Here is a 57,671-nt window from a genome sequence, read left to right on the forward strand (position 1 = left end):
CTGGAGGAGATGATGGGTCTGGGGGAGATAATGGATTAGGAGAAGACAATGGATCTGGAAGTGGCGGAAGTTCCGGAAGCCATGGTAGCTCTGGATGCAGCATCTCTCCTGAATCTACAAAAAACATCGATTCAAAAGAGCTCTGCCAGAAATCTATTTCAAGCGGCAACAGGATAAGATTTGAGTTCACAAAAAGAGCTACCTGTGTCGGATATATAGAATTTATGGCCAAGAAAACTGTTGGAAAGACAACAGCAATCGTTGAGGAACTAAAAGGAAAGTCTAGCCTGACTCCCAATGAGCCAGAAGGAGAAATTTACAAATACGTAAATATCTGGATCGGAAACAGCGGCTTTGCAAATTCAAAAAATATTGATAACGCTGTTGTGGGCTTTAAGGTTAGTAAAGAGTGGATTAATAAAAATAATATTAATATAGATTCATTTACTCTTCAACATTTCAGCGACAAAAAGTGGAACTCGCTTCCAACCACAAAAATAAACGAAGATAAAGAATATACTTACTTCGAAGCTAAATGTCCCAGTTTTTCTCCGTTTGCAATTACAGCCCAAAAAAAATCATTGACATTAGAGGAGAAAGTAGGAGATAATCAGCTACCTAATGGGGAGATAGCACAAAACGAAAAAAAGACAAATACTGAGATATCTACTTCTAAGGAAAACAAAAACCAGCTGATTCTGAAAATTGCCAGTTTATTTTTAGGGCTACTTGTAATTTTCATAATTGGTATGATTGTAATTCGAAAAAGAGGGCCTCAGCAATAAGCATTCTAAAAGATTAAAGCAGGAGATAGAAAATCTTCTGTTTTAATTATTTTTTAAAAGCATTTTGTTTAAAAATGAGATGAAAAACTGCCTCTTAAATCTACATAACAAGTGACCGTAGCTAAAAAGCAGCCTTCTTCACTCCAACACAAAAGCCTTTAAGTGGCATAAATCAGCCTTAAATCAGGCTTTTTAACCCTTCCTGCAGCTCGATCTCTCCTTTCCACCAGCCGGAGATTTTTGAGACATCAGCTTTTGAGTCCCGAACATCGCCTGCCCTTGAAGCAGCATGTACAATCCTGCTAGAGGAGCCAGTCGACTTAATAATATTCTCGGCAAGTCCCAGAACTGTCACGCTTTTACCCATAGCTACGTTAAAGACCTGACCATCCCCATGCTCAAGAGCCTTGACGTTTGCCCTGACTACATCTTTAACATGAACAAAATCTCGGCTCTGAAGACCATCACCATAAATGACAAGATCCTTTCCCAATTTCGCCCTCTCAAGGAAAATTGGAATAACGGCTGCATATGGGGACTTTGGATCCTGGCGAGGCCCGTAAACATTGAAATAACGCAGGCAAGTAGTACGAAGTCCATAACTCTCATAAAACATCCTTGCAAGGTACTCTCCATCAAGTTTAGAAATAGCATAAGGAGAGGCTGGTTCAGGATACATATTCTCTCGTTTTGGAAGTATAGGATTATTTCCGTAGATCGCAGCTGAAGAAGCTGTCACAAATTTCTCGACCCCGGCTTTAACGCAGGCCTGCAGTACATTAAGGGTTCCAAGCGTGTTAATCTGGAAAGCTTCAGAAGGTTTTTCGCAGCTTAAAGGTACAGATACAAGGGCAGCTTCATTAAAGACATAATCCATGCCAGAAACCGCCTTTTCGACTGAGGGAAAATCACAGATATCTCCCTGAATGAACTCGATGTTTTTATACTGCGGAATATTTCTGAGAAAACCAGTGGCAAGATTATCCAGAATCCTGACAGTGTGTCCTGCTTCTGCAAAATATTCAGCTATATGGGAGCCTATGAAACCTGCTCCTCCAGTAATCAATACTTTCATGCCTGCAGAAAGGGAAAAGTACAAAATAAAATTTTCTATGCACGCCTGGGAGTTTATAACATGAGATTGAAATATTCCTGATATGTGCAAAATATGGCGCAGGCTGGATAAGATATCTTTTAAAAAAGTACAAAGGTCCTTCAAAAGAGGGAAAATTTTTCATACAAAGAGATCTTATCAGTAAGGGGGAGTCTAAAAATTTGGAGATAGAAGGTATTTTTCAGAAAAATTGAGCCTGAAAAAGAAATAGATTATCTTTGAAAATAAATTTTTGAGATAGAGAATATTACAAGCAAAAATTAGATTCAAGCATAAAGGTATGTTCTACTTATTTTCCTGTAAAGAACCACCTGAAAGGATAAGCCTGACTTAAAAAGATAATATACGCAGAGCAGGTTGATGGAAGGCTTACATAGATATAAATTCAAAGAGGAGAGATTATAAAATAATTTAATCAGTGATAAAATGGCCAGAAATAGACATCTTTCCGTGGACCTGCTGCTTGTTGCAGGTTTTGTGCTCATTACTAATATCTTCATACTCATACCTGTACTTAGCGACAGTTTCCTACGCACCTGTCTGGGCATTATTCTGGTGCTTTTCTTACCAGGCTACTCCCTCACTGGAGCTCTCTTCCCGGCAAAAAAAGATCTTGAAGGAATTGAGAGAGCTGCAATCTCATTCGGATTGAGTATTGCAATAGCCCCGATAATGGGACTTGGACTGAACTATTCCACCTGGGGAATCAGGGAAATTCCTTTACTGACAGAATTTTCAATTTTTACTCTCCTGATGTGCGCAATTGCATACTACAGAAGAAGACTGCTGCCTGAGACTGAAGCCTTTGGAGTTTCACTTAAAGCATGTTACCTTAGCATGAAAGCCGAAATTCTTGAAAATCCAGAGTCGAAAACTGATAAGATTATCGCGTTTATCTTGGTCCTTTCTATTCTAGCCTCTATGGGGAGCCTCGCTTACATTATAGGAAACCCTAAAGAAGGAGAACATTTCACTGAATTTTATATTCTTGGGAATAACAGTACGATAGGAGACTATCCTACAGAGTTTGTACAGGGGGAAAAAGGAACAGTCACTGTGGGGATCATGAACCACGAGTACAGGCCAGTGGATTATACAATAGATGTAAGACTCGAAAACAAATCTCTACCGGAAAGCCAGAAAAAGATAAGCCTTGGGCATAATATGTCCTGGGAAGAACCAATTACTTTTACGCCGTCTCTTGAAGGGAAGAACATGAAGCTAGAGTTTCTACTTTTTAATGAAACTGAAAAAACAATACCTTACAGGAACCTGCATCTCTGGATTAATGTTACTGAGGAGGCCTGAAGATGGCAATTTTGGGCTTTACATCTTCAGAGCTAGAAGCGGGAAAGGCATCTCTGCCGGGGCTCGGGAAAATGCTTAAAATTCAAACTGAAGAAAAAACCGGATTCCTGAAAAAGATATTATATGTAGGAATCCCGATAACTGCTATTACTCTTACCGAATTATTGATTTTTGGAGGAAGGTTGAGAGAAGCCTCAATAGCTTATACTTTGCTTTTGTTGTTGTTTTCGTATTCAATAGCAGTTATTACAAAACCTGAGATAAGGAAAATCTACCAAGCCTTCTTGCTTCTGACAATTTTTAGATTGGTAAATTTTTCGATGCCGGTTTTCTTAGAAAAAAATCTTTATTCTTTCGTATTTATTTATGCTCCTCTGGCAATTCCAATAACTCTTGCTACCACTCATCAGAAAGTGAGATATGAGAGAAAAAGAGACACTCTGAAGAGAATATGGATCTATCTCCCCCTATCTGTTCTTGCAGGACTGGCTTTCGGTCAGGTAGAATATACACTCATAGGGACTAGAGAATTTATTCCAGATCTCTCAGCAACAAATTTGCTGATACTTATAATCATAATGGTTTTCATTGTGGGATTGATAGAAGAACTCATCTTCAGGTCAATTCTCCAGACGAGCCTAGAAGAGTTCTTGGGACCAACTGGGGGAATTTTCTTTTCAAGCCTCCTTTTTGGAATAATGCATTCTGCATATGGCATGCCCTACGAAATGGCATATACCTTCCTTGTAGGAGGTTTTTTAGGATACTTATTTTATAGAACCCGAAGTCTTCCCCTTGTGGTAATGATTCACGGATCAATAAATGTATTCTTGTTTGGGATAATTCCACATACAGGACCTTTACTCGGATTGATATAAAACGCTGTAAAAATTGATTTGAAAAAGTCTGTAAAAGGTAGGTATTTGATCTTAAAATAGAAGTGAGGTAAAACCTCATTTCTGAACACTTCTGTATTCCTTTCTTTCAGGGATTATTTACTCCTGCTGCGAGAAAAACCATGTTGCAGATCAAGATTGCTGATTGGAATTTTGGTTGAGTACGGACTACAATTATTACTTTTGAAGGAAGAATAAGATATATAAAGAATAAAAAACCTGCTTTTCTCCTGCTAGAAGAACCACAAACTATAAGTATATATTTAAAAGAAAACTGTCATTCTTTGTGAACAGAACTTGATAGGCTCTGGAGAAAAACTTATGGCCAGATATGCAGACCGTTTCTGGGAGATTGACTGTCTGCGAGGATTTGCCGTCCTTTTGATGCTCCTGTACCATTTTCTTTATGACTTGGACTTTTTTGAACTTGCGGAGATTCAGCTAAGATCAGGCCTTATCCTATATGCAGGCAGATTTTCAGCTTTCCTTTTTATCCTTATCTCAGGAACCGCCCTTTCTATAAGCCATTCAAGAGCCCTTAATAAAGAGTTTTGTAGAAGGAGAACCGAAAACTTCTGTAAATACCTGAGGAGAGGAATCAAACTATATTTAATGGGGCTTTTGCTCACAGTTATAACCTGGATCTTTTTACCTGAAGAGTATATTGTCTTTGGGATCCTGCAATTTTTTGGGGTTTCGGCCGTGCTTGTCTATCCCTTCCTGAGATATGGGAGAGAAAACCTCTATTTCAGCCTGTTTTTCATCCTTTCAGGGCTTTACCTTAGGACTATAACTTTCGGGTTTTCCAGCCTTCTCTGGCTGGGTTTCACTCCCGAAAATTTCAGAACCCTTGACTACTTTCCCATCTTTCCTTGGTTTGGGGTGTTGCTTGCAGGAGTTTTCCTGGGGAATTTCCTGTACGCAGGCGGGAAAAGGCAGTTTGAAATTCCATATACCGGAAAAAATCTTCTTTCCAGATTATTTTCCAGAGTTGGGCAACATTCTCTGGTCATATATTTCATTCATCAGCCAGTCTTTCTCGGATTCTTATTCCTGAGTGGGCTAATCAATCTGAATATATTACTATAAAACGTATACAAAGTCTATTTAAAAGAAACCCTAAGAAGTATATTTTTCTAGTTTTCTTTACGACTCAAAATTACCAGTAGACCTAAACCTGATGGTTTTATATTATCTAACAGACGTAATTGTATATCTGTTTACTTGCACTCATATACTGATCAATCTTCGCCTGCTCTCTGAAAAAATATAATGATGTAAAGTATAGCCAGGATATAAGGTCAAAAACAAATCAGATTCATATTTTCAGTCCGATAAAGGAGCAGAAGGTGCAAAATCAAAAACAGAAGATGGAGAAAAGAATGTATCTTGAAATTGCGATGTTTGCCTATTTTGTAGTTCTCTTCTTGACTCTTCGAGATGTTCGGATTTTTAAAAGAACCGGTTATCGTTCTTACAGGAGAGGAGCCATGAAGGGACTTGCAGCTTCTTCCCTAGTTTTGATAGGAGCAGTTGTTGTTGAGGTAAACCCGGAGCTTGGATTGCTTTTCGTATTAATAGGACTCTTTATCAATCGTAAAGGAATAAGAGAGCGTGTTTTTACTAGTGCAGGAACTCTTGACCGCTTTCTCGGAAAAACAGATTATGTAAAGAGAAAATGAGAAGGATAATACATAAGAATGCAGAATATATTTTAATACAGGATTATCCAAATGCCGTATGATGAATAAAGAGATTAGATCAAAAATCTAACCATTGTTGCTATACTCATCTTGCAAAATTAATATTATCTTAGGGAAAAATTGTCAGTGTCTATTACATGTAGAACTAATTGAGAAAAAGAATGATAAGCCTCACAGCTTTAGACTGGAGTATTGACCCCAAAACTTATAAATCTCAAGTGACCTATTAGTCGACGAATTCATAATCAATCAAATTTTTCAATCCAGTTTTCACTAAACCTATCAATTCGAAAGAAGAAAATAGACGTCAAATAACCATATTTTCTATCTTCGACTTCACGTTAACCAGAATTCACAGGAAAACATGTGATATAAACTAGAAGTAGAATTGAATAACTGGACTAAAAAACAGCAAAAACATCTAAGAGGAGATACGATGGGAAATATAAGACAGACAAACATAAAAAAAATTGCATTCGGACTGATTGAAAACCACGGGGATGTCTTCACAAAAGATTTTGAAACTAACAAGACTCTTGTGACAAAGTATACAACCATTGAAAGCAAAGTTATAAGAAACAGGGTTGCAGGTTACGTCACAAGAAAAGTTGCACGCATGAAAGTATACTAAGCAGAAGATTTACTTCTGAATATAGGTAGGGATATCTGAAATGTTTGAAGGAGCAATACCTGCCCTGATAACTCCTTTTACTAAGAACGACAGGATTGACAGGGAAGGTCTACAAAGGAATATTGCATTTGTTGAAGAAGGAGGAGTTGCAGGGATTGTGCCCTGTGGCACTACAGGAGAATCCGCGACTCTTTCTGCACTTGAGCACGAAGAAGTAATAGATATTGCAGTAGAATGTTCAAAGGTTCCTGTGATCGCAGGAACAGGTTCAAATAATACAGGAGAAGCTCTCCAGTTTACAAAACACGCTGCAGATGCGGGTGTAGATGGAGTTCTTCTAATTTCTCCCTATTATAACAAGCCAAATCCTGCAGGCCTGATTGCGCACTTCAAGAAAATTGCCGAGGCAATCGATATTCCTATGATTCTGTACAATGTCCCTTCCCGCACAGGACAGGACATGCCAGTAGAAGTTATTACCGAGCTTGCAAAAGTCGAGAATATTGTGGGAATTAAGGAAGCTAGCGGAAGTGTCGGGAAAGTTTCCCAAATCCTGGAAAATACTGCAGATGATGACTTCGTGGTTCTTTCAGGTGAGGATGGTTTGACTCTTCCGATTCTTTCTGTAGGAGGGAAAGGAGTCATTTCTGTTGCTGCAAATATAGTACCTGATAGGATGTCCAAGATGGTAAATGCAGCTCTTGTCGGAGACTATGAAACCGCAAGAAAGATTCATTTTGAGATTGCCCCTCTGATTCGTGCCCTCTTCCTCGAAACAAACCCGATCCCGGTCAAGAAAGCTGCAGAGCTTGCAGGCCTAGCAAGCGGGCATCTGAGACTTCCACTCGCACCCCTTAGCGATACAAACATTGAAAAGGTTGCAGATGAACTCAGGAAATTGGGGGTTATTGAATGATTAACACGGCAGTACTCGGAGCCTGCGGCAGAATGGGCTCTTTAATTGTGGAGAATATTACCAGCTCTACGGACATGCAGCTTGTTGCTGCTTTTGACATCAATAATTTCGGAAGAGATGCAGGGGAATTTGCCCATGTCGGGAACCTGGGAGTTCAGATCTCGAATGTAAAAGACCTTGAAACTGTTCTGAAAGAAAGCAAGGCTGATGTCCTTATCGACTTTACCGCAGCTGGTGCAACTGTAGTTAACGCTCCAATAGCAGCTAGAGCTGGAGTAAATCTTATTATAGGAACTACAGGTCTGACTCCGGAGCAGCGAGCAGTAATTGACGAGGCTATCAAGGAAGGTCAGGTAAGTGCCGTAATCTCCCCTAACTACTCGGTAGGCGTTAATGTCTTTTTCAAGATAATCAAGGAAGCTGCAAAATACCTTGCAGATTATGATATAGAGATTATAGAAGCTCATCATAACCAGAAAAAAGATGCTCCGAGCGGAACCGCCCTTAGGGCAGCCGACGTCATCAGTGAGGCTCTCGGCGGAAAGGAGTATGTCTACGGCAGAGAAGGTATTGCCCCACGCGGAAAAGAAATCGGAATTCACGGAGTCCGCGCCGGAGATATCACAGGTGATCACACCGTTCTCTTTGCAGGCAATTCTGAAAGGATCGAAATAAAGCATATGGCTCACTCCCGCCAGATCTTTGCCAAAGGCGCAGTGCGTGCAGCCGAATGGATCTGCAAGCAGAAACCTGGAATTTATTCCATGGACGATGTGCTCGGATTATAAAGCAATATATTAGATCACAATTTTACATCAGCTAAACATCAGCTAATAAAAACATTAGAATTATGTGTCTGGTCTATGAGTTTACTTATTAGGCCCAACCATATTTTTATCGCAAAACAGAATCATTTGATTTCTTATTTTTTTGATCTGACTCAACTTGACTAAAATCTTATTTCAAATATATTAGTTTTGAATTATTAATAATATATACAACATGTAATTTGAATTTGAGCTATAGTTAATATCTAACCATATAGCCCAAGCAAGATCATTTCTTGCTGAAGACAAGTTCGGAACTCAAGTCTTCAACTCTATCCGCTACAACGATATTTCCCTGTATCCCCAGCTTTTTTCCACTATACCATTTTCCTTGAATAAGAAGTCTATCCCCCGCTGAAACTAGGCATAAGCCATGATAGAGTACAAGTACGTTTTTTCCTTCATATTCGATGGAAAATACACTTTCATATTTGCTTCCAATGCTTCCAAATATAATAATAAAAAGGGCACCGAGAAAGAAAGATGGACGTTCATAGATTCTGGAATCAACAGTTGCTTTAGTTTCAACTCCAAGTTCCTCAGTTTCATTCTTAGTTCTTTCGTCTTCATTTTTGGCTTTTAAGTCATCAGAAAGATATAAAACATCTGAATCTACCTCAAAGTTGTCCTTCTTTTGCATAAAAGAGCCTCGTTGGACCTACAGTTTTACGTTATATAATTATCAAATTTAATTTAATGTTCAGGTTACAGAAAAAATTCACAAATGAGATAAATTTTAACCATCTTTCATATATTTTTTATGGCCAGATCATCAAAATGTTCTTGAGAAAACGTCAAAACTTGTTCTAGAGAAAAGAAATTTTTAATTAGAAAGTTTCAAAAATTTTCAGAGTAGAAAGATATAAATAGTCAACATACATATGTTTACATATGTTCCTTCCGGCAGGTGAAAAACAGTTTGAGTTCTGGATCTTGCGCCGAAACGGGCTTCCGAATATCAGTATTGCGAAGCATTTCGGAGTCTCAAGACAGGCAGTCTCGCGAGCCCTTCTTAGTATGGATAAGCGTATTGAAGAAACCCTGCTTGAAATGGCCAGGGCAAACAGGATTGAAGTCCAAAAACTGGACTCAAAGAAAGGGATACTCTTCGGGAGATCGGTTCCTTTCAAAGCCAACGCAATAATTTTTGTCTCGGCAAAACATGGAATGCAAGTTTGGTACGAGCACGAGGGAGAATGCGGATCTTGCGAAAGATACAGGGAATGTATTGAACTTCTCTGGGACTTTGCAGAAGAGATGCAGCTCAAACTCCAGAGTACAGAAGATCCCACAAAGATAGCTGATGAATTATTTGAGAAATTAAAAGAATCGATTGAACAAGCCTACTAAAGCCAGATAAAACTGAGGAAAAGATGGCAATGAATGTATTCACAAAAAGCATAAAGAGATTAATCGGATGGTGCCCGAACGCAAAAGCACTTGAAATCGGATCTCAAATTACTCCTGCAAATTTTGAAATATATGATAAATCTGGAGGAGAAAAAGCCGGAAACAATCTCAGCCGTATGAAAAGAATTGGACTGCTACTTGCCAGTGTAGGTGCTTTGATTTCAATGTTGTCACTTACTTTGGATTTAAAGGATAACCTATTATCGCTTACGGTCGGAGTAGGAACTCTCTTATTTTTAATTGGTGCTACTCTCTATATTAAAGGATGATAGCGACTCCATGCATCGAAGTCATGATAGAATGAGGTTTCTTGATAGAAAGGGTGATTGTTCACGATTCCAGTGGGAATAAGCTGAGAATGGGGGAAACATAGACTATGAACGTGTTAATTAAGAATATAAGGAAACTGATGGGATGGTGCCCAAATGCAAAAATGCTTGAAACTCAGCGTTCTATCCATTCTGAATATTTTAAAACGAATGACCAGGCTAAAGGAAGAGATGCTGGAAATCCTCCGGTTTTACCCACTGATTGGTGGAACAAACGCCATAATAGAGCACTAATAATATCCTCAGCGTTGACTCTTTTTTCTATACTGGGAATTGGATTTCTGGAAGTTCATCCCATGGATAAAGGTTTCATATTTGGGTTAATTATCGGAACCATTTTTAATCTATACATTTGCATCTGGAACTGGCATTACCTGAATAATATAAAAAACACAGGCAAGAAAATAAAGAAGAATATTAGATCTCCAAAATGGAGAGTTATAAATATAATACTTTCCTTGGTATTACTGTATCTCTTTTTTTCACAGTCTAATTGGGGACTCGTTTTATTTTTTATTTCTGCCTTTTGTTTGATAGCTTTGTTTTATTATTTTAACTTTGATTCAACCGGCCTAGTACTGCTTCTTGTCTTTGGTTCATCGCTTGGTTGGAGACACACTATAGGCTTTATATCTGGCTTTTGTTTGACGGCTTTTCTCTATTACCTTACAGATATATTCTGGGAAAAGAGAAACGGGAAAATATTGCTTGTGTATGGGCACAAAATGCCAGAGATCTACATTGTAAATGCATGAATGGAGGGATATTATGACTCTGGAACACATCAAGAGACTCATGGGATGGTGCCCGAATGCAAAAACACTTGAAAATGGATTCCAGATAAGTCCTGCTAATTTTGAAGCATATAATCAATCGGGAGGAGAAAAGGCCAGGAATACAGGGATTTCGAGTCATATTTCCAGGTTTTTTTCCAGATTTGATGTCCGGATTCTCCTACCAACACTATTCTTGACTCCTATTTACATAAACTTGCTATTTCAAAGAGGTATAAATGCAGAGGCCTTCTTTTTAGGCTTTTCACTTTCTCTACTGATTTATATGCTCGGCTGGAAAAAGCAGATGCATTATTACGATTCCCTGGCAAAAACCCCCATTTTTGGCTCTTCCTCAAAGAAAATACTCTTATGGGTTTTCTTAACCCTAATTTTGTTTTTAATTTTGCCTATGGTTTTCTTATCTCAGATACCTTCTTTTCTTAACGCACGGTCACTGTATTCCTTAGTTGCTGGAGCTGGGACCCTTATGTGGGGAAGTTATCTTCAGTTAATTTACTGGGAGAGGAAAAACCATATGAAAATTTATATAAAAAGTGAAAAGGGGTTCCAAAAAATGTATGCTATTGGGAAAAAGGATGGAGAGTTATGAATTGGGGAGCAAAATACATTAGAAAACCAATGGGATGGTGTCCTAATGCCAGAGCATCTGAAACCAGGCAGCACATTAACTTTGAAAATTTCGAATCTGGTATCCCAGATAGAGAAAAAGGAGATAACGGGGATCAAAAAAATCCCAGATGGCTCCGAAAACTGAGTAATTATACTCTCTTTATTAACACTTTGTTTACACTCGTGTACATCCTAGCGATTAATCATCTGGGCCTAAATCTAGCCTTTTTACTCGCCGGATTTTTCATTTCTGTAGCTCTTATTGTCCTTGACTGGAAGAAGCAGATGAGAAGATACGATATCCTGGCACAGAAACTCATTTGCGAGAATCCCGGCATGAAAAAAGTGTCTCAAATAATGAACCTAATTTTCTATACAGTTCTTTTTTATTGGATTTTTTCTGGAGATGTGGCAAGGAATCATTCTATGCAAGTAATCATTTCGTTTATGGGTGGTTTCCTGGTCGGAATGTGGCTTAGTTATTTCCAGCTAATATATTGGCAGAAAGAGAATCACAAGATAATTTATTTAGACAAAAGTTACGGAAAGTGGAAAAAGTCATACATAATTCGGGAGAATAAATAAATGCCAGCTAAGGTTTTTGGTTTTGATCAGATCAAAAAGTTTATGGGTTGGTGCCCGAATGTAAAAGCACTTGAAACCGGACCCAGGATTAGTTCTGCTAATTTTGAAGCAAACGATCAATCGGAAGGAGAAAAAACAAGAAGTCCGAAGGTTTCTAGCCAGCATTCAAGGCTTGATACCCAACTCTTCCTGCTACCAATTTTCTTTACTCCTGTTTACATAAAACTATTTCAAAAAGGTATAAACACAGAGGCTTTCCTTCTAGGCATTTTACTTTCTTTGCCAATAAATTTGCTTGGCTGGAAAAAGCAAATGCATCAATACTATGCCGTGAAAAAAAATCCTGTCGTTTCTCCTTCCTTTAGAAAAACACTTGCCTGTGTAATATTATTCCTATTTTTGGGTTTCACTTTGCTCATGGCTTTCTTGCCCTATATCTTATCTCATGCAGCTTATATTTTTAACGATCAGGCATTGTATTCTTTCACTTCAGGAACTCTGATATTGATGTGGGGCTTCTATTTCCAGCTAATTTACTGGGAAAGGAAAAACCATATGAAAATGTATACGGAAAGAGAAAAGGGACAGCAAAAGCTGTATGTCCTTGGATAAAAAGGGAAAGAACTATTAACTGGGAGTCCAGATGCATAAAAAAGTTGATGGGATGGTGCCCAAATGCAAAAGCACATGAGGCAAGACAACCCATTAACTTTGAAAGTTTTGAATCTGGTATTTCGAGTAGAATAAGTGGAGATAACGAGGATCAAAAAAATCCCGGATGGCTCCGAAAACTGAGTAATTATACTCTCTTAATTAACACTTTATTTACACTCGCATATCTCCTAATAATTAAGCAGTTAGGTGTAAACCTGATCTTTCTACTTGCCGGATTTTTAGTTCCTTTATTTTTCGTTATATTTGACTGGAAAGCTCAAATGCAAAGATATGATGCTCTAGTAAAACATCCGGTAATCGACTATTCAGATAAGAAAAAACTCTATTTTATACTCGCATATGCGCTTATAATTGTGATTTTCTACCTATATATTAAAGGCCAAGAACTTGCTATGCAAGCAATATTTTCATTATTGGGAGGTCTCCTAGTTGGGATGTGGCTTAGTTATTTCCAGCTAAAATATTGGGAGAAAAAGAACCACAAAACTATTTATTTCGGCAAAAAGCACGGGACCTGGAAAACTTCGTATATTATCAGGGAGAAAAAATAAATGTCTGCTAAAGCTATTGCTTTTGAGCAGATCAAAAATTAATGGGATGGTGCCCAGCCTGCAAGAAAACGGCTCACTAAACAAAACAGTCCTGTTACTTTATAAACACAGCCATAATTTCCGGAAAAACAGAAAACACTACTGAATTCCGAACAGCAAATGTGATCTTCCCTGCAAATACAGCTCTGTTTACTTTTCTTTTTGTAATATCTTTCAACCTGCTCATGACGCATACAGAAAATATTTCTCTCTTCTTAGTCGGTCTCTTCCTGCTGAACATTCCTTGTTACTTGCTAATTCTCAAAACCTTCGAGGCAGCAGTTCTGATAGATAAATCAGGAGTACACCTTCAGGCATTCAGATTGAAGAAATTTGACATCCCTTATGAAGAGATCGAAAACATAACGTCACACAGGCTTGAAAAGCGTTCAAAGGAAATGTCCCTTCTCCTTGTAATTGGAGAAATTGCTTTCTGTGGATTCGTGGTCTACATGACTGTAATAAAAGGGGAATGGAAAATACCTCTGCTATTGGTCTCACTGCTTCCCCTTATTCTGTTTGCTACGAGAAAGCAAAAAACCCACTTACGGAACCTGAACACGCAACTGTATATCAAGACTAAACACAAAAAATGGTACGAACTGAATTCTTATCATTCCCTAATCACGGACGAAGTCTCGGCTGCAAAGATTAAATCATCTATTGAAAGGCATTTGTGAAGGTTTATAAAATGACTTTAGTAAAATATTTTAGAAAATTGATGGGATGGTGCCCGATGAAAAAAATCATTACTTTAAACTTTTAATAAGCTCCTGAAAGCGCTTTTCGTCCACTATCTTCTGGATATTGAGCATCCGCTTAAACTCATCGACGCTTTTTTCCCCGCCTTTCCCCTCAAGTTTGTCTTTTAATTCCATTGAGGCCCGCAGAAGCCCAGTTGCCTCCTCATAGAGGGCTTTAGCCTCTGTTTTTGTAAGTTCTTCAGTCTCCAGTAGTTCTTCGTCTGCTTTTGACTTTTCTTCCAATTTTGGAATTAAAGCCTTTATTTCGGCAGCTTTATCCGTATCCAGTGATTCTTTCTCGCTCAGCCCTATAACCATGTCCCTGAGTTTGTACTCGCACCCATCGATCTCTACGCTTTCAGGGATTTTCTTTCCTGCCCAGGCAAAATCACTCCTTAGGCTCCAGAGGAGCTTATTGCGCTCTTCGTAACCCAGATATTCTTCGTCTGCTTCTTCCGTGTCATTATCGCTTTTTACCATGAACAACTTCCCCTGAAAATAAGTAGCAATTAAAACTGCAAGATCAGACTCACTATTAAGATCAGATTCACTGTTATACTGAAACAATATTTCTCTGAACACTTAAGTTCTGAGAGCTTAAGTTCTGAGAGAACTCCAAGATAAAAGAAAAAAATTGATTTTAGCTTCACTGAAAGTCATCTTTACAACAAGTTTTCGGCTATATTTTCAGAAATTACGTGCTCACAGTAAAGGCAGCGTAGAGTTACACCTTCCTCTTCTGACTGGAGCACGAAAAATTTGGATTTTATAGGTTCGCTGCTGTTAGAAATACAGTTAGAATTGATACAACGTACAACGCCTTCAACATAAGAAGGGAGTACAACATTATTTTTCTGAACTACTTCAAAATCCCTTATAATATTAATAGTGGCTTTCGGAGAGATAAGGGCAATCCTATTAAGCTCCTCTACACTCAGTTCCTTGCCTTCAATTTTCACAACGTCTTTTTTGCCTCTGGCACCAAGAGCATTCATGACAAAGCTGATGGTAGCTCGAAAAGCACTAGAAATCCCAAGTATGCGCAGAACATTTAAGGCTTGTCCTGCCTTTATATGATCAATAACTGTTCCTTTCTCAATAGCCTGGATCTTAAGGTCTCGTTTTTCCTTCATTCAATCACTCCTGTAGCAAGAGCAAGAAGTGCCATCCGCGTAGGAACCCCATAGAAAGCCTGCTCGAAATAACATGCATATGGTGTTGCATCCACTTCAGGAGAGATTTCGTTGACCCGTGGTAGAGGATGAAGAATCTTAAGTTTCGGATCTGCATTTTTCAATAGGTCACCTGTAACTTTCAACCTGTTTTTGACCTTCTCATACTCTTCAGGATCAGGGAAACGTTCTCTTTGAACCCTTGTCATATAAAGGACCTCGACGTCTCCAATTATCTCCTCAAGGGAATCAGTTTCTCTGATATGGATTCCATTCTTTTGAAGATCCCTTACAATCTCTTGGGGCATCCTGAGTTCAGGAGGCGAAACGAAAGTCATTTCAGCTCCATACAGGGATAGGGCATAGCATAGGGAATGAACTGTTCTTCCATATTTTAGATCCCCTGCCATAGCTATCTTCAGGCCCTCAAGATGGCTTTCTCTGCGAATAGTATAAAGGTCAAGGAAAGTTTGTGAAGGGTGGTGTAAAGAGCCGTCTCCACCATTGATTATAGGGACGGTTGCAAATTCCGCAGCCATTCGTGCTGATCCGTCAAGGGGATGACGCAACACTATAAGATCTGCATAGTTGCTGATTACACGGATAGTATCGGCAAGATTTTCTCCCTTCATCACTGAACTTGCCTCTATGGACCCCAGGTTGAGAACCTCTCCTCCGAGTCTCTGCGCAGCAGCCTCAAAAGACAGCCTTGTCCTTGTGCTTGGTTCAAAAAAAAGAAGAGCTATAATTTTTCCATCCAGCAGCCGGGACCTTTCCTCACCTCTGGCCACAGGCTCAAGCCTTTCTGCTGTGTCCAGAATGTAATCAATTTCTTCCCGCGAAAAGTCCTTCATAGAGATGATGTGTCTGTTCTTAAATGACATCCTATTTTCATAAAGTGATTCCCAGAGATATAACCTTTGCTCCAGAAATAACTAAGAGTACTTAAGGAATTAAATTCTATCTCCGCATATCAATTTTGGTACTTCACTTAGATACCTTATTGATAAATTCAAGCCAGAGCTTTGCATCTTTAATCCTCTGATTATCGAACTCTTCCTGAAAGCGTTTTGTATTTTCCTTAAATTTTCCGCTCTCGATTTCCTTAAGGTCTGTTATTGCACGCAATAAACCTGCAGTCTCATGATAGAGTTTTCTTGCTTCTTCCGAGGTAAGGGACTTCTCTTCAAGTTCCTTTTCCTCTTCCATTTCCTTTGCTGAAATTATTTCAATACATTTATCTATCCTGGATTTTTCAGCTACACTAAGTTCGTCTTTTTGAATCAATTCCCATACATAGTTGTGCAGAGGATAAGTTTCTCCTTCAAATTCAATATAATCCGGAATATGCTGACCAACCCAGAAAAGGCGAGAATGCAGAGCCGAAAGCAGCTGCCTGCGTTCTTCATCGGTTATATAATTTCCAGAGGCTTTATTCTTGCATATTCCAAAGTTTTCCTCCATCGTCCTTCCCCAAGATATTGTATGCTCTTTAAGTTTCTATGACAACTAGTTAATATTCACTCTTATCTGTGAACTTCAGATATAAAATAACAATATTAACACAAAAACAGTCGCAAATAAAAAGAAATATAGGTAATGAAAAACTCACATATAAAAATAAGATAATTCAAATCAAAATAAAAGAATAAATTTAAAAAAAATCAAATAAAGAGGATTAAATTAAAAGAATAAATTAAGCTAATCAATACAAAAACCGGAAATTCGATAGGAATCCAGAATAAAACAGAATGAAAATATACAGGACATCTGATATAAAAATGCTTGAAAATTTCAGCTTTTTCGATTTTTCGCTTGAGGTGATACCATAGCTCCGATAATTCAGGTTGCACTTGATCTTCTGGAATTGGATCGCGCAGTAGAGATTGCAAAAGAGGCGATAGCAGGGGGTGCGGACTGGATTGAGATTGGAACCCCTCTGATAAAAAGTGAAGGAATGGATGCAATTCGCACAATGAGGAAAGCTTTTCCAGACCGAACGATTCTGGCAGATATGAAAACTGTAGACACAGGCGCTATAGAAGTCGAGATGGCAGCAAAAGCTGGGGCTGATGTCGTTATTGTGCTAGGGAGCGCAGATGATTCTACACTACTTGATGCTCTCCGTTCAGCCCACAAATATGGTGTCAGATTGATGGCAGACCTCATTTCGGCTCCTGACCCTGTAAAAAGAGTAATCGAACTTGAGGCTCTGGGCGTGGACTATGTTAATGTACATATAGGCATAGACCAGCAGATGATGGGAAAAGACCCCATATCGCTTCTCAACGAAATTTCACAGAGAGTCAACGTACAGCTTGCAGTCGCTGGAGGGCTTGATGCAAATACTGCAATGCAGGCGGTCAAGGCTGGAGCTAAAATTATAATTGTGGGAGGGAATATTACCCACTCTGACAACGTAACTGAAGCCGCTAGAAAAATCCGGCAGAGTGTAGACTCCCCTAACACTGTGGAAATCCGCACTGCCGGCACTATAGACCAAGAAATCAGGGCAATTCTTAAGGAAGTATCCACTTCAAACATTTCGGATGCTATGCACAGGAAAGGCGCGATGAAAGGCATTCACCCCCTAGTAAGAGGAAAAATGGTAGGAACTGCAGTTACCGTGCAGACTTTTCCCGGAGACTGGGCAAAACCTGTGGAAGCAATTGATGTTGCAAAAGAAGGAGACGTACTCGTTATTTACAACGAAAACAAGGATATTGCCTGCTGGGGAGGACTTGCAACCTGGAGTTCCTTAAACAAGGGAATTGCAGGCGTGGTAATAGAGGGCGCTGTCAGGGATATTGACGAAGTCGAAAACTTGGGACTTCCCATTTATACAAGCAATACAGTACCTAACGCTGGAGATCCTAAAGGTTTTGGAGAAATCAATGCTGAGATTACCTGTGGTGGCCAGACCGTGAAGCCAGGAGATTATATTGTGGGCGATGAAAGCGGTGTTGTGGTAATTCCAGCAGAGAGGGCATATGAGCTGGCAAGAAGAGCAAAAGAGGTTTACAAAACCGAAAAAAGACTCTTCGATGAAATCAAAAGAGGGGGAACACTGTCTGAGATAATGAATCTGAAGAAATGGGAAAAGCGTTGAATGACCACGTTTTCAGGAACTCAGACCAAAAACAAGACTAAAACGTAAGTGAGAATAAAAAGGTAATAAAATTATAAAAATCGAAGAAAAACAGTGAAATTTCCAGGAGAAAGTTTTACTCGCCATCCTCAGACTGTGAAAAGCAGATTCTGGACAGAAGGATGGCCCTGACAAATTTCATTTCTTCTTCCTGGCAGTTCTTACCTAACCTTGTCCGAAGCAGGGAATCCAGCTCAATTTCTAAGCTTTCCAGTGCAGCTTTTATCTGCTGTTGTCTTTTGGGAGGCAAGATTCTTCCAATACTCCTGATATTTCCAGAAAGGATGAGTTGTTCAAGCTGCCTGAAAACAGTTCTGATACTCATGCCCTGGATGTCAGCAATCTCATCGATCCCGAGCCCTTGCGTAAAAAGAGAAAAAGTTCTTTGCAGAGAATCCTTTTCAAAAGAACTGGAGTTAGAAGAATCTGTTTTGACGCCGTCTACAGTCTCTGATTCAGGCAAAATATCTGTTGAATCTATTTCCCTGGAGTCGCGTGCTGAAGAGCTTCTCTCTGACCAATCCTGAATGCTTGTATCCAGATATCTTATTCTTTTTGTAGATAAGTTGCAAGCTTCCAAGCTGTTTATGCTGTCAGATTCAGGATCGGGCATATTAGGCCCGAGCATCTCGATCTCAGCTTCGGAATTTTCATCGTTTTGAACAATTTCTTGTGAGATTATTTCCTCTCGCTCAGGATTTTTACAGGCGATCTCCGGTTTTTCAGGTTTTTCAGCAGATTTTTCAGTGGGTTTTTCAGCGGATTTTTCAGCGGGAACTAAATTGTAATCTCTGCAATAATTTTCAATTTCCTTGAGAAAAACATCCCCGTATTTTCTTAGTTTATATTCTCCAACCCCTGTAATTGAATGAAACTCCTCAAGGCTATGCGGAAATCTTGTAGCCATTTCCTTAAGAGAGGTATCAGAGAAAACAATATAAGGAGGAAGGTTTTTCTTTATAGAGATATCCTTTCTTAGAGCTTTTAACCGCTCAAAAAGGATAGGATCAGGCTCTTTTCCTGATATTATGGTTTTTTTCGCGTCTGATGTTCTCAGGATGTCGGAAGCAGCTGAAAATTTTTCTGGAAAGGTATCTTCTGCAGAAAAACCTATGTCATCGGCTGGTTTTTCTTTTGCACTGGTAACTGTAGAAAGTATTAAACTTTCTTCAGCCTCAGGAGCAAAACCTTCAGGGCATACAAGCTCTATTTGTTCCAGGCCTTTCAGTATTTTTCTGCTCATGGCATTCAGCTTCAATATAGGGTACTGTGCCCCGCTTACATCCAGAAGCCCGGTATTTATCATCTCGGAAGCTAATGATCTCCATTGTTCTTTTGTAAATTCCCTACCAATGCCATGGCTTTTCAATTTTTCGTGACGATTTTGTCGGATCTTTTTATTTTTTGATCCTGTGAGGACATCAATAACATAGTTTGTGCCAAAGCGCTGATTCAGTTCCTGAACACAGGTTATCAATTTTTTCGCAGCCTCAGTCCCGTCAAAGGTATCTTTCGGAGTAAGGCAGCAGTCACAGTTTCCACAGGATTCCGAAAGCTCTTCACCGAAATATTCCATTAAGATCTGGCGCCTGCATTTATTTGCCTCGCAATAAGCTACCATTTGCCTTAATTGCACAAGAGAAATGTCCTTTTCCTTTTCGTTTGTCTTCTGTGAGATAAAGTACTCTATCTTGAAGCGGTCCCCTCTGCTGAAAAAAAGGATACATTCGCATGGGCTTCCATCCCTTCCGCCCCTACCGGTTTCTTGGTAATAGCTTTCAAGATTTCTGGGGAGATCATAGTGTATTACAAAACGTACATTGGATTTATCAATCCCCATCCCAAAAGCGATTGTAGCTACTATGATGTCCACGTCATCTTTAATGAACATCTCCTGATTTCGGTTTCTCTCGGAATCCGAAAGTCCTGCATGATAGGGAAGAGCCCTAAAACCTGCAAGGTTCAATTTTTTTGTAAGGGCTTCGACGCTATTTCTGCTCTGGCAGTAGATAATTCCTGCTTCGCCTCTATGCCTGCGCAGATAGCCTGTAATCTCGGAAAAAGTCTCCTTCTTTGGCCTGACTTCATAGTAAAGGTTTTTTCGGTTAAAACTGGCTACATAAGGCCCTTTTTCCGGAGCTATACGAAGGTTAAGTTGTGATATAATATCTTCTCGAACCCTTTCGGTAGCAGTTGCAGTAAGCGCAATAATTGGGATATTGGGAAAGCCTGTTTTAGGGTCCCTCAAAAGTTTCAATTTCCTGTACTCAGGCCGGAAATCATGACCCCATTCGGAAATGCAGTGGGCCTCGTCAATTGCAAAGAGGCTGACCTTCCCTTTTTTCAAAAGGGCAAAGGTTCCTGGCATCATGAGCCTCTCTGGAGCGACGTAAAGAACTTTTAACCGGTTTTCGAGGAAAGCAGTCTTCACGTCCCGAAGTTCTCTGGCGCTCTGGGAACTGTTCATACAGGCTGCAGCAATTCCGTTTGCTTCAAGGCCGTCAACCTGGTCTTTCATCAGGGAAATCAAGGGGGAAACAACAATTGTAACTCCTTCCATAAGAAGGGCAGGCAGCTGGTAGCACATTGACTTACCCCCGCCAGTGGGCATGAGTACGAAAACGTCTTTTCTTTCCAGAACATCCCTAATAATTTCCTCCTGCAATGGACGAAAAGAAGTGTATCCGAAATACTGGTACAGGGCTGAGTATATTCTGGTAGACAGCGAAGGCATTGGCTCAAGCTCGCGTTTACTCTCCTTAAAGAAATCATACTCAGTGCTCGTTTTCAAATCCTCCTGACCTGTAGAATCAATGTCAAGCCAGAATATAAATCTCGGAAGATCCGGAGAAATCAAGGTATGGATATGCTCTCATGCACAGCTATATCCTAAACATTTTCCGTTTTTATGAATTCCTATGTTTATGGTAGACAAATCTCCATGTATATGATAGATTGTTCCCATGATATGATAAATCAGATATTGGTATAAGTCTGCCAGTTATAGAATCCTGACGCTGTGATGTTTAAAGCTCATCATATTTAAGTTGCAGGTGTACGGGGTGAAAGTATTCGGATATATTAACTGTAAGCTCTGGATATACATCGAAGACCTCCCAAAATAGTAGATTAAAAAAGGTTTAGAAAGGAAAAAAATCAGATCACCAAACGAGGAAAAAGTATGAAAATGATTGAAGGTTGAAAAATGGAAAATAAGCAAATGGTTTACTGGTTTCTAGCGTCAGCATTATTAATGTTTGATTTGAGGTAAGGATAGGAAGATCAGGAGTGTGGCTACACCCAGGCACTTCTTATCTTCCTCTTCAGTTATGCTGCTTTGCCAGCCACCTATGTTTCAGTTTTCCGCGAATTTCCATTTTGGCATACTTATCTTATTCAATAAGTTTTCTCCCAACTTAACCTAAGATTCCCTTTTCCTTTGCAATCCACTCCAAAGTATCAGCTACTCTTTTCTGCGACTCTGCCAGGCTCTCCAGGGAGTTTGCAATCCTTTCAAGCTTATCAACAACCTCATAGTTCTCACTGTCCATTCCTATCACCAATTCCTCTCGGGATTTTAATAGGAATATTTTTGGAAAAGCTTTGTATATAATTCTAATTTTTAATTTTCTGAAAAAGGTAGACTTAAATTTCTGTCTGTGTAGAATTAACTTGCTTTTCCTTATCAAGCGTAATTTCCCAAAAGTCTTCAGGAGGTGAGTTTTCGGCTCCATTTAAAGAGATCTTACCACCCAATAAGTTACTGGGCAGTAAGATATAAGCTGAAACCCAGAACGGGAGATTAAAGAAAAATACAGTTTTACGTTTTATAACTTTTAGATGAAAAAGATTACACAAAATTGATTTCATCTTAGCAGAAGTAAAATATTTTCACTTATATTATGAATTCCTTTATGATACCTTTAAATATCAAAACCCCCATGCACAGACTCATATATCACAATAAAATAATCAAATTTAGATAGTTTGGACAGTATTCACTGATCACGATCATTTTTTCAAAGGATTTCAGTTTAGCATCATTAAGGAGCATTTCAATGGTAAAACCCGAAAAATTCATTCCAAAAGCAGTTGAGAAAATTAGCAAGGAAATTCAGGACGGGAGAGCAATTATTGCACTTTCGGGTGGAGTGGACAGTTCTGTTTGCGCGGAACTGGCTTACAGGGCAATTGGGGACAGGCTGCAGCCAATCTATATTGACACAGGGCTAATGAGGAAAGGAGAAACCGAGAGAATAAAACATATTTTCTCCCATATGAACCTGGACGTTGTGTATGCAAAAGACAGGTTCCTTGCAGCCTTGGAAGGCGTAATTGACCCTGAAGAGAAAAGAAAAGCTATAGGCGAAACTTTCATCCGGGTCTTTGAAGAAGAGGCAAGAAAACTTGCAGCCGATTATTTAATCCAGGGCACAATTTATCCTGACAGGATCGAGTCCGAAGGCGGGATCAAATCCCACCACAATGTTGGAGGGCTGCCCAGCGTAATGGACTTCAAGAAGATTGTCGAACCTATAGAAGACCTTTATAAAGATGAAGTTAGGGAAGTTGCCTGGGCGCTCCAGTTACCTGACGAGATCTGCGAAAGGATGCCTTTCCCAGGACCTGGCCTGGCTGTACGGATTCTTGGAGAAATTACAGAAGAGAAACTTGAGGTTGTACGGGAAGCAAACTTTATAGTAGAAGAAGAGCTTCTTGACAGGTTCTGCCCCTGGCAAACTTTTGCTGCTGTGCTTGGCAAAGGAACAGGAGTAAAGGGAGATATCCGGGCTTACGGCTGGATCATAGCTGTAAGGGCGGTAGGCTCAAGAGACGGAATGACGGCGGAAGCACTTGAACTTCCCTGGGATGTACTCAAAAAGCTGGAATCAAGAATCACTTCTGAAATTCCGAAAGTAGCCAGAGTGGTTTATGATATTACTCCCAAGCCGCCTGCAACAATCGAGTTTGAGTGAAGTAAAAGCCATAAAAGAATTAGACTTGTAAAAATAAAAAATAACATGAAGCTGCTTTTCAGCTTCAAAAATCTTATTTACAATTATAAGCAAGCCACAAAGCGAGTTTTTACGCCCATGACCCTGAATAAAGCAGTAATGGAAATCCGCCAGCGGATTAAAGTAAGACCTTCTCCTACCAATGAACCTGCAGCAAGCTGGACAGGAGTCGACCTTGTAAATGGAACTCAGGTAAAGACTTTAACTGTAATCTTCAAGAGCGCAGGCTGCCGCTGGGGAAAAGCCGGAGGATGTACTATGTGCGGTTATGTCTATGACTGCGCAAGTGAGCCCCCATCTCTTGAGGATTACAAGGCCCAGCTTGCAAGAGCAATGAAGAAAGCTGAAAAATTCCCTGAGTTTATGGTCAAAATCTTCACCTCAGGCAGTTTTCTTGACGAGCAGGAGGTCCCTTCTGAGGCAAGAGATACAATCCTCAAAACTCTTGCAGACGACTCCAGGGTAGTCAAGGTACTTGCGGAAACCCGCCCTAACTTCGTAACCGAAGAAAACGTTCAAGGGTGTCTCAAGATCCTGGAAAATAAGCCATTTGAGCTGGCTTTCGGGCTGGAGACAAGTTCGGACAGGATCCGAAGGGACTCTATTAACAAAGGTTTTACTTTCAGGGACTTTGTCCGTGCCGCAGAAATCGCAAGAAAAAATGGGGCAACCGTGAAAGCATATCTGATGCTAAAACCTCTCTTTCTCTCTGAGCGTCAGGCTCTGGAAGATATTATCCGTTCCATAGATGATGCTGCCCCTTACTCTGACACGATATCGATCAATCTCTGCAATGTCCAGAAAGGTACCCTTGTAGAAGCTCTCTGGGAAAAAGGACAATATCGCCCTCCCTGGCTCTGGAGCATTGTAGAAATCCTGCAAAGAGCAAAAGCTGCTCATCCTGACCTTCCTCTTATGTCAGATCCGGTCGGGGCAGGCTCAAAACGTGGCCCCCACAATTGCAAAATCTGCAGCTCGGATGTTGCAGATTCTCTCAGGACTTTTTCACTCACCCAGAACCCGGAAGATCTCAGCAAAATAGACTGTGAATGCAAAGAACTCTGGAGGAAAGTCCTGGAACTTGAAGACTTTACCTACGGAACCCCTATCCTGGATTAAAAAATAGTAAAAACAGGCGCCTGAAAACAACTATCGGCGCCAGTAAATTTTTCTTCATATTTATTCTTTTGGCTTTTCCAACTTGCAGACCATGGTTCCGACTCCGCAGTCAGTAAAAAGTTCAAGAAGCATGGAATGAGAAATACTTCCATTTATTATATGGGCTCTCTCGACCCCGTTTTTAACTGCGACTGCTGCGCCTTTGAGTTTTGGTATCATACCTCCCTTTATAATACCTTCAGCAATCAGAGGATCGATATCATCCAGAGTTACACGGGAGATGCGGCTGTCAGGATCGTTTATATTTTTAAGCAGCCCCGAGACATCGGTCATCAGGATAAGCTTTTTCGCGTGCAAAGCAGCAGCAATGTCGCCTGCCACTATATCGGCATTGATATTCAGGGCATTACCCTTCGCATCCACAGCAATAGGAGAGATGACAGGAATGTACCCGTTATTAAGCACTATATGGAGAATATTAGGATTAATTACTTCACTCTCGCCAACCCAGCCAATATCAACTTCAGTCTCAACACCATTAACTACTACTTTCTTTGCAGCCTGTTTATGACCAAGGATCATTCTTCCATCGTGGCCGGTAAGCCCAATGCCTTTTCCTCCGCAAACCCCGATAAGAGACACGATTTTGGTATTTATATTCCCGACAAGCACCATCCTGGCAATTTCCATCGTCTCGTCGTCCGTAATACGTAAGCCCTGGAAAAACTCAGCTTTTTTGCCCATCCGCTCCATTTTTTCCGTAATCTCAGGCCCGCCCCCATGTACAATAACAGGTTTAATTCCCACATAGCGCAGGAGCACAATATCTTTTATAATATCTTCCATGATCTGGGCACTAACCATTGCATTTCCGCCCACTTTGATAACCATGATTGAGTCATAGAACTCCTGCATATAAGGCAGGGCTTCAATGAGCACGTTCTCTCTCTTCAGTTCCATGATGTAGGAATCAGAAAATCTGTTTTTAAACTTATCGTTAAAGGTTCTGGTGAAAGCGAGAAGGCGCATGTAAGAATAAAGACAAAATTATTAATTTCAAGGAAATGTTAGAAATAAGTCAGCCCGGATAGTATTAAAAATTAAAGACTAGTCCAGGCTAATTCTGTATCTAGATATTGAAGAAAAAGAAAGAACCCTATTTTCAGGGTATGTGAGAAACATTAATTTATCAGGTTTACTCGAGCTTTTCTATTTTTTCTTTCTTGACAAAGGGCTTGCTGATTTTCTCAGGCATCCAGTCAGGCCTATTTTTGGGGGCTTCGACCAGTTCCTTCCATGCCTTGAAAACGTGCACCTTCTTTGTCCCGCGTTCTCTGAGGCGGATAATATCCGGTTTGGCTTTAGTCCCGGTGCCCCGGTTTGCAGCTTTCAGGGCAGCCTGCCGAGGCTGTTTCCCAGTGAAAACACCGTGCTCATTGCCTTCTTCGTCTCGTAAAACAAAATTTCTTGTGTTGGACATAAAGGTCACCTCGCAAATGAATTGCTAGACACTGATTAAGTTTTAAAGTATATAAAATCTTTCTTCAGGATGTTGCCTATGGATATTGGTTTATGTAAAATTAGCCTCAATTTGCAAAAGGTATATAAACTAAATTTTTTTCATATTATTGCAAAGTAGGAAATATTTAAATAATTATACTTTGTTAGAAATGGAGTTCAAAATAAGTTTCAGGAAATGGATTTTGGGTAATCTTGAAACTTAAGCTTTATTGTACTTTTGGAAAAAGACCCTAGAAAGCACAAACTTTACATGCTATAACACTACTTATGATCATTATATTTTTCCAAATGGAATAAAATTGCGTATTATCAAATTCATTTTACAAAATTAAACATTTATCTTTTCATGGATCTGGTTAATTATGGAACAGTGTACTTTCAACCTCCCGGACGTCCAGGCCAGCAAACCAAGCATAGCTATAAACCTTACCCGTGTAGGGGTAACAAATGTAAAAAAACTCGTTGAAATCAAGAGAAAAGACAAACGTCCTATCGTACTGATTTCAACTTTTGACGTTTTTGTTGACCTGCCATCCGATCGGAAGGGAGCAAATCTCTCAAGGAACTTTGAAGCTGTAGATGAAGTACTGGAAAAAATACTCAGCATGCCCGTATATGAAATTGAGCAGCTTTGCAGTGATATCGCACATAACTTGCTTGGTAGGCATGAATATGCCAACCAGGCCGAAGTTAGGATGACAAGCGAATATATGATCAGGCGTGCTTCCCCAGCTACTGGAATTAAATGCCAGGAAGTCGTAAACATTTTTGCGGAAGCATCGGCTGTAAGGGGACAGGGCAACGATGATTATTTTGATGTAAAGAAGTTAATAGGTGCTGAAGTTGTAGGAATGACAGCTTGCCCCTGCGCTCAGGAAATTATGCGAGATAAAGCTGCAAATGAGCTTTCCGAGCTTGGAGTTGATAGGGATACGATTATAAAATTCCTGGAGAGGGTCCCTATGGCTACTCATAACCAGCGGGGAAGAGGCATTATCTCAATCAAGGTCGCACATGATTTCGATGTTTCCCTTGAAAATATCATCAACATTATTGATACTTCTATGAGTTCAAGCGTGTATGAAGTCTTGAAACGCTCAGACGAAAAGGTCGTTGTGGAAACTGCACATACGAACCCGAAATTTGTGGAAGACTGTGTAAGAACTATGGCAGACAATATAGTAAAAGAGTTCCCGAACCTTCCTGATAATGCAGTAATCACCATCAAGCAAACCAATGAGGAAAGCATTCACAGGCACAATGCCTATGCAGAAAGAGTTGCTCTGATGGGAGATCTCAGAAAAGAAATTAATCAATGCTAAAGAAAAAGAAGAGTACGAATAGACTAGTTCTATATTTTTTGAACCCTGGAAGTCTCTGAAAAAGCTCTGCTCCGCAGAGACTTCCAAAAAGGTTAATCAAAACAATTTCTACACAGTTTTGATACAACTTTTTAAAAAGTGCTATGGAGGCTCCCAGGGCTTAACCCACATAAACTTTATTAGAGGGCCTGGACAACCTATAAGTAGTAAAATTACAGGAAGGGACTTTTGCAGGGCCTGAAATGCAGCGTCCTGGAAGCCTTTGAGGTGAGAGCATGGCTGATGCTGAAGTAATCACAGCAGTAGGGCGAAATAAAAAACCCATCAAAGCGGGAGATGCCGTAAAATACGTAAACAGTGATACGGTCAGCCGCGTAACTGAGATTAAAAAAGACGAGCAGGGAAAGGTATGGGTTTTGCTTGAAAATACAGATCTTTGGTACAGGGAAGAAACTCTGGAGCCAACTGACATTAAAGTAAAAGAAAAGAAAGAAGAAAGGGAATTCACTACCGAAGAACTGAAAGAAAGATTTAGAAAAGAAAGAGAAACAATGCAAGCCTTCGACCTCGGAAAAGCAGGAGGGGGAGGAGCAGGAGGTTAATTCCTCTTGCTGCATTTTAAAATTTTCTCTTTTAATATTTCGAGTTTTTTGCATATTAAATATTTTCAGTATTTCCGATTTTTCAGTATCATTTATCCTGCAATTTTATCCTCTGTGCAAGAATACATTTCCCACCATGCTTGCCGCCAAGGGGGTTTTGCGGTGAGCCTAGAGAATTCATGCATCGAGCCATTACGGCTGCGCCTCTGGCAAGTCCATCATCCACGAAGACTACTCTCTCATCAATTTTTGGAGCAAGATTCAGCTCCTCCAGACGTTTCAGGATCAACTTAGGTTTGTTCCCAGTAATCCCTGCCCTGCCAGTGATTCCTATAGTTGTATCCTCAAAAACAAGCCTGGATTCTTTTGCAACCTTGACCAACCTGCAAACCACGTCTGCCATAACCTCATCAATGACAGCATAAACAACCTGAAGTCCATGAGTCTTACAGATTTCCATGCCTATCGCACTAAGCTTGCCCATATCGGAACCGTTTACTCCTACATCGCACCCTATAAGTGTTACGCCGATCTGCTCAGCTGCATCAGGACTTACAGGCACGCTTCCATATCTCGTTCTATCTCTTGGAACTTTTTCGATAATAATCAGTTCCTGAATACGCTTTGCATACGCCTCAATCGCCTTACCCTTCATCTTTAAAGTAAGGAAAGAAGGCGGTTTCTCTTTTTCAAAAACCTCAAGGGCAGTTCCTACTTTAGAGTCCACAATCTTTGAACCCCGGATAATTGCGTCAGGAATCGCCCCGGCATAGCCGCAGAAGTTGCCCACTGTTTTTGCATATGGTTGGTCTGAATTTGTGATCCTGCCATCAAGAGTTGTACCGAAGTCAATTGATATACAGGGATTCCTGAAATCAACATCTGTAAGTTTAGCTGCCTCCTTAATTCCTGCAGTTGCAAGCTCCCCTTCCATCTCGTTTGCAACGATCTCAACGCCTGTAGAACCTATAGGAGGCAATACTCCGGCTACAGCCCCATCAAAGATTACCTTTTCAAGTTTACTGTACTTTTGGAACTTTTTGGAGATATTTAAAATGGACATTGGTGGTGTCATATTTTTTGGGGGAACTCCTGCCATCAGGCATCCATCTGCCAGAGCCTTAATAAATTCGCCCACTTCTTCAGGGGAGTCGAAACCTGCAACAACACCAGTGGAACGAACTACGAAGTCCAGATCGGTTTTTATATCCAGATTTGCTTCTGCCATTGATTCGGTCAGGGTGCCACGTACCAGTTCTGCAACGGATTCACGAGTAAGTTCCACACCTGTGAGAGTCTTCCCGAATACGACTTCTCCGGGTTTGGGGGGACGGACATCTCTGGTCATCCGCACAACCTTATTTATAATATGAGTCCTTCCGGTATCCATATTAGTAGCTGTAAGAATACATTTGGTTGTAGTGTTTCCAACCTCTACGGAAGCTACAATAAAGAAAGGTTTTGATTTAAGGTCAATCAAACGAACTTGAGGGGATTCTGTAATTCTTGGTTTCAGAGCCATTTTTAATTCCTTCCTAAAAACCTGTACATAAACTCGATTTAGTACAAATCATCATGTGAACTTAATCTGAAAACAATATAGACTCAGTTTGAAGATTATTCAAACCTAATTAAAGTCAGTCAGGATAAAACTTATGATTTTAATATTAGAAAGCCAGTATTTGAATTCAGATTAATCGGGAAAAGTAGTACTTCTCCAACTTTATAAAAAGATCAACAGGGGTAGATTGTTAAAGGTTTAAAGAAGGTATTCATTAAAACCTATAATAACTTTTGCTAAGTACTGTAAATTAGTAATTATTACATCGGGAGCGTGAAGGGTCACGAATACCCTATCCTTCAGGTTGGGATTGAAGTAAATCATTTCTCTTTTTGTTTTCGTTTAAATATCTGTATCGTCACTTCTTTGTAAAATAAAGTTTCTTGGGACTCTGATTACATAGTTGGGAATGAAACTCTATTTTGCTGAAACTTTATACACAAATATTAAATTATTTCTCAGACTCCTGCTAGAGAACCATTTGTTCCTGTTATCTTTACTATATGTTACTAAAATCAGTATTCTACACTACCAATCCATAACTTAGATCTCAAAAGTGTCCACTAAAGCTTAAATGAAGTAGATAATCTAAGCAATTCCAGAAATCACTTTTGTAATTTCTAAACTAGTTTTTATTGAGTCTCACCTTATCTATAAACATTGTCTGACAAATTCCTCTGGCATTAAAGTGCGTTTTACGGTTTCTTCAATTGATAATCCTTTACTTAAGAACCTTTTAACTACGCTTTCCATGGGTTCACCAACCTCAACAATGTGCATATCAGGATCGTAAAATCTGACGACCCGCTGTCCCCATGGCTGCTCTTTTAATTCGTGCACATATTTGATGGAATCCATATCTTTCAGTTTTTGAAGGAAACTATCTAAATCATTTTCTTCAAAATACAGTTCAGAATTATTTGATTTTTGAACAATATTATTCTCGTTTACGTTAATTAGATCTGAAAAATGTGATTTCAAGTGTATAGCGAAACCGCCTTCAAATGACACGTTCTCACCGAAATCGCACTGTACCTTTTGATTAAGGACGTTTTCATAAAAGCTTCTAGAAGCCTCGATATTATTAACAACAATAAGTGGACATATAAATCTCATTTTATTATCTCCTTTTGTAAATAATATGTTCTCTTCTGGGGTTTCTCCTATACTGGGTTCTCTTTTGTTGTACTCTTTCCGAATATGTTCTCTTCTAGTCTATTCTCCTTCACTCCAAAAATTACTCTGGCAATTATAAATTATTTTATACATTATTAATTATAGCCTAACAGGTTGAAAGTATTTTTGATAAAGTATCAGGTAAAATGCCAGACAAGGTTGAAATTTCAGATACAAAAAGAAAAATAATATTATAGAATTAAAAAGAAATGAATTAAAAAGAAATATTGTATAAATTAAAAACTTCAATTAAGTCGCCAGAACACACCTCAGTAAAAATATGAAAATTAAAAGTTACTCACAAAGCAAGTAACTGCACTAATCCTGAATCTAGACCAGACCCTTAAATACTTACCTAAAGGATTTATTTTTAAAATATTTACCTTAAGAATATTTATCTTCTCCTATATTCCCTGCATTTTTCCACGAATTTTTTTACTGGAAAGGTAGCAGGATGAGAGTGCATATAGCCTGCCAAGGTGTTGTGCTCGATAAGGCCGTCAAATCCGTCTTGTATACCTTTTCCGCGCAGCATTTCGTATGCAAATTTTGCATCGCGATCGCATTCTGTGAGAGAGTAGTGGAATTCGTGGCCCCTGATATTGTGAGAAGAGAAGTTTTTATCCAGAGGGTGGGCTTCAGTATACCCAAGGGCTTTAAGCCGATTTGTCATGCGTGTATTTGCAGGCACGACATCTGCGAGTTTATAAGTCCTGTTCTCTATCTCATATGTGCCGCAGAGATAAAGAAGGCCACCGCATTCGGCATAGATGGGCAAACCATCAGCTGCAAGACCCTTAAGCTTCCGGGTTGTTTCTGATTTCTCAAGGGTTTCTGCGTAAAGTTCAGGGTAGCCGCCTCCGAGATAAATACCATCCGCATCCGGAATCTCTCCTGCCATTGGGCTGAAAAATTCGACTTCAGCTCCGCAATCTCTGAAGGCGTCGAACATATCCGGGTAATAGAAACAAAAAGCTGGGTCCATGGCAATTCCAATCCTGAGATCTGCTTCAGGTCTCTGGATATTTATGATCTCTGGAACCGAACAGGGCTCGGCAAGTTCAAGTATTGCGTCAAGGTCAACGTTTTCCTCAATGAAAGCTGCCATTTCCTCAGTATTGTAGTCCTTTTCATGAGCCATATAAAGCCCGAGATGTCTGGAAGGAACCTCGATATCCTTCTTTCTCGGGATCGTACCTACAATAGGAATGTTGCCCGGAAGCGAGTTTCTTATGAGTTCCACATGCCTTGGACTTCCTACCTGATTCAGGATAATGCCTGCAACCCTGACTTCAGGATCGAATTCAGAATACCCCTTAAGGAGGGCTGCTGTACTTCTGGACATACCGTGCACATTGATTACCAGGATTACTGGTATGTCAAGGGTTTTTGCAACATGTGCGGAACTTGCGATTTCTGTAGAGTCAATTCCGTCAAAGAGTCCCATAACTCCTTCGACTACAACAATATCTGCATCGGTTGCTGTCCGGGCTACCGTCTGCCCGACTCCGTCCGTGCCCATTATATATGTGTCAAGATTCCTTGAGGGGCGCCCGCAAATTGCAGTGTGATGCGAAGGATCGATATAGTCAGGCCCTACCTTGTAAGGCTGAACTTTTAGCTGTCTGTGTTTAAGAGCAGCCATGATACCCATGGAAACTGTCGTTTTTCCGACCCCGCTGTGGGTTCCTGCAATAAGTATTCCTTTTGTCATCTGCTGGATATTGTTGCCGTTAAAATATATTAAAGCTATTAATCCGGCTGCTTAAGCACTTAGCGACTGTTTTTAAGAAGAATCATACAAACTCGGAATAAGTTTTGCTAAGTCACTTGAGTAAGCATGACTAATTTATGCCTAATAATTACTTTTTTGAAAAATATGGAAATTTTGGTATTTGCAGCCGTGCACATTAATCTTAAGTAAAAGATTATACTACTCCTGAGGAAAGGACAGCTAGAGTATCAGGAAAATATCGAGGAGGGAGACTTCTGCTTTATAAGCAGAATGAAATATTTATATAGTTAGATAATTTGTTTATATAATTAATTTTAGTTATATAATTAATTCCTGTTTCTGGTAATCATATATTCATATATCATTACTAGTACAAATTGAATTCATATCACTACAAGCATCCAATTCGTATCAGTATACTTATTCAGTCAATGTACACTCAATCAACTCAAAATCATTAGTACATTCAGGTCCTTTGTCAGAAGTGCCAATTCAGTTGAAGTAAGGGTTAGTATGGAGATATTTCCAGTATGAGATATTTTTGTCCCACTTACCCTCAAGTGACAAAAAAGTCCAGGGCCTGAAAATAGTAAAAGTTGCATGCTAAAATTTAAAATGGGAGTTTAACTAGCCATGAAGCAGAAAAACCCGGAAAGAACTCCTGACGTTGCAGAAGAAAATCCAAAACAAACCCTTGAGGATCCTTACGGACGAAAGGTAACAGGACTCAGGATATCAATAACTGATAAGTGTAACCTTTCATGCATGTACTGTCATAATGAAGGTGCAGAGTGTTGTACTTGCGGCCCTGAAGGAAAAGAAATGAAACCAGAGCTAATCTGTGGAATTGTAAGGGAAGCTGCAAAATTCGGGGTCAATAAAGTAAAATTCTCAGGAGGGGAACCTCTTTTTCGGAAGGATTTCGAAGAAATCCTTAAATGCCTTCCTCCATTAAAAGAAGTCTCTGCAACCACTAATGGCATCCTGCTTGAAAAACGTGCAAAATCCCTTAAAGCTGCGGGCCTGGACAGGGTAAACGTAAGCCTTGATTCCCTTGTTCCTGAAAAATATGAAGCAATTACCGGAGCGCCCCCTGGCTCTCTTGAGAAGGTTATCAGGGGTATTAATAGTGCAGTTGAAGCCGGACTTACCCCTGCGAAACTGAATATGGTACTCCTGAAAGGCATAAACGACGACGAAATTGATTCTATGATGGAGTTTGTCCGGCCTTATAAAGGAATGGTTATCCTGCAACTCATCGAACTTATGAATATTGACCCCAGGCTGTCGAAGTATACGATTGATTCGAAAGCTCTTGAAAAAAGTCTGGCTGAGAGGGCAAGCGAAATAAAGGTACGTCACTTACACCACCGAAAAAAATACAATATTAATGGGGTGGAGGTTGAGTTCGTTCGTCCCATGGATAACTCAGAATTCTGTGCCCATTGCAGCAGGCTCAGGGTCACAGCAGATGGGAAGTTCAAGCCCTGCCTGCTGGTAAACAACAATCTTGTGGACGTCAGGGAAGCAAAAAGTTCCGAAGAGATCGAAGATTTGCTCAAGCTTGCAGTAAGCCGGAGGAAACCATATTGTGTTCCTGTGAGTGTCCTTGAGAAAGGGAAAAAGGATTGAAGAGAAAAAATAGATGCATAAGTTAAAACAATCAATAATTTGAAAAACAGAAGCATAAGCATAAGTTGATACGATAATGAGGAGGGAGAAAATGAAGATAGAACTTTTAGTAGACGGGAGAAAAATCCCGATGAATGATTTTGTCCAGAAAATCGTAGTGAATGTCATTAAAGCAATGGTAGAAACGTTGCATACTATAGATAGTGGATGGAAGGAGATTTCAATTCATATCGAAAAAGGCGAAGAAAAAGAATAAAAAGAGCAAACAAGTTTTCGGGATAAAAGAAAGAGCTTGAGTTTTCCGGGGCCTAGATTTTCTTTTCCAGAAAGATTCACAACTCAATCATAACTCAGATTAATTTTGTAACTTGAGGACATTTAGAGATACTTTTCAATTTCCGAAAACTCTATTCTGGCAGTTGAGTCCAGGGAAATCGGGGTTATTGAGATGTGTCCTTTCTGCATGATGGCGTGCACATCTGTCCCTTCTTCTTCTTCCCTGATCAGATCGCCTGCAATCCAGTAATAGGGCCTGCCCCTTGGATCACGCCTTTCCTCGACATCTGTTTTAAAGATTTTTCGTGCAAGGCGAGTTATCTCTATAGGAGTATCTTCGTCAGCGTGGTAGGGAATATTAATATTCAGAAGATCCACGTTTTCCGGCATGCCATACTTTAGAACGTTTCGAGCAACTCTGTTTACTACTTTTATCCCGACTTCAAAACGCTCTCTATGGTAGTTCCTGGGGTCATCGAATTTCTGTCCTTCATCAAGAACCTGCATGGAAGCGGCAATTGCAGGCACACCGTAGCTTGCAGCTTCAAGAGCTCCTCCGATTGTCCCTGAGGTAGTGATTGTATCCGTGCTGATATTCTCTCCTATGTTAAAGCCGGAAAGCACCAGGTCAGGCATTTCCTTAAGGATCGTAAAGATGCCCAGAATAACAGCATCCGTAGGAGTTCCTCCCACAGAATAAGCAGGTATACCTCCGGCATTCGTTTTCGTGATTCGAAGGGGCTCAAAGATAGAAATCGAACGCCCGACTCCGCTCTGCTGGACAGCAGGAGCAGAAATCGTAACTTCTCCCAGGTCCGAAACACTATCAAAAGCTGCTTTCAAACCTGTAGAATAAACACCATCATCGTTGGTAACAAGAATTTTTGGAGCCATGAGTTTTCCCATAAGTTGCCGAATAATTTAAAATTAATGGAAAGACTAGGAATTTTTGTACGCTATAATATAACAATTCCATTATATTATATGTATGGAAATGAATAATTAAAATAAAAAATATAGATTTAAGAAATCATGCTCTAAATTTTCGAGTTTCATGTTACTCTTCTTCATCATAACTGTATATATTACTACAAAAGAAATTTCGTCAAGAGATTTCATCGAGATTCATGGTTAATATTAATAAATAAAGTACAATAAAAATAAAACAGCGTGCGAAAAAGGTTGATAAATAAGATGACAAAAAAGAAAGAAACAATGTCATAAAAAGGAAAGTTAATTTAGGGGCTGTTTTTGGCATTTACCGAACCCCATTTTTTGATTGAAGAGAGTTTCCTTTAAAATCGTATCTGGAGAGGAAATTATTAGTCTCCATTACTCTTCCAAACCATATTGCTGGTTCAGAAGTACTATTAGTCCAAAGACTATATTAAAGGGTTCTTTATGACCTGATATTAATTCCTTAACCGATGATGACATTTTGAAACGGTGAGGTATCAAATAAGGGCACTGAGTAAGTCATCATATATTTGGATGTAGCTGGATGATTAATACTATTCTCTTTCTTTCAGGATATGTCTCATGCAACTAAGAAGCAAACTGAATAATCCAAATTTAGGAAAGTGCTGCACTTTCACATTTTTTGGCTTCAGGTTGGTTTCTTTGTAGCATAAATCCCGATTATTTTAAACACTGGTAATCTTCTTCCTAGTTTTAGCTAATCACTGCCACCTCTAAACCGGGACCTCCCCAATTTTGACCCGGAAACTGTTTTTTAGTGGCAAGTAGTTTTTCTTATCTGAAAGGAATGAGTTTACCCGTGCAGAGGAGTTAAGATTCAAACTCCGAACATGGTTTTTATGGTGTACACATAGAGGTGGTGAACACCTATGGCAAACAGCATCACTCTTACAACCAGAAACTCCAGATTATGGAGCCAGTGAGTCGTTTCTATAAGCTTTTCCGAATGTAAAATTCTTTGCTCCTTCACGGATCTTGTGATCACTTTTAAACTCTTTAACATCATTTTATCAAAACCCCACTCATAATGTATCTATCTGGTATTGTCAAAGCATTTCCTGTTAGAAAGTGCTCTGAATACGTACCCTATAAAATCCAACGAGATCTCAAACAGGCGCTTTATGTTCGAAAGTGCCTTGCATAGCATACACTATCCGACGTTATCTCAAGGAGGCATCTTCATATCGAAAATGCATTATTTACCCCACCGACTCTAGCTTTAGAAGCTTGTTATATTAAAGGTTGTTGACCCTGTATGAGAGAATTCCATATGAGCACATAAATAATATTCAGACGCCCTCATTAACTTTTTAGTCGATGAGAAGGAGATAAAGCCTGAGCATTAATTACGAGAAAGATCAAATTGTAAATTCAAACTAGATTATATAATCCAAAAGACGAGAAAAGAAGGTAATAAAAAGTGTTCCTAAGTTAATTTCCTGTGCCCTGCAAGACAGGATAAAATGAAAAATCCCGAAAAAAAGAAAAAGAACGCAGTTGTACTTTTAGATCTGAAGCAAATTTCATCCGGTTTTTACAGCTCTATTTTATTTCTCTTTTTAGCTTTCAGAAAACCACGACTCAACCTTTTAATAATCGATTACAATCACATTTATAAACCCAAAATCTCCTTAACCTGCCTCAGAGCAGTGCAAATTTAATATAATGATACCGTTATCCATCTATTATTTCCTATAAATCAAAATTTACAATTATCTGATATCCCCCAATCAATTTCACGAGGATTTATAATATGGACAAATACGAGAAGGTATTCGAGCTGGCTAAACGCCGGGGGTTCTTGTGGAACTCTTTTGAGCTGTATGGCGGAAGCCGCGGATTTTATGATTATGGACCTCTTGGGAGCACGTTGAAGAGACGGATTGAGCAGACCTGGAGAGAATTTTATGTTATCCAAGAAGGATTTATGGAGATTGAGTGCCCGACAATCGGGATTGAGGAAGTGTTTATCGCGTCCGGGCACGTTGGAGGCTTTTCTGACCCCTTGTGCGAGTGCATGAACTGTAAAGAGGCATTCCGGGCCGATCACCTTGTAGAAGACATAATGGAAGCTGCAGGGACCCTGAGTGCAGAAGACCTCACTAAAGTTATAAAGGAAAATGGAATCCGATGTCCTGAATGCGGTGGAGAATTCGGGGAAGCCTACGAATTTAACCTGATGTTCAAAACCACGATCGGGCCAGGCACTGGAAGGCAGGGGTATCTCAGGCCGGAAACGGCGCAGGGTATGTTTGTGGACTTCCAGAGGCTGTCTCGCTTCTATAGGGACAAGCTGCCTTTTGGAGCCGTGCAGATCGGTAAATCCTACAGGAACGAGATCGCGCCCAGACAGGGAGTTATCCGGCTCAGAGAATTTACACAGGCAGAATGTGAAATTTTCGTTGATCCGCGGAACAAAAAGCATCCCAACTTCGAGCGTTTTGCAGACAGGGAACTTGTACTTTATTCGCAGGAGGCCCAGCAGAAAGGCGAATCCTTCAGGATGACTGTGCGCGAAGCTGTAGACGCTGGAGTCATTGCACACGAAGTCCTGGGCTACAACATTGCACTTACCAACGAATTCCTGACAAAGGTTGGTATCGATCCTTCAAAACTCAGGTTCAGGCAGCACTTGAAAGATGAGATGGCGCATTACGCAATCGACTGCTGGGATGCCGAGATCGAGACTGATCGGTTTGGCTGGGTAGAGATTGTAGGAATTGCTGACCGGACGGATTATGACCTTAAAGCCCATGCAAGAGTCAGCAAGACCGAGCTTTACGTATATGTAGAATACGACGAGCCGAAAATGGTGACTCGCTTTGTTGTAAAGCCGAATATGGGCAAGCTCGGCCCTATCTTTAAGGGCAAGGCAAAAGCTGTCGCAGATGCCTTAAAACAGCTTTCCGAAGAAGAGCTCTCAAAGGATGATATCAAAGTTACCGTGGATGGGGAAGAGTTGACAGTCAGTTCGGATGCAGTAGACTTTGCGGAAGAGACTGTTAAAGTCAGTGGAGAGAATGTCATCCCTCATGTAATCGAGCCTTCCTACGGAATCGACAGGATCTTCTATGGTATCATGGAGCATGCCTATGAAGAAGAAAATGTGGCTCAGAAAGCTGCGGAATCCGGGCTTAAAGGCACAGAAGAAGCTGGAAAAGATGAAGGTGAGGCTGAAGGAGAAGAGGAAGCCAGGCTTGTTATGCATTTATCAAGCGCAGTTGCCCCGATACAGGTTGCAGTTCTCCCACTCCTGACCCGTAAAGAGCTTGCAGATCCTGCAAAGGATATCATTATAAGACTCAGGGAAAAGGCCCTGCTTGTCCACTACGACGATTCCGGGACTATCGGGCGCCGCTACAGGAGAAACGACGAAATCGGAACGCCTTACTGTGTTACTGTAGATTACGATACACTCGAAGACGGGACTGTAACTATTAGGGACAGGGACTCCATGCGCCAGATTCGGGCTCCGGTCAAAGGGATCGAAAACGTGCTCTATGAACTTATTTACAGAGGTAGGGCTTTCGAATCTGCAGGCAAGCCATTTAACTTCTAAAGTTAAGTAACGAAAATTCCTTAGCTGTTGGCTAAAAAGCCTGCAGCAAAGTTTTTAGTTTTTTATGTTTACTACGATTAAATTAAAACTCTGAAACAAAATAACATCGGATAAATTAATCTGAGATAAATTAATCAGATTAATCAGATCTGAATTAATTAATCTGAAATAAACTATCCTGAAGCAGAATGAACGAGAGTCTTTTTCCTGATAAACCGGGGTTCATGAAGCACCCGCTGATAAAACCCGATACAGTTGAGCAGAGGCTATATCAGTTGAATCTCGCAGGAAAAGCCCTCGAAGGCTCAAGCCTTGTTGTGCTTCCTACAGGGCTTGGAAAAACAATTATAGCTCTTTTTGTGATTGTTTCCAGGCTTCAGCGTTTCGGGGGAAAAGCCCTGATTCTTTCCCCAACAAAGCCTCTTGTAGAGCAACATGCGGCTTTTTTCAAAAATGTTATGGCTCTTCCTGAAGAAGAGGTTCTGGCTTTTACGGGCAGCATTGCGCCTGTAGAGCGAGAAAAGCTCTGGGCTCAGGGAAAATTGATAGTTTCCACCCCTCAGGTGATTGAAAACGATCTTCTTACAAAAAGAATCAGTCTTGAGGATGTAACCCACATAACCTTTGATGAAGCCCACAGAGCAGTCGGAAATTATGCTTATACCTTTATTGCGGAAAAGTACTTTGAGAGCGCAAAAAATCCCCATGTACTCGGAATTACTGCAAGCCCGGGCAGTTCGGACGAGAAAATATCTGAAGTTTGCCAAGCTCTACACGTTGAAAATGTCTCAGTAAAAACTGAAAAGGACAGAGATGTCCGCCCTTATGTGCAGGAAAAAGAGATAGAATGGTTTCAAGTCCAGCTTCCTTCAGAAATGGCTGAAATCCGGGGCTATCTGGAAAAAATCTTTGAGGATCGGCTTGGAAACATAAGAGAGCTGGGTTTTTCGCCAGGCAGCGGGAAATATGTCTCCAAAAAAGATCTCTTGCTTCTCCAGAAGAAATTGCAGGGAGAAATTCGGGTAGGAGGCGACCCTGCGGTTTTTACTGCCATGTCTATGCTTGCCGAAATGGTAAAGGTGAACCATGCTGTGGAAATGGTTGAGACCCAGGGGCTTGAACCTCTTAGGAAGTATCTGGAGAAGCTTGATGCCGAAGCCTCTTCAAGCAGTGCAAGCAAGGCTTCAAGAAGATTGATGGACGATCTCTATATGAGAAAAGCCCTTTACAGGGCAAAGGAATGTGAGGTTGAACATCCTAAACTCGAGCTTGCACGGAGAATCGTATCCGAACAGTTAAAAGGAAGTCCGGAATCCAGAGTAATTGTTTTTACGAATTACAGGGACACAGCAGAGATAGTGGTAAATGCCCTTTCAACCGTTCCAGGAATTGTCCCTACCCGTTTTGTAGGGCAGGCTTCGCGCCGTAAGGACAAAGGGCTTACACAAAAACAACAGGTGGAAGTTCTCGATAAATTTAGGGCAGGAGAATATAACGTACTTGTAGCTACCTCAGTTGCTGAAGAGGGGCTTGATATCCCTTCCACAGACCTGGTATTATTCTACGAACCCATTCCCTCGGAAATTCGGAGCATCCAGCGTAAAGGCAGGACCGGTAGGCAGCATAAAGGTAGAGTCGTTATACTAGTGACAAAGGGTACGCGCGACGAAGCCTATTACTGGAGCAGCAAGAACAAGGAAAAAAGGATGCTAAATAGCATGCAAGGGCTTGAAGCTCTTCTGGGACCCAAAGACTCAAAACAGAGTTTGAAACTTTCTGATTTTGAATCCGAAGCTTCCATTCCGAATTACGTAGAGAATGAAGCTGAGAATGATGTAGAAATAAAGAATAGAGCAGAAAATGCCAACATAATGCATCAAAACCAAGGCTCAATGCAGAGAACCAGTGATTTGACTGTAGACAGCAGGAATAAGACCACAGAAGGCATGGACACGGCTGCAAGCTCAGACTGCGACAGGGCTAATGAAGAAATTGAAGGAAAAAGCAGAGAAGAAAACTTAAAAGAAAGACAAAAAACCTTTGTTTATTTTGAAACTCTTTCTGGAAAGAAACCTGAGTCCGCACCTGAAACTGCCGCAGAGGTATCCGAAACAGGAATCAACCCCGAATCCCTGAAAATAGTAGTGGACTTCAGGGAAGCAAAAAGTGGGGTTGCAAATGTTCTCGATAAGCTTGGAGTGGAAGTTATTTTTACCATGCTTGAAATTGGCGATTACGTTGTAAGCGACCGCCTTGCCGTGGAGAGAAAGCGCACGGATGATTTTGTAAATTCTCTTGTTGATGGAAAGCGTAATCTCTTTGCGCAATTATCTGATCTTACAAGAGTATACGAAAAACCTGTTCTTATCATTGAAGGAACAGAACTTTTTACTTCCAGACAAATCAATCCTAATGCTATCTACGGCTCTCTGGTGTCCATTGCGATTGATTTTGGAGTATCACTGCTATATTCAAGAGACGAAGAAGAGACTGCTGCAATTTTAAAAATGCTTGCAAAGCGTGAGCAGATGGAAAATAGACGTGAAGTCAATCCCCACGGGAAAAAGTCAACAAGTACCCTTACTGAGCAGCAGGAATACCTGGTCTCCTCGATTGTAGACATCGGGCCGAAAGCCGCAAGAAACCTTCTTTTGCACTTCGGCTCAGTAGAGGCTATTATGAAAGCTAATATCAAAGAACTCAAGAAGGTAAAATTAATAGGGCAAAAAAGAGCAACAAAGATTAGAGAGCTCATCGAGGCTCCCTATAAAGGATAATTGATGGAAAAAGTAATGAGAAAAGTCAAATTCTTTAGACTTTCCTTTTATTCCCTTCCTTATTTTCATCTATTCTTTACAGATACATTCTTTTGTTTCGTAATTTTTTACCTTCTTTTTCCTCTCTTCCGTTATCTTTTCCTTCTTTTCAACTTTTCTGTCGTTTCCTTTTACTCTAACTTTTATAACTGCCTCAGACGCTCCACAAGCCCAAGACCTTTTCCAATTAATTCTAAATCTTCGGCAATCCTACGCGGATCGGTTTCGTCCTGAAAAGAATCTGCAATATTGACCATCTTTCTAAAGAGAAGGTCTTCCAGTACTTTCTTGTCCCCATGGATTCCAGATACTTTTGATACTGTTGTTGGTTTTTCTGTTCTTCCTGCGGCCTGGATTACAGGAACTGTAGGAGCTCTATGAGCAGCAGAGGTTCTTCTTTTAACTTCTTCTTTTTCGGAAGGCAATACGGGAATCTCTTCTTCTATCGGCTCGAGAGCTTTTTCCTCTTCGTCTGCAGTTTCAGAGTTTTTCAGCCCGAACCTGGATTTTTGCCTGTGTGCCTGGACTCTCTTCTTAGTCTCAAAAGAAGACTTGTCTTTTTCTGTAGACGACTTGGGCTCAGGAGCCTGGACTTCTGCAGCTGGTTCCGAAGTTTCTTTTTCTTCCTGGACATCACATATAGGGCAAATTACTGTACCTTGATAGCGGAATTTTGGGGCCCCGCAAACTTTACAATGTTCAGCAAGCATTGTGCCTCCTAGTTCAAGGAAACGGGCTATTCGCTTTACTTTTTTATCTTTTTCAGAATCCATAGATCTGACCTTCCTTTGTTCACAGCTTCTTATGCATTTGCTTCTCACTTATTTTATAAAATTTTTCCTGTAGCTCGCTATTTTTGGGGCTAATTTATTCAGTGTAGATTCAAAAAATGAGATCAATACAGAATCGTAAGGAGTAGACTCTGAAGCAGGCAACTTTAAAAATCACCGATACTATTTTATATAACAAGCCTGTCTTAGACTAATCTATATTAGCTCTAATTTTTATATATCATAATTGACTGCGAAGGTGATTCGAGTGTCATCAAATGATTCAGCAGAAGTTATAAAACAATGTCTTCAGGTCCTAGAAAGTATAACCAGTGACTCTTCAGTTCCTAGAAATATCAGGCGTTCCGTAAATGAAATTATGGACATACTGAACAACGAATCTGAACCTCTCTTTCTTAGAGCGGCATCAAGCATTTCCATTCTCGAAGATATAAGCAATGATCCTAACCTTCCTCTGCACACAAGAACTTTGATATGGAACCTCTCAAGCCAGCTCGAGACCATTCCTGTAGATGAATAATACAACATAGATTTTTAAAATAAAAAACAGAATTTGCGCGGGAGCACAGGCTGAGAACAGACAAGCCCCAAGAAAACCTCTCTTGAGATGATCCTGTTAAAAAATCCCGAACTCCGACTAATTCTAAAAAAAGAACCGAAAGGTAACAACCTTACTATTCTATTAGCTACCTCTAGCTGATATTGGGATTGTCTCCTGGAAGTTAGAGGATATCGACAAGGAAAAAGCCTTTTTCCTTCTTTTTTACATCTTTTTCCGGAAGCTGGATTAAAACACTGGATCTTAAAATCAGATCAGAAGTTGATTTAAGAATATAAGAGGATCAAACAGAAAAGGATGTAAAAAGATAAAACGAAAAAAGTAGAAAAAGGATAAATTAAGGGATTTCAAACTCAGGTGTAGCTCAGATTATAAATGGGTAAATTTAAGGGATTCTAACTTCAGGTCATACAGAGGAAAAAATTTTATTGATAAACGCCAGATATTGGATAGAATTTCTCAGATGAAATTTTAGAATTCTGGAAAGGATATAGGAATTATATAAAATGAGTATAACAACTTTAGTTTTTAAGCAAAAAGTTAGTTTTTAAGCAGATAGCCAATTGTTCAAAAGTCTGAAAAGCATTAAAGGGGGTATGAAAATCGTGCTTGAAGAAATTTCAGCCCGAATAAGGGAAAATTTTGAGGCCAAGGACAATATAAGGGAAGAAGGATTAAAAATTTCTCGTGAAGTTGTGAGAGAATGCAGAACTGCCTCATTTGCTCTGCATGGCCAGGACTTTGAAAAAGCAGATAAAAGTATCAAAGCCGCGGGGCAAGCACTTGAGAAACTCGAAGTTCTTTTCGAAGGGCATTCTGACATTTATCATGCAGGCTTTCTAGAACATGCCCAGCAGGAGTATTCGGAGGTTTCAGTTCTCAGCAGCCTACTGAAGGAAGAAGGAGAGAAGTTTCCCTCCCCTGAAGATTTAAGAGTCGAGTATGCGGCTTACCTTAACGGGCTTGGGGATGTTGTTGGGGAGCTTAGAAGGCATGTTCTGGACCTTATAAGGAAAGAATCTTTTGAGAAAGCCGAAGTGTTTTTAGGTATCATGGAAAATATCCATGCAACGCTTATGGACTTTGACTACCCTGATGCCATAACCAGAGGATTAAGGCGAAAAACTGACGTATCTCGCTCCTTAATAGAAAAGACACGCGGTGATGTTGTCAACGCAATTGGTCAGAAAAAGCTAGAGACTGCAATGCGAAATCTGGAATCCAAACTTTAGAAGTCGTAGATAAAATAATGCTCAAAACATCAAGCAAATCAGCATCTTTGAACCTAAAAGTTAAAGTTAATCATAAAATCAAAACCAATTAATATAGAAGCCTACCTGATAACTATTAAACAGCTTATTATTTTAACAATTATCTAGTCGTCTGGCAGTTTAACTGTTCAAATTTTAGGATTTAGAGTATCCAAGTTGATCAATTTGGAATTACAGTTGACAGATTTAGAATTAATAGGTTTAGAATTTTAGTAGAAGGATCTAAAACTCCAATAAGACTTAAAACTCCAATAAGACTTAAAATTTCAACATGACTTAGAATTCTAATAATCTATTACAAGAGGATATGCATGAAATTCGATCCAGAAAAAATAAAAAGAGACGCTAAAGAGAACTTCGACCTTGCTTGGAACGAAGGCAAAAAACTAGTCAGGACCCCTACCCTAAACGAACGTTATCCCAGGACCACTCTGAAATATGGAAAAGCCCATCCCGTTTATGATACTATTCAAAAACTCAGAGAAGCCTATTTAAGAATGGGCTTTGAAGAGATGATGAACCCTCTAATAGTGGATGATAAAGAGGTACACAAACAGTTTGGAAGCGAAGCTCTTGCAGTTCTGGATCGCTGTTTTTATCTTGCAGGCCTGCCAAGGCCGAACGTTGGAATTTCCGATGAGCGTATTTCACAGGTAAAAGGGATTCTCGGGGATATAGGCGACGAAGGAATAGACAAGATCAGGCAGGTTCTCCATTCTTACAAAAAAGGAAAGATTGAAGGAGACGACCTTGTGCCCGAGATTTCAGCGTTACTTGGAGTTTCGGACGCTCTTGTTGCCGATATGCTCGATAAAGTTTTCCCGGAGTTTAAAGAGCTTGTGCCCCAAGCAAGCACAAAGACACTCCGCAGCCACATGACAAGCGGCTGGTTTATTTCTCTTGGTGCTCTCCTTGAAAGACAAGAGCCTCCTTTTCACTTTTTCTCTATAGACCGCTGCTTCAGGCGAGAACAGCAGGAAGATGCCTCAAGACTTATGACCTATTATTCAGCTTCCTGCGTAATTATGGATGAAGATGTGACTGTGGACCACGGGAAAGCTGTTGCAGAAGGCCTTCTTTCCCAGTTCGGCTTTGAAAAATTCCTTTTCAGGCCAGATGAGAAACGCAGCAAATATTACATTCCTGACACGCAGACAGAGGTATTTGCTTTCCATCCGAAACTTGTGGGCTCGAACTCAAAGTACTCAGACGGCTGGATTGAGGTTGCAACTTTTGGGATATATTCCCCAACAGCCCTTGCCCAATATGAGATTCCATACCCTGTCATGAACCTCGGGCTCGGAGTGGAAAGGCTCGCAATGATCCTTCACGATGCTCCGGATGTCCGTTCTCTGACATACCCGCAGATTCCGCAATATACTGAATGGGAAATGTCAGATGGTGAACTTGCAAAACAGGTTTTCGTAGATAAGGTACCTGAGACTCCTGAAGGACTTGAGATTGCAGCATCCATTGTTTCCCAGTGTGAGCTGCGTGGGGAAGAACCCAGCCCCTGTGAATTCCCTGCCTGGGAAGGAGAAATCTGCGGCCGAAAAGTAAAGGTCTCCGTAATCGAACCCGAAGAAAATACAAAGCTTTGCGGGCCTGCAGCTTTTAATGAGGTCGTAGCTTATCAGGGAGACATCATGGGAATTCCGAATACCAAGAAATGGCAAAAAGCGTTTGAAAACCATTCTGCAAGGGCAGGCATTCGCTTTATAGAAGCATTTGCAGCTCAGGCTGCCAGGGAAATTGAAGAAGCTGCTCTGTCAGGAGCAAATGAGCACATAGTTAGGGTAAGAATTGCCAAAGTTCCTTCGGAAATCAACCTGAAAATCGGCCCTGTCGCTCAGCGTTATATCACAGGTAAAAAGAAAAAAATAGACATGAGAGGCCCTGTTTTCACATCCGTAAAAGCAGAATTTGTGTGAAGGCCAGAAAAAACAGGAGCAAACTACATGCACACAGACCAAAGCCCTTTTTCAAAGTATTCAGAACTCAGCCAGCTGATGGAAACCGGCGAGCCTGTCTGTGTAACCTTTGAAACAGGGCATGAAATCAGGTGCAAAGTAGGGCGAAAAGTCGGGTGCGAAATTGAAAAGGATATCGAGGAGAAAACTGAGAAGAGAGTAGCTGATACAGGAAACGAAAAATTTCCTGAAAAATCCTGTTTTCTTTTTTGCGAACTTGTACAGAAAGCCCGTATGGGAGAAGGATTCCTGATTTCGGGGCAAGGCTGCTCTCCGGGAGATTATGTGCTGGGCTTGTCAGAAGAAAGTCCTGCTGCATACTACCTGAACTCCAAAAGATATAAGGACGCACAAGCTGCGAAAAATGCAGCCTTATCGCTTCCAAGATTAAGAAAAAGATATTCCTTTATAAAAATCGAGCCCCTTTCCCTGAATAAAGGTATTTTTGATGTGCTGATCCTTTTCCTGAAGCCCGAAAAAGCTATGCGCATTGTTCAGACCAGTGCCTATTCCGAAGGAAAAAGGGCAGTACTGGATACAATCGGTGCAGCTTCAATCTGCGGTGACTGTACAGTACTTGCATACAGGCAGGGTATGGGCCTATCTTTCGGGTGCAAGGGATCAAGGAAACACAGTGGATATGCAGACTTTGAAGTTCCTCTTGGGCTTTCTTTTGAAAAAACGGCTGAAATAGAAGAAATTCTCTCAAAACTTCCGGAAACAAGGGAGTAAAAAACTAATTCAAGTATTTCTGGGTTCCAAGAGGAAATGAAGAATTATTGAAACTATAAACGCTTCTGTATACTCGAGAATCTTCCAGAAATAAGGAAAATAGTAAGTAACCCGTTTGGAAATAGTAAGTAATCTATTCTTTTAACTCATTTTTATAACCCAATTTTTTTGAAAAATCTGCCACCGAAAGCATGGCACTTTTTGTTGAAAAACTGTATGAAACCTATTCGGCAGGTCGACATTAAGTACAGTAAAATATCTTTTCCAGACTTGGTGGTAATAAATTTCATTCCATTACAGCCGGGATAATACATTCTTTAATCAATTTCCACCTGTCAAGAGGATTAATAATGAATTCTGATGCAATTGCTACGATCAGGTCTTTTTCTGGGATACAACAAATGACATTACCACCATCGCCCAGTGCTAAGTATGCAAAAACTCCATCCTCTTCGCGTAACCACCATAAATAACCGTAATTATTGGGGTTCGTTGCTGTTGATTCGTCAATCCATGTCCTTGGAATAATCTGATTACTATCCCAAATGCCACGGTTCAGATATAAAAAACCAAAACGTGCCATATCACGGGGATTTAGCGTAAGTCCCCATCCTCCTGTAGAGTTACCGTTTGGATCTTTAACCCATCCTTTCACATTTTTCCCGAATAAATCCTCAAACCCAAATGATTTCATTTCATGATCCGGGATTTCTTTCATGCCAATGGGTCTAAATAAGCGTTCGTTGGCAAATTCACGGGCACTTTTTCCTGTGCTACGAGTGATGATGGTTGAAAGCAGGTGCGCTCCCGAGGTGGAGTACTTGAAAGTTCCAATACTTCCTTTTTGGCCCAGCATATCCAGAATATACTTTACCCAGTCAGATTGCATACACATCTTGTCCAGCGGTTCGTGCCAGTCCTCAAATGGATAGGGAGCCGTCATAGTGAGAAGATGGCGTATGGTGATTTCTCGTTTCTGCCTATCAGCAGCATTGGGAACATATTCGGGGAAAAAATCAAGCACTTTCTGATCTACATTTTTAATATATTTTGCATCTATGGCAATACCAATGAGGGCAGATATTATGCTTTTCGTTACAGATGCCACATGGTGTGTATCATCCTGGCCATAGCCATTATAGTATCTTTCATAAGTGATATATCCATTTCTCACAACAACAATACCGTTTATATTACTGTACTCGGATTTTATCATAAGTTCAAGCTCTGAAAGCTTTTCTGAATCCATTCTCAAGGTTGCTGAGTCTATGGCTTGCCATTCTGTAGTTGGCCAGTAGTTTCTTTGCATTATAGATACCTCCTAAAAGACATTTTATGGTCTTTTTTCTTGACTCTCATTTAAGCGTTCTAATACCTTTTTATCACTAGAAAAGACAGCAATAATCGTTTTTATCGAAAATAAAGTCAAAAAAACAGTAATATCTTACCTAAAGCATCGTATAGCAGTGTAAATTCTCCGTATTGCATACCTTTTTGCTAATTTTCTTCTTAAACCAATTAAGATCAAGATCTATGACCGTACTATCGATTATGATTTGGCTTAAATCTCCTTTCCGACAAAAACAAACATCATTAAGTAATCCAGCAACGAAATCGATAAACTGCTCCAGATCAAAACTGCTCATAATGTTATAGACTTCATCTTCAGAGCGAAATCAAAAACATCTGATATCTCGAAAATAATTTTCGTTTGAAATCTTCACTCAATGGAATAAGCGAAGGTTTCACAAGTATTTACCAAAGAAGAAGTATAAATATCCCTAGATAAATTTTACGGTTTTAAATTGAGTTAAATAAATTTTTAAATAAAAATTACACATATTTTTTGGATATGAAACTCAATATAGGGTATTTTGCAGAATAAAGCACCAATTTGTTTTTAATTTCAAATTATTTTAGTTCCCGGAAATGTTTTTTATTTTGTTTGGCGAACATTAAGGAAAACTGCAGTTTTTGTCGTAGCCTTTTTCAGCCTGTAGAATTACTCATAGATCGAAAGAAACAGGTGCTTAAATCGTAGACAAGTTGAGTGTCTACGTTTTTGAAACGGTATAATCAATTCTCACCAAATGTCACTACAGACATAAATTACTTTAATCTGCTCCAAAAACGCTATCAAGAAAAAGTATTGATTTTTGAAAAAATACTGCGGATTGTGGGATCTAGAATCACCAGCGGGATGAATTTATATAGAAGTACAAACATGTAAAATGCGATTTTAATTGCAGAGATATTTCAAACTCATACTAATGGAGGATTAAATCATGGCAGGACAGCCAATATTCATTTTAAAAGAAGGAAGTAAGCGAACCAGAGGCAGAGATGCCCAGAGTAACAATATCATGGCTGCAAAGGCAGTAGCCGAAGCCGTAAGAACAACCCTTGGTCCCAAGGGCATGGACAAAATGCTCGTGGACTCCATGGGTGATGTAGTTATTACAAACGATGGAGCAACCATCCTTAAAGAAATGGACATCGAACACCCTGCAGCAAAGATGGTAGTGGAAGTAGCCAAGACCCAGGATGAGGAAGTCGGAGACGGCACTACCAGTGCAGCTGTGGTTGCAGGCCAGCTATTAAGTAAAGCTGAGGATTTAATCGAGCAGGAAATCCACCCGACAATTATCGCATCAGGGTACAGGCTTGCAGCCGATAAAGCCGTAGAAGTCCTGAACTCTCTTGCAATGACAGTAGAACTGTCCAACCGTGACCTGCTGGTCAGCATTGCTGAAACTGCAATGACTGGAAAGGGTGCTGAGTCCTCCAAAAAGCTCCTCTCAGAGATTGCCGTAGATGCTGTATCAAGCGTTGTAGACACAAACGGAAAGAATACTGTTGACAGAGACAACATCAATGTTGTTAAGAAGGTAGGCGGGAAAGTAGAGGATTCCGAGCTTATCCGGGGCATGATCATTGATAAGGAAAGAATCCACCCCAACATGCCTGAAAAAGTTAAGGATGCAAAAATCATTCTTCTCAACAGCGCAATCGAACTCAAGGATACCGAAGTAGATGCGGAAATCTCCATAACCTCTCCTGACCAGCTCCAGTCCTTCCTTGACCAGGAAGAGCAGATGCTCAAGAAGATTGTCCAGAAGGTTATCAGCAGCGGAGCAAATGCTGTCTTCTGCCAGAAGGGAATTGAAGATCTTGCTCAACACTACCTTGCAAAAGCAGGTATCTTTGCTGTGCGCAGAGTTAAAAAGAGCGACATGGAAAAGCTTGCAAGAGCAACCGGCGGCAAACTCATCACCAACATGGACGAAATCACTCCCGAAGACCTAGGATATGCAGGCCTCGTGGAAGAGAAGAAGGTTGGTGGCGACAGCATGACTTTTGTCACAGGCTGCGACAACCCCAAGGCTGTAACAATCCTGCTACGCGGCGGCACAGAGCATGTTGTTGATAGTATTGACAGTGCTCTTGAAGATGCCCTGCGTGTGGTTGGAGTTGCAATCGAGGATGAAAAGCTCGTTGCAGGCGGCGGTTCCCCTGAAGTTGAGGTTGCACTCAGGCTACAGGAATACGCAGCAACCCTCGAAGGCAGAGAACAGCTTGCAGTTAAAGCCTATGCCGAAGCTCTTGAAATCATTCCGAGAACTCTTGCAGAAAACGCAGGTCTCGACCCAATCGATATGCTCATGGAGCTACGTTCCCAGCACGAGAAAGGCGTAAAGACCGCAGGGCTTAATGTGTTCGAAGGCAAGGTTGTTGACATGTGGGAAGACTTTGTAGTTGAACCTCTCAGAGTCAAGACCCAGGTTATCAATGCAGCTACCGAGTCTGCAGTTATGATTCTCAGGATCGATGATATCATAGCTTCTACCCGTGCAGCCCCAGGCCCAGAAGAAATGGGTGGAATGCCCCCAGGAATGGGTGGAATGCCGGGCGGAATGCCTCCAATGATGTAATCCCAAAAAGAAGTTAAAGATTAATTCGACTAATCAGGAAAAGGCACAGCTTTTAAACTGTGCTTTTAGCTTTTTGTCCTTGAGAAATCAAACCTGAGAAACTTTTTCTGACTTAGCCCCAAAATCTATTTGAATTTCCTAAATCTATTTTATTTGCATTCGGTTAGCGAACTTAAGCATCTTGTCCCTTAACCGAATACAAATGAAATCTATTTGAGTTTTCTAACCAACTTGTATTTCCTAAACCTAGCGTCTCGATTTACTATTTTCCCTCCAGCTACTCCAGATAGGAACCCAACAGAATATTGTTGGAAAACGATAAAAGAGAAGATTTAACGTCAATAAAATCATTCAAAAATATTAAAGTATTAAAGGAAGAACTGAAGGAATTTTGGGAGAAGCAAAAGTTTACACACAAAATGTCGCATTATTTAAAATGGTGACTATAGGTTACGCTATGTTTACAGACTATACGCTTCCTGTTTCGTTCTTTATATTATTGATGTTGAGTTGGTTTATGATACTTCATTCAATTGGTATGGTATTTGAGCAATACTCGTGGGGAGTACCATATACATTCTTTAGTATTATTGCATGGGTTTCGCTATTCGTACTTATATAGGGCCCTCCAAAATCAGTGTGTAAACTAAGGATTCAGAATGCTTATTTTAGGTAATAGATATATAACCAGAGTTCCCCCAATAAAAGTGCATTCTTAAAATCCAATTTAGAGGAAAATAAACCCGATTAAACTCTAAAAATAATAGATGGAGAGGATTAGAGCTTTATTTTTTGACAAATCATATTTTTTGAAATTGTGGCAATAGACTCCGTTTTCCGTTTTACAAAATTAAATGTTGAAAATAAGGGCTAAGAAAACCTTAAAATGGAAGTTAAGGATATTTAATTTCTTTAATGGGAAATAAACTTTTTATCATCTGTAATTTTATTGAGGGAGCACTAACGCCACATACAATTCACGAGATAAGGCTTATTAACCCTTGAAAAACGAATCATTTTTTTGAGGACCCTATACTTATAGAGGGAGATTGCTGAATTCCCTATTCCGATTTTTTTCGAGCTCTTTCAAAGCCCCCATATTCGTATTCACTTAAATCCCTTAGGTTCTTGATCTTTTCCATAATTATCCCTTGAGCTTTCTTTTATGTACAGACGCTCTCTTGTATTGTAAGGTCTGAAAAGATTTGATGCAGCCCCAAGAACTGTTTCGGACTTTCCTATTATAAAATATCCTCGTTTTTCGAGGGCTTTGTAGAAATTAAGCTGTAATTGTTCCTGAATATTCTTTTTAAAATATATCATTACGTTTCGACAGACAATAAGATCAAAAAACTCGATTTTCGAGCTCGAAATCAGGTCCTGATGTTTAAATTGAGCTATGCTCTTCAACTCATCTATTACTTGATATTTATCTTCCTGTTTCAAGAAATAACGCTCTTTTGTACCTGGGTCAAGATTTTTAAGTGAATTTTCACTGTAAATGCCTTTTCTGGCTTTTTCCAGACTTTGAGCATCAATATCCGTACCTATAATTCTTATTCTATACTTATTAAAATCGGTTTTCAGGGCCCTATGGAGAAGAATAGCAAAGGAATAGGCCTCTTCTCCTGCTGCACAACCCGCACTCCATATGCGAATTGATCGGATTAATGATCCTGATCTGTATTTAACAATGGAAGGAATGACTTCTTTTTCAATTGTCCTGAAGGTTTCGGGATTTCGGAAAAATTCACTGACATTTACGGTAAGGTTGTCAATAAGAAATTCATATTCCTGCGGGTCTTTCTTCAGAAGTTTTAAGTATGCTCCATAACTCTCGGAATTAGTAGCTCGAACGCGTATGTTAATTCTACGCTTGAAATGGGCTTCTTTATAATGTTCACAGTTAAAGCCAGTGTTTCCACTAATAACTTTCTTTAACAGCTCGAAGTCCGGATCTTCCTCCAGATTTCGACCTTTTTTTGCTTCTTTATCTATATATTTATTTATTTTTCTATTTGCCTCTTTATTTTTTCCATTATCGCTTGCTTTTCTAACTGGATCGTTACCCATTTCTTCACCGCAAGCACTTTATTAAGGATTTTTACCACCATTAAAGCTTTTTAAGTATTTTAAATCAGGGAGTTAACATCAATAATTAATATAACGTTTCCATCACCCAGAATTGTCGCTCCTGCAAATCCTCTGGTATTATCAAGAAGCTTGCTTTTGAAGCTTTTTACTATTACTTCTTGTTTTCCAAGCAGTTCATCCACAACTATTCCAATATATTGGTTATATTTTTCAACTACGACTACAAAATTATTGTTCTCGTCGCCCTGATCAGATAGCTGAAACTGCCTTCTCAATCTAAAAAGCGGAAGAATTTTATTATCTATTAAAACGACTTCCTGCCCCTTAATATGCTTGATTTCCTGCGAGCTGACTTCTATATTTTTAACTATGCTTGTAAAAGGAATTGCATATTTTTCATTTCCTACTCTTATCAGCATGGACTGATAAACCGCAATGGTTAGGGGCAGTTTCAATTCGAACATGGAGCCAAATCCGGGCTTTGACTCAACTTTTACAGATCCTCCAAGGCGCTCAACTCTGTTTTTTACGACATTCATTCCGATTCCCCTTCCGGATATATCGGTAATGCTGTCAGAGGTACTGAGACCGAGAGCAAAAATCAGCTGCATTGCCTCCATTTCCTGGAGTTGCTCTGCACTTTCTCTTGAGATAATTCCTTTCTTTAATGCAACTTTTCGGATTTCGTTAGTATCTATTCCACATCCGTCATCTTCTATTTTTATAAGGGCAAAATTTTCCTGTCTTGAAGCTGTAACCAGTACAGTGCCATTCTCTTTTTTTCCAAGTTCCACACGCCTCTCCGGAGTTTCGATTCCGTGATCTACTGCATTTCTTAACAAGTGTACCAGGGAATCACTGATTTCTTCAAGAATAGTTCTATCAAGCTTGATTTCTTTTCCTTTGATTATAAAATCAATTTTTTTATTTTGTACGCGTGCAAGATCTCTTACCATTCTTGGATAAACATAGGTGATATGGTCCAGAGGCACCATTCTTGCCTCTATCACTTCATTTTGCAGTTCTCTTGTTAGTTTATATAAATCTGAAAGTGCAGCCTCAAGTTCCTTGGATTTCAGGTTGCAGGTAAGCTCATTTATTCTACTTCGGTTGATTACGATCTCACCCACAAGATTCATCAATTTATCCAGCTGTTCATTACTGATTCTTGAGCTCTGAATAGTTTTTACTTTAGGGACCGGTTTTGGAGGTACTAGGGTTTTTTCTTCTTTTTCTGGCCGATAAACTTCTTTCGTGGCTTTATTTATTCTATTAATTTCTTTATCTTCAATTTCACTTTTTGCAGACAGGCAGTTATCTTCAACTTTTTTAATGGATGCTTTTTCAGGAGATTCATTTATTTTCCTTAAGGTTTTTAGCACTTCACTGACGTCAAGATAAGATTCGTATTTATTAGATGCGCCTTTTTCTCTTTTTCCGGGCTCATTTCCCTCTCCCTCACAGACACTTTCTACAAGCCCCTCAAGGGTATCCACACATACGAAAAGAACGTCGATCAAAGAAGAATTAAGTACAACTTGCCGTGTGCGCAGCCTGTCTATCAAACTCTCCATTTCATGCGTTAACTCTACAATCTGTTTAAACCCCATAGTTGCAGCCATGCCTTTGAATGTATGAGCTGCACGAAATAACGTGTTCATCTGTTCCGTATTTTCAGGATCATTCTCAAGCGCTAGCAGGGAATCGCTCAACTCTTTGATGTATTTCTCAGACTCTGCCCTGAAAATGCCCATATATTTTGACATATCCATTATTTTCCCTGCCTTTCTTTAGTTTAGTCCCGATATTTGGTTAAATCCCGACTTATGATTTAATCACAATACTTCTGGTTTAATGCCGACTCAATCCCTAATTCAATGCAAAGATCAGTATGAAGAGTTAACCTTTAGCTTTAAAATCAGACTTCCTCTTTAGTTCAAAAAAGTAGCTCATTTTGTTAGATGTATAATTTATTTTAATGGATTTGTCTAATAATACTTTACTAACAAGAATATGATGTGATGCAGCTTGATTTAATTAGCTCCACTTAGCACAGTTTGATTTAGCAGTGGCTTGAATTATCGGTAGATTTCAATCGGTCTAATTTGGCTCAGCAATTTTTCTTATTACATCAAGCATTCCATCAGGTTCAAAAGGTTTTACTATAAAGCCCATTGCGCCTATCTTCATTGATTCGGTTATTAAAGCCTGCTGACCAAGGGAAGAACACATTACTATCTTTGCCTCAGGATCCATAATAAGAAGTTTTTGCAGTGCCTCTTTTCCGTCCATGTCTGGCATAATTATATCCATTAACACAATATCGGGCTTTACTTCGATATATGTCTGAATTGCCTCTTCTCCATCACTGACCTCAGCAACCACTTCATGTCCGTGCATCAGAAGAATATCTCTAATTATCATCCGCATAAATTCGACATCGTCCACGATCATAACTCTGGCCATGCATTTCCCTTCTTTCGTTCTTGAACAAGCGACAATATCGGATAATATTTTCACTCCAGCTTTTTTGGAATGTTCCGACACCTTATTCCTACCTATGCCGAATCTCGCCTCTTGCCTATGTATTCTTCATAAACTCATGATATGAATAAAAAGACTTCAATTTGAAAGCCATTAAAGGTTAACAAAAGTAAACAGCGCAAGTTTTTTGTTGAGACAAATATATCCCAATAATGTAGAAAAATATATACGGGGCTTTCTATATTAAATTTTTTAATTGCCTTTATAAAATTATGAGTTCAAGATATTTATTTAAATGTTCTTGCTAACTGGGACGTTAACAAATTATCTACAAAAGTTTTGAGCACTTTCCCATTCTGCAGCCGATTTCTAATTTTATCTGTAAACTTGAGGAGAACAGTAATAAATATTTGAATAATGTATAAAATGTTTTTCTATTTGCTTTAGTGTTCTATGGTAATAGTTTCAAGTTTTCCTGATAATAATACCTAAAATGACACACATACTTAAATAAATTATTGTTACTGTTATTTATATATTGAAAATCTTATTCTAAATTTAGCAAATAAATTTATATTCTCTCGAATTTCATATATTATTCAATAAATTGAAAAGTTAACCTTGGAACAATTTGTAGGTGTAGGGGCATTTGTTAAAGACAAAATAGTGCTTTCAGGACTTCTTGATCCTGGTTTTAGGAAGATCTAAGATGTACTTGCTGAAGATTGAAAATAAAATAAGAAATTGTTTTATGTTTTTCCTATTTCAGATCTTCCCAAGAAGATTGGCTATTCAATACTTCTTTGACAGAATCCTGCTTACAAAAATATTGTTTACAAATCTTCAAGCAGCCTCCTAGGAGTAGATTTGAGTGCCTGAAATTCTAATTGTTGAAGATAATTTACTTAATCTGACAATCGAAATGGACTTACTTAAATCCTTTGGATATGATCCAAAGAAAGCGAAAAACGGTTTTGAAGCCCTAGAGATTCTCAATAAAACAAATATTGATCTTATATTGCTTGATATGGAACTTCCGAAAATGCACGGTCTTGAATTGCTTCAAAAAATCAAACTTAACCCTGAAACCCGGAGTATAAAGGTAGTCGCAGTTACAGGTTACTCTGATCCTGAAAGTAAAGAAAAGTTCCTTAAGGCCGGATGTTATGCTGTTCTTGCCAAACCCATAAACTTTGGAGATTTTGGCTCATATATCGAGAATTTTCTTACAACCGCGGAATCTTGAAGATACAGTATATGTGGAGACAAAAAGGTAGTTGATTAAAGAAATATCTAATGAGACTGGTGAAAACTATAGAGTAAAAATACAGGGTGTAATTTTTTTTATTGAGTTTCTTATTTTTAATAAATCAAAAAATTTATCAACTCTTAAATAGTCTGTATTGAATTATTGGTTGGGAAGATCAAGCAATCTCCATAGAAATGTTTCCTCCAATCTACTTTCCTTCGCGGGTACCACTGACAGGTTACAATCCATACATATAGAAGAGGTATAGAGACGGAGAAGCTAGAGGCAAGGGTGAAAAAGATGTATAAAAATACAAAAATAGGACATGTAATGATAGGCTTTGCTCTTCTTCTAGTTTTGATTTTCTTTGTTGGGTATACAGGCTATCAGGGAATGAACGATGTTGAAAAGAAAAGCCGAGCCATTCAAAATATGACCTTTATCATGAATAACATGCAGGGGGCCCTGGAAGCTCAGGAAAGTTACGTTATTCATGGTGATTCTGTCTATAAAAACGATACTTATAAACATCTTGATCTTGTGCCCACACAAGCAGCTATATCCAAAGGAATATATCTTGTCTACCTTGATCCTGTAAATCAGGATCGGATGGATTCTATTCTGGAAACTTCTGACGAATTCAAGGAAAGTTTTGACAGCTATGTTAAAGCAAACGATGAAGAGATTGCCCTGAGAAACAATATTATCACAAACGGTGAACTTATTTTGCAGAAAGCAGATGAGATGTATCAAGACCAGATGCTTCAGTACCAACAATATGTAAAAAATGGTTCTTCAGGTGAAGTTCTCCAGCAGAAGTTATCCAATGCTCAGGAAGCTCAGAAAATTAGCATACTTGCAATGGAAGCTCAAAGCGAATATCAAAATTATATAATCACTCCTGATGGTCAATATGCGGAAAAATTCGATCAGTCTATGGAAAATATAATTATAGTTACTGAGAATTTAAATAAACAGATAGTGAAACCTGAAAACATTGAGCGCGGAAATGAAATAATCTCCAACGCCAAAGAAATTC

52 protein-coding genes and 2 pseudogenes (1 of these 54 cut by a window edge) are annotated in these 57,671 nt (G+C 39.7%); 33 read left to right on the forward strand and 21 right to left on the reverse strand.

The window, feature by feature from the left end; all coding sequences use genetic code 11:
* On the forward strand, positions 1-785 hold a 785-nt coding region (locus tag BP549_RS11005), incomplete at its 5' end, for a PGF-pre-PGF domain-containing protein (protein ID WP_292380561.1).
* Between the two features lie 178 nt (positions 786-963).
* Here the strand turns inward: BP549_RS11005 and BP549_RS11010 are convergent.
* Entirely contained in the window at positions 964-1,860 is an 897-nt protein-coding gene (locus BP549_RS11010; protein ID WP_292380563.1) for an SDR family NAD(P)-dependent oxidoreductase, read from the reverse strand.
* A gap of 465 nt (positions 1,861-2,325) precedes the next feature.
* Here BP549_RS11010 and BP549_RS11015 point away from each other — a divergent pair, with 465 nt between their 5' ends.
* The 7 genes from BP549_RS11015 (at position 2,326) to dapB (ending at position 8,141) form a co-directional block, all read left to right on the forward strand.
* Positions 2,326-3,207 carry a DUF1616 domain-containing protein gene (locus BP549_RS11015; RefSeq protein WP_292380566.1) on the forward strand — a complete coding sequence of 294 codons (882 nt, stop codon included), beginning with the start codon at positions 2,326-2,328 and terminating at the stop codon, positions 3,205-3,207.
* Positions 3,208-3,209: 2 nt separating this feature from the next.
* On the forward strand, positions 3,210-4,085 hold the full coding sequence (locus BP549_RS11020; protein WP_292380568.1) for a CPBP family intramembrane glutamic endopeptidase: 876 nt from the start codon (positions 3,210-3,212) through the stop codon (positions 4,083-4,085).
* A 339-nt stretch (positions 4,086-4,424) separates the two neighbouring features.
* A complete protein-coding gene (locus tag BP549_RS11025; protein ID WP_292380571.1) occupies positions 4,425-5,192 on the forward strand; it encodes a heparan-alpha-glucosaminide N-acetyltransferase in 768 nt (255 codons plus the stop codon).
* Between the two features lie 293 nt (positions 5,193-5,485).
* Positions 5,486-5,785 carry a hypothetical protein gene (locus BP549_RS11030; RefSeq protein ID WP_292376690.1) on the forward strand — a complete coding sequence of 100 codons (300 nt, stop codon included), beginning with the start codon at positions 5,486-5,488 and terminating at the stop codon, positions 5,783-5,785.
* Between the two features lie 457 nt (positions 5,786-6,242).
* Positions 6,243-6,437 (forward strand): 30S ribosomal protein S17e, encoded by a 195-nt coding sequence (locus BP549_RS11035; protein WP_292376691.1) that lies wholly within the window; start codon positions 6,243-6,245, stop codon positions 6,435-6,437.
* Positions 6,438-6,477: 40 nt separating this feature from the next.
* Entirely contained in the window at positions 6,478-7,353 is an 876-nt protein-coding gene (gene dapA / locus BP549_RS11040; protein ID WP_292380573.1) for a 4-hydroxy-tetrahydrodipicolinate synthase, read from the forward strand.
* The gene (gene dapB, locus BP549_RS11045) at positions 7,350-8,141 is read left to right on the forward strand and encodes a 4-hydroxy-tetrahydrodipicolinate reductase (protein WP_292380576.1); all 792 of its coding nucleotides are present in this window, start codon (positions 7,350-7,352) and stop codon (positions 8,139-8,141) included. The genes dapA and dapB overlap by 4 nt, the downstream gene beginning before the upstream one ends.
* A 268-nt stretch (positions 8,142-8,409) precedes the next feature.
* Here the strand turns inward: dapB and BP549_RS11050 are convergent, their stop codons facing one another.
* Positions 8,410-8,820, reverse strand: a complete 411-nt coding sequence (locus BP549_RS11050) for a hypothetical protein (RefSeq protein ID WP_292380579.1) — start codon at positions 8,818-8,820, stop codon at positions 8,410-8,412.
* 251 nt (positions 8,821-9,071) lie between these two features.
* Between BP549_RS11050 and BP549_RS11055 the strand changes: the two genes are divergently transcribed.
* The 8 genes from BP549_RS11055 (at position 9,072) to BP549_RS11090 (ending at position 13,855) form a co-directional block, all read left to right on the forward strand.
* Complete coding sequence (locus BP549_RS11055) at positions 9,072-9,530, forward strand: hypothetical protein (RefSeq protein WP_292380581.1); 459 nt, start codon at positions 9,072-9,074, stop codon at positions 9,528-9,530.
* A gap of 23 nt (positions 9,531-9,553) precedes the next feature.
* A complete protein-coding gene (locus BP549_RS11060) occupies positions 9,554-9,859 on the forward strand; it encodes a DUF1673 family protein (RefSeq protein WP_292376696.1) in 306 nt (101 codons plus the stop codon).
* Positions 9,860-9,966: 107 nt separating this feature from the next.
* The gene (locus tag BP549_RS11065) at positions 9,967-10,674 is read left to right on the forward strand and encodes a DUF1673 domain-containing protein (protein WP_292380582.1); all 708 of its coding nucleotides are present in this window, start codon (positions 9,967-9,969) and stop codon (positions 10,672-10,674) included.
* A 13-nt stretch (positions 10,675-10,687) separates the two neighbouring features.
* Entirely contained in the window at positions 10,688-11,305 is a 618-nt protein-coding gene (locus BP549_RS11070) for a DUF1673 domain-containing protein (RefSeq protein ID WP_292376698.1), read from the forward strand.
* Positions 11,302-11,910: a DUF1673 domain-containing protein gene (locus tag BP549_RS11075; RefSeq protein ID WP_292376699.1), complete on the forward strand. Its 609-nt coding sequence runs from the start codon at positions 11,302-11,304 to the stop codon at positions 11,908-11,910. The genes BP549_RS11070 and BP549_RS11075 overlap by 4 nt, the downstream gene beginning before the upstream one ends.
* Complete coding sequence (locus BP549_RS11080; protein WP_292380584.1) at positions 11,911-12,522, forward strand: DUF1673 domain-containing protein; 612 nt, start codon at positions 11,911-11,913, stop codon at positions 12,520-12,522. It abuts the gene before it with no gap.
* The gene (locus BP549_RS11085; RefSeq protein ID WP_349682377.1) at positions 12,420-13,136 is read left to right on the forward strand and encodes a DUF1673 domain-containing protein; all 717 of its coding nucleotides are present in this window, start codon (positions 12,420-12,422) and stop codon (positions 13,134-13,136) included. The genes BP549_RS11080 and BP549_RS11085 overlap by 103 nt, the downstream gene beginning before the upstream one ends.
* Before the next feature lie 161 nt (positions 13,137-13,297).
* Positions 13,298-13,855 (forward strand): hypothetical protein, encoded by a 558-nt coding sequence (locus BP549_RS11090; RefSeq protein ID WP_292380586.1) that lies wholly within the window; start codon positions 13,298-13,300, stop codon positions 13,853-13,855.
* Positions 13,856-13,924: 69 nt separating this feature from the next.
* Here the strand turns inward: BP549_RS11090 and BP549_RS11095 are convergent, their stop codons facing one another.
* The 4 genes from BP549_RS11095 to BP549_RS11110 all read right to left on the reverse strand — a co-directional run bounded on the left by BP549_RS11095 (position 13,925) and on the right by BP549_RS11110 (position 16,554).
* Positions 13,925-14,398, reverse strand: coding sequence for a DUF5788 family protein (locus BP549_RS11095; RefSeq protein ID WP_292380589.1), 474 nt, complete (start codon positions 14,396-14,398; stop codon positions 13,925-13,927).
* Between the two features lie 182 nt (positions 14,399-14,580).
* Positions 14,581-15,051, reverse strand: a complete 471-nt coding sequence (gene pyrI / locus BP549_RS11100; protein ID WP_292380592.1) for an aspartate carbamoyltransferase regulatory subunit — start codon at positions 15,049-15,051, stop codon at positions 14,581-14,583.
* On the reverse strand, positions 15,048-15,974 hold the full coding sequence (gene pyrB, locus BP549_RS11105) for an aspartate carbamoyltransferase (protein ID WP_292376706.1): 927 nt from the start codon (positions 15,972-15,974) through the stop codon (positions 15,048-15,050). Before pyrB ends, pyrI begins: the two co-directional genes overlap by 4 nt.
* 103 nt (positions 15,975-16,077) lie before the next feature.
* The gene (locus BP549_RS11110) at positions 16,078-16,554 is read right to left on the reverse strand and encodes a DUF5788 family protein (protein ID WP_292380595.1); all 477 of its coding nucleotides are present in this window, start codon (positions 16,552-16,554) and stop codon (positions 16,078-16,080) included.
* A gap of 364 nt (positions 16,555-16,918) precedes the next feature.
* Between BP549_RS11110 and hxlA the strand changes: the two genes are divergently transcribed.
* Positions 16,919-18,199 (forward strand): 3-hexulose-6-phosphate synthase, encoded by a 1,281-nt coding sequence (hxlA, locus tag BP549_RS11115; protein ID WP_292380819.1) that lies wholly within the window; start codon positions 16,919-16,921, stop codon positions 18,197-18,199.
* A 115-nt stretch (positions 18,200-18,314) separates the two neighbouring features.
* Here hxlA and recQ read toward each other — a convergent pair whose 3' ends face one another.
* Entirely contained in the window at positions 18,315-20,972 is a 2,658-nt protein-coding gene (gene recQ, locus BP549_RS11120; RefSeq protein ID WP_292380822.1) for a DNA helicase RecQ, read from the reverse strand.
* Between the two features lie 682 nt (positions 20,973-21,654).
* Positions 21,655-21,789: a hypothetical protein gene (locus tag BP549_RS11125; protein WP_292376708.1), complete on the reverse strand. Its 135-nt coding sequence runs from the start codon at positions 21,787-21,789 to the stop codon at positions 21,655-21,657.
* Positions 21,790-22,296: 507 nt separating this feature from the next.
* Between BP549_RS11125 and guaA the strand changes: the two genes are divergently transcribed.
* Together guaA and BP549_RS11135 are read left to right on the forward strand one after the other, a co-directional pair.
* A complete protein-coding gene (guaA, locus tag BP549_RS11130) occupies positions 22,297-23,214 on the forward strand; it encodes a glutamine-hydrolyzing GMP synthase (protein WP_292376709.1) in 918 nt (305 codons plus the stop codon).
* A 117-nt stretch (positions 23,215-23,331) separates the two neighbouring features.
* Positions 23,332-24,372 carry an archaeosine biosynthesis radical SAM protein RaSEA gene (locus BP549_RS11135; RefSeq protein ID WP_292376710.1) on the forward strand — a complete coding sequence of 347 codons (1,041 nt, stop codon included), beginning with the start codon at positions 23,332-23,334 and terminating at the stop codon, positions 24,370-24,372.
* Positions 24,373-24,432: 60 nt separating this feature from the next.
* Here BP549_RS11135 and argB read toward each other — a convergent pair whose 3' ends face one another.
* Positions 24,433-25,332 carry an acetylglutamate kinase gene (gene argB / locus BP549_RS11140; protein WP_292376711.1) on the reverse strand — a complete coding sequence of 300 codons (900 nt, stop codon included), beginning with the start codon at positions 25,330-25,332 and terminating at the stop codon, positions 24,433-24,435.
* Between the two features lie 235 nt (positions 25,333-25,567).
* Positions 25,568-25,852, reverse strand: a complete 285-nt coding sequence (locus BP549_RS11145) for a non-histone chromosomal MC1 family protein (RefSeq protein ID WP_292376712.1) — start codon at positions 25,850-25,852, stop codon at positions 25,568-25,570.
* A gap of 403 nt (positions 25,853-26,255) precedes the next feature.
* Between BP549_RS11145 and mptA the strand changes: the two genes are divergently transcribed.
* Both mptA and BP549_RS11155 read left to right on the forward strand, forming a co-directional pair.
* Positions 26,256-27,215, forward strand: a complete 960-nt coding sequence (gene mptA / locus BP549_RS11150) for a GTP cyclohydrolase MptA (RefSeq protein WP_292380597.1) — start codon at positions 26,256-26,258, stop codon at positions 27,213-27,215.
* A 275-nt stretch (positions 27,216-27,490) separates the two neighbouring features.
* Positions 27,491-27,817 carry a DUF2098 domain-containing protein gene (locus BP549_RS11155; protein ID WP_292376714.1) on the forward strand — a complete coding sequence of 109 codons (327 nt, stop codon included), beginning with the start codon at positions 27,491-27,493 and terminating at the stop codon, positions 27,815-27,817.
* Positions 27,818-27,905: 88 nt separating this feature from the next.
* Here the strand turns inward: BP549_RS11155 and BP549_RS11160 are convergent, their stop codons facing one another.
* The 3 genes from BP549_RS11160 to BP549_RS11170 form a co-directional block, all read right to left on the reverse strand.
* On the reverse strand, positions 27,906-29,339 hold the full coding sequence (locus BP549_RS11160) for a methanogenesis marker 14 protein (RefSeq protein ID WP_292380600.1): 1,434 nt from the start codon (positions 29,337-29,339) through the stop codon (positions 27,906-27,908).
* Positions 29,340-30,029: 690 nt separating this feature from the next.
* Positions 30,030-30,494: a glyoxalase/bleomycin resistance/dioxygenase family protein gene (locus BP549_RS11165; RefSeq protein WP_292380602.1), complete on the reverse strand. Its 465-nt coding sequence runs from the start codon at positions 30,492-30,494 to the stop codon at positions 30,030-30,032.
* Between the two features lie 454 nt (positions 30,495-30,948).
* The gene (locus BP549_RS11170) at positions 30,949-32,268 is read right to left on the reverse strand and encodes a cobyrinate a,c-diamide synthase (protein ID WP_292380604.1); all 1,320 of its coding nucleotides are present in this window, start codon (positions 32,266-32,268) and stop codon (positions 30,949-30,951) included.
* Positions 32,269-32,922: 654 nt separating this feature from the next.
* Between BP549_RS11170 and moaA the strand changes: the two genes are divergently transcribed.
* A complete protein-coding gene (gene moaA / locus BP549_RS11175) occupies positions 32,923-33,921 on the forward strand; it encodes a GTP 3',8-cyclase MoaA (protein ID WP_292380606.1) in 999 nt (332 codons plus the stop codon).
* A 91-nt stretch (positions 33,922-34,012) separates the two neighbouring features.
* Positions 34,013-34,177: a hypothetical protein gene (locus BP549_RS11180; RefSeq protein ID WP_292380608.1), complete on the forward strand. Its 165-nt coding sequence runs from the start codon at positions 34,013-34,015 to the stop codon at positions 34,175-34,177.
* A gap of 122 nt (positions 34,178-34,299) precedes the next feature.
* Here BP549_RS11180 and surE read toward each other — a convergent pair whose 3' ends face one another.
* Positions 34,300-35,103 (reverse strand): 5'/3'-nucleotidase SurE, encoded by an 804-nt coding sequence (surE, locus tag BP549_RS11185; protein WP_292380609.1) that lies wholly within the window; start codon positions 35,101-35,103, stop codon positions 34,300-34,302.
* Between the two features lie 889 nt (positions 35,104-35,992).
* Positions 35,993-36,181 (reverse strand): hypothetical protein, encoded by a 189-nt coding sequence (locus tag BP549_RS11190; protein WP_292380612.1) that lies wholly within the window; start codon positions 36,179-36,181, stop codon positions 35,993-35,995.
* 747 nt (positions 36,182-36,928) lie between these two features.
* Here BP549_RS11190 and glyS point away from each other — a divergent pair.
* Both glyS and BP549_RS11200 read left to right on the forward strand, forming a co-directional pair.
* Complete coding sequence (glyS, locus tag BP549_RS11195; protein ID WP_292380614.1) at positions 36,929-38,734, forward strand: glycine--tRNA ligase; 1,806 nt, start codon at positions 36,929-36,931, stop codon at positions 38,732-38,734.
* Positions 38,735-38,922: 188 nt separating this feature from the next.
* Positions 38,923-41,511: a DEAD/DEAH box helicase gene (locus BP549_RS11200; RefSeq protein ID WP_292380617.1), complete on the forward strand. Its 2,589-nt coding sequence runs from the start codon at positions 38,923-38,925 to the stop codon at positions 41,509-41,511.
* A 182-nt stretch (positions 41,512-41,693) separates the two neighbouring features.
* Here BP549_RS11200 and BP549_RS11205 read toward each other — a convergent pair whose 3' ends face one another.
* Positions 41,694-42,323 carry an Sjogren's syndrome/scleroderma autoantigen 1 family protein gene (locus BP549_RS11205; protein ID WP_292380618.1) on the reverse strand — a complete coding sequence of 210 codons (630 nt, stop codon included), beginning with the start codon at positions 42,321-42,323 and terminating at the stop codon, positions 41,694-41,696.
* Between the two features lie 256 nt (positions 42,324-42,579).
* Between BP549_RS11205 and BP549_RS11210 the strand changes: the two genes are divergently transcribed.
* The 4 genes from BP549_RS11210 to BP549_RS11225 all read left to right on the forward strand — a co-directional run bounded on the left by BP549_RS11210 (position 42,580) and on the right by BP549_RS11225 (position 46,873).
* Positions 42,580-42,861 (forward strand): UPF0147 family protein, encoded by a 282-nt coding sequence (locus tag BP549_RS11210; protein ID WP_229396491.1) that lies wholly within the window; start codon positions 42,580-42,582, stop codon positions 42,859-42,861.
* 635 nt (positions 42,862-43,496) lie between these two features.
* Complete coding sequence (locus BP549_RS11215; protein WP_292380621.1) at positions 43,497-44,132, forward strand: haloacid dehalogenase; 636 nt, start codon at positions 43,497-43,499, stop codon at positions 44,130-44,132.
* Between the two features lie 350 nt (positions 44,133-44,482).
* A complete protein-coding gene (sepS, locus tag BP549_RS11220) occupies positions 44,483-46,102 on the forward strand; it encodes an O-phosphoserine--tRNA ligase (RefSeq protein WP_292380624.1) in 1,620 nt (539 codons plus the stop codon).
* A 27-nt stretch (positions 46,103-46,129) separates the two neighbouring features.
* Entirely contained in the window at positions 46,130-46,873 is a 744-nt protein-coding gene (locus BP549_RS11225; protein WP_292380628.1) for a DUF169 domain-containing protein, read from the forward strand.
* Between the two features lie 286 nt (positions 46,874-47,159).
* Here BP549_RS11225 and BP549_RS11230 read toward each other — a convergent pair whose 3' ends face one another.
* Positions 47,160-48,182, reverse strand: a complete 1,023-nt coding sequence (locus tag BP549_RS11230) for a serine hydrolase domain-containing protein (RefSeq protein WP_292380630.1) — start codon at positions 48,180-48,182, stop codon at positions 47,160-47,162.
* Positions 48,183-48,360: 178 nt separating this feature from the next.
* A pseudogene (locus tag BP549_RS11235) lies at positions 48,361-48,543 on the reverse strand (IS5/IS1182 family transposase); the annotation flags it as partial.
* A gap of 615 nt (positions 48,544-49,158) precedes the next feature.
* Between BP549_RS11235 and thsB the strand changes: the two are divergent.
* The gene (gene thsB, locus BP549_RS11240; RefSeq protein WP_292376731.1) at positions 49,159-50,805 is read left to right on the forward strand and encodes a thermosome subunit beta; all 1,647 of its coding nucleotides are present in this window, start codon (positions 49,159-49,161) and stop codon (positions 50,803-50,805) included.
* Between the two features lie 219 nt (positions 50,806-51,024).
* Positions 51,025-51,248, forward strand: a pseudogene (locus BP549_RS11245) (IS630 family transposase); the annotation flags it as partial.
* 664 nt (positions 51,249-51,912) lie between these two features.
* On the opposite strand, the gene BP549_RS11250 reads toward BP549_RS11245, so the two are convergent.
* From BP549_RS11250 to BP549_RS11260, 3 genes are all read right to left on the reverse strand, one after another.
* Positions 51,913-52,878: a CheR family methyltransferase gene (locus BP549_RS11250; protein WP_292380633.1), complete on the reverse strand. Its 966-nt coding sequence runs from the start codon at positions 52,876-52,878 to the stop codon at positions 51,913-51,915.
* A gap of 59 nt (positions 52,879-52,937) precedes the next feature.
* The gene (locus BP549_RS11255) at positions 52,938-54,671 is read right to left on the reverse strand and encodes a chemotaxis protein CheA (RefSeq protein ID WP_292380636.1); all 1,734 of its coding nucleotides are present in this window, start codon (positions 54,669-54,671) and stop codon (positions 52,938-52,940) included.
* A gap of 328 nt (positions 54,672-54,999) precedes the next feature.
* Positions 55,000-55,365, reverse strand: a complete 366-nt coding sequence (locus BP549_RS11260) for a response regulator (protein WP_292376734.1) — start codon at positions 55,363-55,365, stop codon at positions 55,000-55,002.
* An 889-nt stretch (positions 55,366-56,254) separates the two neighbouring features.
* On the opposite strand from BP549_RS11260, the gene BP549_RS11265 reads away from it, so the two are divergent.
* Positions 56,255-56,629, forward strand: a complete 375-nt coding sequence (locus tag BP549_RS11265; protein WP_292376735.1) for a response regulator — start codon at positions 56,255-56,257, stop codon at positions 56,627-56,629.
* Positions 56,630-56,932: 303 nt separating this feature from the next.
* Positions 56,933-57,671, forward strand: the start of a protein-coding gene (locus tag BP549_RS11270) for a methyl-accepting chemotaxis protein (protein ID WP_292380639.1). It continues 1,331 nt past the right edge of the window; the window shows 739 of its 2,070 coding nt (coding positions 1-739); the start codon lies at positions 56,933-56,935; its stop codon lies beyond the right edge, outside the window.

This window comes from Methanosarcina sp. UBA289 (assembly GCA_002496565.1).
Taxonomy (GTDB): Archaea; Halobacteriota; Methanosarcinia; order Methanosarcinales; family Methanosarcinaceae; genus Methanosarcina.

Bases quoted from the DNA above. Each gene is read 5' to 3' on its own strand.
- BP549_RS11010 (WP_292380563.1), bottom strand. From the start codon at position 1,860: ATGAAAGTATTGATTACTGGAGGAGCAGGTTTCATAGGCTCCCATATA.
- BP549_RS11015 (WP_292380566.1), top strand. From the start codon at position 2,326: ATGGCCAGAAATAGACATCTTTCCGTGGACCTGCTGCTTGTTGCAGGT.
- BP549_RS11020 (WP_292380568.1), top strand. From the start codon at position 3,210: ATGGCAATTTTGGGCTTTACATCTTCAGAGCTAGAAGCGGGAAAGGCA.
- BP549_RS11025 (WP_292380571.1), top strand. From the start codon at position 4,425: ATGGCCAGATATGCAGACCGTTTCTGGGAGATTGACTGTCTGCGAGGA.
- BP549_RS11030 (WP_292376690.1), top strand. From the start codon at position 5,486: ATGTATCTTGAAATTGCGATGTTTGCCTATTTTGTAGTTCTCTTCTTG.
- BP549_RS11035 (WP_292376691.1), top strand. From the start codon at position 6,243: ATGGGAAATATAAGACAGACAAACATAAAAAAAATTGCATTCGGACTG.
- dapA (WP_292380573.1), top strand. From the start codon at position 6,478: ATGTTTGAAGGAGCAATACCTGCCCTGATAACTCCTTTTACTAAGAAC.
- dapB (WP_292380576.1), top strand. From the start codon at position 7,350: ATGATTAACACGGCAGTACTCGGAGCCTGCGGCAGAATGGGCTCTTTA.
- BP549_RS11050 (WP_292380579.1), bottom strand. From the start codon at position 8,820: ATGCAAAAGAAGGACAACTTTGAGGTAGATTCAGATGTTTTATATCTT.
- BP549_RS11055 (WP_292380581.1), top strand. From the start codon at position 9,072: ATGTTCCTTCCGGCAGGTGAAAAACAGTTTGAGTTCTGGATCTTGCGC.
- BP549_RS11060 (WP_292376696.1), top strand. From the start codon at position 9,554: ATGGCAATGAATGTATTCACAAAAAGCATAAAGAGATTAATCGGATGG.
- BP549_RS11065 (WP_292380582.1), top strand. From the start codon at position 9,967: ATGAACGTGTTAATTAAGAATATAAGGAAACTGATGGGATGGTGCCCA.
- BP549_RS11070 (WP_292376698.1), top strand. From the start codon at position 10,688: ATGACTCTGGAACACATCAAGAGACTCATGGGATGGTGCCCGAATGCA.
- BP549_RS11075 (WP_292376699.1), top strand. From the start codon at position 11,302: ATGAATTGGGGAGCAAAATACATTAGAAAACCAATGGGATGGTGTCCT.
- BP549_RS11080 (WP_292380584.1), top strand. From the start codon at position 11,911: ATGCCAGCTAAGGTTTTTGGTTTTGATCAGATCAAAAAGTTTATGGGT.
- BP549_RS11095 (WP_292380589.1), bottom strand. From the start codon at position 14,398: ATGGTAAAAAGCGATAATGACACGGAAGAAGCAGACGAAGAATATCTG.
- pyrI (WP_292380592.1), bottom strand. From the start codon at position 15,051: ATGAAGGAAAAACGAGACCTTAAGATCCAGGCTATTGAGAAAGGAACA.
- pyrB (WP_292376706.1), bottom strand. From the start codon at position 15,974: ATGTCATTTAAGAACAGACACATCATCTCTATGAAGGACTTTTCGCGG.
- BP549_RS11110 (WP_292380595.1), bottom strand. From the start codon at position 16,554: ATGGAGGAAAACTTTGGAATATGCAAGAATAAAGCCTCTGGAAATTAT.
- recQ (WP_292380822.1), bottom strand. From the start codon at position 20,972: ATGCCTTCGCTGTCTACCAGAATATACTCAGCCCTGTACCAGTATTTC.
- BP549_RS11125 (WP_292376708.1), bottom strand. From the start codon at position 21,789: ATGGACAGTGAGAACTATGAGGTTGTTGATAAGCTTGAAAGGATTGCA.
- guaA (WP_292376709.1), top strand. From the start codon at position 22,297: ATGGTAAAACCCGAAAAATTCATTCCAAAAGCAGTTGAGAAAATTAGC.
- BP549_RS11135 (WP_292376710.1), top strand. From the start codon at position 23,332: ATGACCCTGAATAAAGCAGTAATGGAAATCCGCCAGCGGATTAAAGTA.
- argB (WP_292376711.1), bottom strand. From the start codon at position 25,332: ATGGAACTGAAGAGAGAGAACGTGCTCATTGAAGCCCTGCCTTATATG.
- BP549_RS11145 (WP_292376712.1), bottom strand. From the start codon at position 25,852: ATGTCCAACACAAGAAATTTTGTTTTACGAGACGAAGAAGGCAATGAG.
- mptA (WP_292380597.1), top strand. From the start codon at position 26,256: ATGGAACAGTGTACTTTCAACCTCCCGGACGTCCAGGCCAGCAAACCA.
- BP549_RS11155 (WP_292376714.1), top strand. From the start codon at position 27,491: ATGGCTGATGCTGAAGTAATCACAGCAGTAGGGCGAAATAAAAAACCC.
- BP549_RS11160 (WP_292380600.1), bottom strand. From the start codon at position 29,339: ATGGCTCTGAAACCAAGAATTACAGAATCCCCTCAAGTTCGTTTGATT.
- BP549_RS11165 (WP_292380602.1), bottom strand. From the start codon at position 30,494: ATGAGATTTATATGTCCACTTATTGTTGTTAATAATATCGAGGCTTCT.
- BP549_RS11170 (WP_292380604.1), bottom strand. From the start codon at position 32,268: ATGACAAAAGGAATACTTATTGCAGGAACCCACAGCGGGGTCGGAAAA.
- moaA (WP_292380606.1), top strand. From the start codon at position 32,923: ATGAAGCAGAAAAACCCGGAAAGAACTCCTGACGTTGCAGAAGAAAAT.
- BP549_RS11180 (WP_292380608.1), top strand. From the start codon at position 34,013: ATGAAGATAGAACTTTTAGTAGACGGGAGAAAAATCCCGATGAATGAT.
- surE (WP_292380609.1), bottom strand. From the start codon at position 35,103: ATGGGAAAACTCATGGCTCCAAAAATTCTTGTTACCAACGATGATGGT.
- BP549_RS11190 (WP_292380612.1), bottom strand. From the start codon at position 36,181: ATGATGTTAAAGAGTTTAAAAGTGATCACAAGATCCGTGAAGGAGCAA.
- glyS (WP_292380614.1), top strand. From the start codon at position 36,929: ATGGACAAATACGAGAAGGTATTCGAGCTGGCTAAACGCCGGGGGTTC.
- BP549_RS11200 (WP_292380617.1), top strand. From the start codon at position 38,923: ATGAACGAGAGTCTTTTTCCTGATAAACCGGGGTTCATGAAGCACCCG.
- BP549_RS11205 (WP_292380618.1), bottom strand. From the start codon at position 42,323: ATGGATTCTGAAAAAGATAAAAAAGTAAAGCGAATAGCCCGTTTCCTT.
- BP549_RS11215 (WP_292380621.1), top strand. From the start codon at position 43,497: ATGAAAATCGTGCTTGAAGAAATTTCAGCCCGAATAAGGGAAAATTTT.
- sepS (WP_292380624.1), top strand. From the start codon at position 44,483: ATGAAATTCGATCCAGAAAAAATAAAAAGAGACGCTAAAGAGAACTTC.
- BP549_RS11225 (WP_292380628.1), top strand. From the start codon at position 46,130: ATGCACACAGACCAAAGCCCTTTTTCAAAGTATTCAGAACTCAGCCAG.
- BP549_RS11230 (WP_292380630.1), bottom strand. From the start codon at position 48,182: ATGCAAAGAAACTACTGGCCAACTACAGAATGGCAAGCCATAGACTCA.
- thsB (WP_292376731.1), top strand. From the start codon at position 49,159: ATGGCAGGACAGCCAATATTCATTTTAAAAGAAGGAAGTAAGCGAACC.
- BP549_RS11250 (WP_292380633.1), bottom strand. From the start codon at position 52,878: ATGGGTAACGATCCAGTTAGAAAAGCAAGCGATAATGGAAAAAATAAA.
- BP549_RS11255 (WP_292380636.1), bottom strand. From the start codon at position 54,671: ATGGATATGTCAAAATATATGGGCATTTTCAGGGCAGAGTCTGAGAAA.
- BP549_RS11260 (WP_292376734.1), bottom strand. From the start codon at position 55,365: ATGGCCAGAGTTATGATCGTGGACGATGTCGAATTTATGCGGATGATA.